Below are 40,388 nucleotides of genomic sequence, written 5' to 3' on the forward strand. Positions count from 1 at the left end.
CCCCGACCGCCACCGAGAGGTTGAAGTCGAGCAGCCAGAGGGTCCAGCTCCCCCCCACCACCGCCAGCGGCAAGGTGGTGAGAATGAGCAGCACCTCCTGAACGCGGCGAAACGCCAGATAGAGCAGCAGCACGATAATGGCGACTGTGAGCGGCACCACGTAGGCCAGGCGCGCCTTGGCCCGCTCCATGTATTCGTATTGGCCGGACCAGGTGAGGGCGTAGCCTGCCGGCAGCACCAGCTGTTTGTTCACCTCGGCCTTGGCCTCATCGACGAAGGAGCCGATATCGCGGCCGCGAATATCGACGTAGACCCAGCCGTTGAGGCGCGCGTTTTCACTGCGCAGCATGGGGGCCTCGTCGCTGATGTAGACCCGCGCCACGTCCGCCAGCGCGATGCGCGCACCGCTCGGCGTCACCACCGGCAGCAGCTCGAGGCTCGCTACCGAGTCGCGATAGCTCTGGGGATAGCGCAGGTTGATGGGATAGCGCTCGCGCCCCTCGATGGTCTGACCCACCTCCATGCCGCCCACTGCGGTGGCGAGCACCGCCTGCACATCGGCGATGTTCAGGCCGTAGCGGGCCGCTTTCAGCCGGTCGATATCCACCTTGACGTAGCGGCCACCTGCTACCCGCTCGGCGTAGACCGATGAGGCGCCCTCCACCTTGCCGACAATCTGCTCAAGCTGTTGGCCGAGCTGTTGGATCACCTTGAGATCCGGCCCCGCTATCTTGATGCCGACCGGGGTTTTGATGCCGGTAGCCAGCATGTCGATGCGGGTCTTGATGGGGGGTACCCAGGCGTTGGTGAGGCCGGGGAAGCGGATAAGGGAGTCGAGCTCTTCTTTCAGCTGCTCCGGGGTCATGCCGGGGCGCCATTGATCCCGGGGCTTGAGCTGGATGCTGGTCTCCATCATCACCAGATCGGCGGGGTCGGTGGCGGTCTCGGCTCGCCCCGCTTTGCCGAACACGTTCTGCACCTCGGGCACGGTACGAATGAGCTTGTCGGTCTGCTGCAAGATCTCCCGCGCCTTGCCCACCGAGATATTGGCTGCGGTGGTGGGCATATACATGATGTCCCCCTCATCGAGCGGCGGAATAAACTCTGAGCCCAGGTACTTGAGCGGCCAGAAGCCCGCCACCGTCAACACGGCGGCGATGGCCAGGGTGGTTTTTGGACGGGCCAAGACGGCCTTGAGCAGCGGCACATATGCCTGGCTTAAGCCACGGTTGAGGGGGTTGGCCTGCTCCGCCAGCACCTTGCCGCGGATGAAGTAACCCATGATCACCGGCACCAGCGTGATGGCGAGCGCGGCAGCGGCGGCCATGGCGTAGGTCTTGGTGTAGGCGAGGGGGTGGAACATCCGTCCCTCCTGCGCCTCCAGCGCGAACACCGGCAGGAAGCTGATGGTGATGATCAGCAGGGAGAAGAAGATGGCGGGCCCCACTTCTATGCTCGCTTCGGTGATGATCCGCCAGCGGTTCTGGTCGGTGAGCGCCTCCCGCTCCATATGTTTGTGGACGTTCTCGATCATCACGATGGCGCCATCTACCATGGCGCCGATGGCGATGGCGATGCCCCCCAGCGACATGATGTTGGCGTTGATCCCCTGCAGGTGCATGACGATGAAGGCGGTCAGGATGGCGATAGGCAGGGTGATGACCACCACCAGCGACGAGCGCAGGTGGAACAGGAAGGCGAGACAAACCAGCACCACCACGGCAAACTCCTCCACCAGCTTGCCGGAGAGGTTGTCGATGGCGCGCTGGATAAGGTCGGATCGGTCGTAGACGGTGACGATCTCTACTCCTTCCGGCAGGCTGCTTTTCAGCTCTGCCAGCCGTTTCTTGACCCCGTCGATGGTGTGCTGGGCATTCTCGCCGTAGCGCATGACGATGATGCCGCCCACCACTTCCCCTTCGCCGTTGAGCTCGGCGATGCCACGCCGCATCTGGGGGCCGGTGACCACATCCGCCACATCACCCAGCAGCAGCGGGGCGCCGCGCACAGTGGTGCCGAGCGGGATCTGTTTTAAGTCCTCCACGCTTTTCAGATAGCCATTGGAGCGCACCATATATTCCGCTTCCGCCATCTCGATGACGGAGGCACCGGTCTCCTGATTGCCCTGTTTGATGGCGGTCTCGATAAGGGAGAGCGGGATGCCGTAGGCGCGCAGCTTGTCCGGATCGACCCGCACCTGATACTGGCGCACCATGCCGCCGACGGTGGCGACCTCGGAGACACCATTGACGGTCTGCAGCTCGTACTTGAGGAACCAGTTTTGTAGGGAGGTGAGCTCGCTGAGGTCATGCTTGCCGGTTCTGTCCACCAGGGCGTACTGATAGACCCAGCCCACCCCGGTGGCATCGGGGCCGAGCTGGGGGCGGGCGGAGGCGGGCAGGTTGGGGGCCACCTGGCTCAAATACTCCAGCACCCGGGCGCGGGCCCAGTAGAGGTCGGTGTTGTCGTCAAACAGCACATAGACGAAGGAGTCGCCGAAGAAGGAGTAGCCGCGCACCGTGGTCGCCCCCGGCACCGCCAGCATGGCGGTGGTAAGCGGATAGGTCACCTGATCCTCCACCACCTGGGGCGCTTGACCCGGGTAGGAGGTTTTGATGATCACCTGCACGTCGGAGAGATCCGGCAGGGCATCCACCGGGGTCTGTTTGACCGACCAGAGCCCCCAGGCGGTGAGCATGACAGTCAGCAGCAGTACCAAAAAGCGGTTGCCGATGGACCAGCGAATAATCGACGGGATCATGATCTGGCTCCTTGCTCATTCGGTGCAGAGAGCGAAGTGCGGTTGCCTGCGAGACAGCGAACGAGGGAGGAAATCATGATTTCTTCTCCATCGCGGGCATCGCCATCTGATGCTGGCTATGGTCCATGCCTTCCATCTTCTCCATCTCATCCGTTGCAGGCTTGGCGTTGCCCTCAGTAACGGGTGCCTTCTCCTGATGGATGGAGATGATGCGGTACTCATCCCCCTCCTGCATCACCTGCAGGTGCAGGGTCTGCCCTTCGGTGAGCTTGCTGATATCGACCCCGTCGGCCACGGTGAACTCCATCTCCATCGCAGGCCACTGCCACTCGGGGATGGGTGGGTGTGCCACCATCAGGGTGCGGTTGGCCAGATCGATGCTTTCAACCTCGCCCTGGGTCCACACCAGGGTGGGGCGTACCGCCGTCATGCGCTGGAAGTCCGAATCGATAGCCGACTCCGAGTCAAGCAGGAACTGGGCCGATCGGACTATGCTGTCCCCTGCCTCTACCCCCGCCGTGATAGCGACCTTGTCGCCAAACTGGGGGCCCAGGGTGACGGCCACCGACTTGAAGTTACCATCCCCCAGTGCCAGCACCAGCCGGTCCTGACTGCCGGTGCGGATCACCGCTTCGCTCGGCACTACCCGCTGGGGTTCACCCTGCCCGGTGCGAATGCTCACCTTGGCAAACATATTGGGTTTCAAAAACTCGTCCGGGTTGGCAAAGCGCAGCCGCACCTTGAGGGTGCGGGTGGTGGCATCCAGGGTCGGGTAGAGGTAATCGACCCGCCCCTGCCAGTGGCGGCCGGGGGCATAGTCGAGGGTCATGGTGACCGGATCCCCCACCTTCAGCTGGGCGGCCTGGCGCTCGAACACCTCGGCACTCACCCACACCTGTTTGAGGGTGCTGATGTTAAACAGCGCTGCGGCGGGCTCCACATACTGGCCCTCGCGCACCTTCAGCTCGGAGACATAGCCGCTGCTGGGGGCATAGATACGTACCGTCTCCTGCACCTGACGGCTGCGCTTGAGGGCCGCTATCTGATCCGCCGGTACCTGCAAGGATTTGAGCTTGCCCTCGGCGGCGCGCAGCAGCAGCGGGTTGGCTGTGCCCTTTGTGTTGCTTACGCCTAGGGCGAGCAGGTACTCGTGCTGGGCGTTGACCAGATCCGGCGCGTAGAGCTCGTAGATAAGGCTCCCCTTGCTCACCTGCTGCCCTTCGCTCTTGATGGCGAGGGTGCGGATCCAGCCCGCCATGCGGGCGTTGACCGCCTCCAGCCGATCTTCGTCATAACCGACATAGCCCACCGTCTCGATCTGCTGGTGGATAGGCAGCTTCTCCACCTTGGCCAGTCTCACCCCCAGGTTCTGCTGGATCTCGGGGCTGATGGTGACAGTGCCCGGTGAGCCGCCCTGTTTTTCCTCATAGACGGGGATAAAGTCCATCCCCATGTTGTCCTTGGCCGGGCCATCGCGCTTGTCGCGGGGATCCATGGGGTTGACCCAGTAGAGTGGGGTCTTGACTTTGGCCTTGGCGCTATCGTGGCTCTGTTTGGCAGCCCAGTAGCCGCCACCAGCGCCAAGGGCCAGCAGCAGAGCCGATACCAGCAGTTTCTGGCTCATCGGACACCCCCACTCAGCGGGAGAGGAGCAGGGCAGTTGGCGGTGACTAAGCCGCGAATAGGGGTCAGTGACATCATATCTCTTCTCTTGTGCAGGCCGCCGGATGGGAGATGGACAAGGCATCACCCAAGGGATTGGCGGCAAACGGGGCGCAGCTGTGTCAGTGCGCACGGCGCCCTGTGAGCGGGCCGGTTTGGCCGGGGCACAGGGTCAGGCAAGGCGGCAGAGAACGGGCAAGCTGAGGCTGGCCTGTGCCGCAAGAGAAGGACTTTCTAGTGACGCAGCACCGACAGCATCAGGTGCCGGCGCGGCCAGGAGGGAGGATGGGAACCACGGGATCTCAGGAAGGGATCCCGCAACCAGTTGTCCAGCACACTGCTTGCCGTACCCAGGGGCAGCAACAACAGCGGCAAGATAAACAGGGAGAGCAGCATGCCAAATAGCGGCAAGAGGTTGGTGCCACTCGGGGTGCCGCTCTGCATCTTGCAACTGTCAGCGCTGGTTGTTGTTTCGTTGCCTTGATGGCAGGAGGAGATCACTCGGTTGGCAGAGTGAGGCGCCTCGATGAGGGCGTCAGGCTTGGCATCACTCGAAACAAGCGGCAATGCTGACATATGGTGATTGGGCATCGCCTTGGCGTGAGTGAGCGGCACAATAGAGCGGACAAGACCGTCGAAGGAGAGAGATGGACCATGCATGCTGACGCACAAGGTCAGGTTGCAGACAAGCAGCAGCGCCAGCAATAGCCGGGCCATCAGAACAGAGGGTAATCTTGTTGCAAGCCGGGTGAGTGACAATCAGAGCATCCTGCAGGAGCCAGAGTTATCTGACTCTAAACCTTGCTTCTGGTAGAAGGTCAAGGAGAGCGCTGTCGTTGTTGCTCCAGATAGATATCGCTGTATTTCTCCAGCAGCTGTTCGATCCACTGGTTCATACCGGGTGCTTGCAGCATGGGTTCCAGTTGTTCAAGGGTGGCGAGATGGGGAGACTTCAGGGAGAGGGAGATATAGAGCTCTCCCTGCTGCAGTGGCCATGGCAGATCGGCCAGACCACTATTTGGATAGTTTTCCCGCAAGAAAAGGCGTCCGGGGGCGCGGCCATAAGGGACAAAATCTACTCTGTCGTTGGCTAGCAGGCCAAACATCTGTTTGAGGGTGTTGACCCTGTGGATGCGGGTATGGTCTTGCAAAAAACCATCCAGCTCGCTGCCGAGGCTGACACCAATCATCATGGCGCCCCGCAGTCCGGTCAGATCCTCCCGTCGTTGCAACAGGCGGTTGCTGGGCTGACGCACAAACACCGCCATGTCGTTGATGCCCATGGGCGTCTGGGTAAAACGGGAGTAGCCTTCTCTCTCTCTGTTGCGCAGTGCACAGATATTGATGTCCACCTCGCCCGCTTCCACCTTTTGCTGGCAGCGAGCCCAGGGACCGACATAAGAGAGATCCACTTTGAGGCCGAGGCGTTGATAGAGTGTACTTACTACCTCGGCGCAGACGCCCACGATCTTGCCGTCCGTGTGCCAGTTCCACGGAGGATAGTCATGATGGCCGCAAGCCGTGAGGGTCGAGCTTGCCAGGGTGGCAGAGAGCAACCAGTGGATCAGCATTAAATCATTCCCGAATGATGTCCCCTGATTCTAGATGAAGATGGAGGCATGAATTCAGATAATAGGTGCAACGCCCATGCATTGAGGAGAGGGGGGCAACAGCCGATAGGGGCACGCTTCTTCTCGCAAGGGGCTCACATTTTTCTGGCTTAGGTGGCTCCCAGTTCAGCGATACTCAACGGTCAGCAGCAGCCAATAGAAAACGGCAGCGAGTGGCTGCCGTTTTGTTATCTCGCAAGATCAGAGCCTTACTTCTGCTCCATGATGATCTGCAGAAGATCACCCTCCAGCAGGGCGCGCTTGACCAGCGCAAAGCCGCCATAGGTCGGCTGGTTCTGGAAGCGGGCTTTCACGATAGGCAGGCCACGGTGGAAGCTCGGCAGGGATTGATGCTCAACGCAGCGACGGATAGCCGGGAAGAGGATCTCTTCGGCGGCGGTGATTTCGCCGGCGATCAGCACTTTCTGCGGGTTGAACAGGTTGACCGTGATGGCCACCGCCCGTCCCAGATGCTCACCCACGTTCTCGATCACGCTGCGGGCCAGTTCATCGCCCGCCAGCGCCGCCTTGCACACCTCCCCAATGGTGATGTGCTTCTCTTGCAGCGCGCTCTGGTGGCCGCGGCTGATAAGCTCCTTAACCTTGTCCACGATGGCTTCGTTGGAAGCGATGGTCTCGAGGCAGCCAAAGTTGCCACAGTGGCAGCGCTTGCCCAGCGGCTCGACCTGAATATGGCCGATCTCGCCGACGTTGCGATTCTGACCAAGGAACACCTGCCCCTTGGTGATGATCCCCGACCCCGTCCCCTGATGGACGCTCACCAGGATCGAATCCATGCAGTCGCGGGACTCGCCGAAGAAGTGTTCGGCCAGCGCCAGCGAGCGGGTGTCGTTGCCCACGTAGCAGGGGAGGTTGAAGTGGTTCTCAAGCAGTTTGGCCAGCCCCAGATTGCGGATCTGGTACTTGGGGGTGTAAATGACCATGCCCGATTCCGGGTTGACCAGACCCGGCATGGTCAGCGCGATGCTGATGAGGTTGCGGCTGCGTTCGCTGTTGGCATCGATAAAAGCGCCAATCTCCCGCAGCAGCATGTCGACCACGGGTTGCTGGTCGATCTCGGTCACCTGAATGGCGTGCTGGTCGAGCTCCTTGCCATCGAGGTCATAGAGACTCAGCTGCAGGTAGCCACGGCCCAGCTTGGCGGAGACAAACTGAAAGCGATGCTTGATGGTGGTCAGGGAGATGGCGCGCCGTCCGCCGGTTGAGGCTTGCGGCGAGGTCTCCTTGATCAGACCATGCTCGATCAGTTGCCGGGTTATCTTGGTCACGCTGGCCGGGGCCAGCTGACTCAACTCGGCAATTTTGACCCGGGAGATGGGGCCTTGCAGGTCGATGAGCCGATACACGGCTGCACTATTGACCTGCTTGATAAGATCTACGTTTGCTATTTGTCCGCCAGTCATGATGTCACTGTTGTGTGTAGTGTCCGTTAACCACGGTCCCACGGACCGTGAAGTCCTGATCGAAGACAGTAAGGTTGGCGATTTTACCGACCTGGATACTACCGAGACATGAGTCCCATCCAATGGCGCGCGCGGGGTAGAGGCTGGCCATTCTCAGTGCTTCATCGAGCGGTAATCCGACCTGCTTGACCAGATTCTCCACCCCCTCAATCATGGTGAGGGAGGAGCCGCCGAGTGTACCATTCTCGTCGACACACTGACCATCGCGTAAAAAGACGGTGGTGCCACAAAAATCAAATTTCTCAAAGCCTTCCGGTGCGCCAGCGGCGGCGGTTGCATCGGTGACCAGCACCAGTCGCTCACCCAAGATTTTGTGGGCCAAGCGCACATTGGCCCAGTGCACATGATGGCCATCGACGATGACGCCGGCGTAGACATCCTTGCGGTCATAGATGGCGCCCACGACACCCGGCTCGCGACCGTTGAGAGTCGGGGTCATGGCGTTGTAGAGGTGGGTCGCAAAGCGAATACCGTTATCAAACCCGGCCATCGCCTGCTCGTACCCTGCAGCAGAGTGACCGGCCGAGACCAGGATCCCGGCCTCCACCAGACGGCGGATATGCTCAGGTGCATTGCGCTCCGGTGCCAGGGTGATCTTGGTGATGGCATCGGCGTTGGCACAGAAGAAGTCGATCATCTCGTCAGCGGGCTGACGAATCTGCGCGGCAGGGTGGATCCCCTTGCGCTTGAGGTTGGTGTAAGGCCCTTCCAGATGGACGCCCAGCACCTCGTTGGGATGGGCAGCCATGTAGTCACGGGTCACCGCAACGGCCTGCTTCATGTCAGCATCAGGGCTGGTGATCAGAGTCGGCAGAAAACTGGTGGTACCGGACTTGAGGTTGGCTGCCTGCATGGTGGCCAGGGTCTCGACAGTTATCTCGGTGTTGAACATCACCCCGCCACAGCCGTTGAGCTGCACATCGATAAAGCCGGCGGTCAGGTTGGCACCCTTAAGGTCAATCTGTTCAACCTCGGCCGGCAACTCGGCCAGGTGAGAGACGGCGACAATCTTGTCGCCCTCGATAAGCACCCCGTAACCGGTCAGCACGCAGCTGCCGGTGTAGAGGGTGCAGTTGGTCAATGCGTACATGATTGCTCCTTACAGTCTGCCGATGTTAGCCGCTTCCAGCTGCTGGAAGTAGCGAACGGTCTTGACCTTGAGCTCCATGGTGGAGGGCTCATCGCACACCATCATTCCCTTCGGATGCAGTTGCAGGGTGGAGATGGTCCACATGTGGTTGACGCTGCCTTCCACCGCGGCCTGCAGGGCCAGGGCCTTACCGTGGCCGGTGACCAGGATCATGATCTCTTCCGCATCCATCAGGGTGCCGACACCCACGGTCAGGGCCAGCTTGGGCACCTGCTCCATATCGCCGCCAAAGAAGCGGGAGTTGGCGATACGGGTATCTTCGGTCAGGGTCTTGATCCGGGTGCGTGAGGCCAGGGAAGAGGCCGGCTCATTGAACGCGATGTGGCCATCGTTGCCTACGCCGCCCATGAACAGGTGGATCTTGCCGTAGGACTTGATCTTGTCTTCGTAGCGCTTGCACTCGGCCACCAGATCCTCGGCATTGCCGTTGAGGATGTTGATGTTCTCCGGGCGAATGTCGATGTGGTTGAAGAAGTTGTTGTGCATGAAGCTGTGGTAGCTCTCCGGGTGATCTTCCGGCAGGCCGACGTACTCGTCCATGTTGAAGGTGACTACGTGCTCGAAGCTCACTTCACCGGCTTTGTGCAACTCGATCAGGCGCTTGTAGGTGTTGAGCGGGGTGCCACCGGTGGGCAGGCCCAGTACGAAAGGGCGTTCGCTAGTCGGCTTGAACGCGTTGATGCGGTCAACGATGTAACGAGCAGACCACAGGCCTACTTGGCTGGCAGATTTCAACGGGATCAGGCGCATATGGGATACCTCTGTGTCGGGTTGCGACCGGTTTGGCGGTGGCAATTGGCTAAGACGGATTCAAGTTGTTTTATAGCGTAAATAAAGATTGCGAACTAAGCCACATCTATCCACCACCTTTATCTTGTTTGGGTGATAACGATCACGATTATCGGTTTATTAATTTGCGCAGCGAAATAAAAGCCCTAGACTGCCAATCAAGCCTTGATGGCTTATGCGTCAAACGTGATAAGCACTTAATTTCTAGAAAAACATTAACTAAGGAGAGGAACCGTGAACATTCTCGGTTATTTGCAAAAGATCGGCCGTGCCCTGATGGTGCCGGTAGCGGTATTGCCTGCCGCCGCGATCCTGATGGGGGTTGGCTACTGGATTGACCCGAATGGTTGGGGTGGTGACAGTGCGCTGGCCGCCTTCCTGATTAAAGCGGGCGCAGCCATTATCGATAACATGTCTGTGCTGTTCGCCGTTGGTGTGGCTTACGGTATGTCCAAAGATAAAGACGGTTCCGCTGCCCTGGCCGGTCTGGTCGGTTTCCTGGTGGTGACCACTCTGCTGAGCCCGGGTGCCGTGGCCCAGATCAAGAGCATCCCGCTGGAAGAGGTTCCTGCTGCATTCGGCAAGATCAACAACCAGTTTGTCGGCATCCTGTGTGGTGTGATTGCCGCCGAGCTCTACAACCGCTTTAGCAGCGTTGAGCTGCACAAGGCGCTCTCCTTCTTCTCCGGCCGTCGTCTGGTACCGATCGTAACCTCCGTGGTGATGATCATCGTATCCTTCATTCTGATGGCGGTATGGCCGGCCATCTACGGTGGTCTGGTTGGTTTCGGTGAATCCATTGTGAGCCTGGGTTCCACTGGCGCTGGTATCTACGCCTTCTTCAACCGTCTGCTGATCCCGATTGGTCTGCACCACGCCCTGAACTCCGTGTTCTGGTTCAACGTGGCCGGTATCAACGACATCCCGAACTTCCTGGGTGGTCAGGCTACCATCGATGCCGCGCTGGCCGCTGGCAAGAGCCTTGAGCAGGTGAAAGGCGTGGTCGGTATGTATCAAGCTGGCTTCTTCCCTATCATGATGTTCGGTCTGCCGGGTGCTGCACTGGCCATCTACCACTCCGCTAAGAAAGAGAACAAAGAGAAAGTTGCCTCCATCATGATCGCAGCTGCCTTTGCCTCCTTCTTCACCGGTGTAACCGAGCCGCTCGAGTTCTCCTTCATGTTCGTGGCGCCGGTACTGTATGTCATCCACGCCGTACTGACTGGTATCTCCGTGTTCATCGCCGCCTCCATGCAGTGGATGGCCGGCTTCGGCTTCAGTGCCGGCCTGGTGGATATGGTGCTCTCCAGCCGCAACCCGCTGGCGACCAACTGGTACATGCTGATTGCTCAGGGTCTGGTCTTCTTCGGCCTTTACTACACCGTGTTCCGCGTAGTGATTGCCAAGCTGAACCTGAAAACTCCGGGTCGTGAAGATGAAGAAGAGACTGCGCCGGCTGCCGCTCAAGCTACCAACCGTACCGAGCTGGCCAAGCAGTATCTGGAAGTGCTGGGTGGTCAGGACAACCTGGTCTCCATCGATGCCTGTATCACTCGTCTGCGTCTGACTCTGAAAGACCGCAGCATCGTCGATGAGCGCAAGCTCAAAGCCCTGGGTGCGGCCGGTGTGGTCAAACTCGGTGAGCAGAACCTGCAGGTGATTCTGGGCCCATTGGCCGAAATCATCGCCGGTGAGATGAAAGCCCTGCGTTAATCGAGCGACTCGCTCACCTCAAGTCTAAGTCCATTGTTGACATAACTAAGGGCCCCGCTCAGGGGCCCTATATAAAAAAGCCAAGAAAATCCAACCTTTACTTCAAATGAGAGCAGCAGTTATGAACTTGAAACATTCTCTGTTAGCCATTGCCATGTCTACCGTTTTTGCCGGCCCTGCGCTGGCAGCCGATGCCGCCAAGCAGGCTGTGGTCGACTCCCTCGCCAACAACCTGGTGGTCAAGTATGAAGTGGTCACCAACGACGGTGCCGGTGCAGGCCTCGATTGCCAGGCGCTCGGTTCCGAGTGGGCGAGCTGTGGCGTTGCCAAGCTGCACCTGACCAATACCGGTGCTGACGTCACCTCCAAAGACTGGAGCATCTATGTCTCCTCCATCCGCCGTATCCAGCGGGTGGATAACGACCAGTTCACCATCACTCACCTGACCGGCGATCTCTATCGTTTGACGCCAACCGAGAAGTTCCAGGGCTTTGCCAAGGATGCCACGGTCGAAGTGCCGCTGGTGGTGGAATACTGGGTACTGTTCGAATCTGACATCATGCCGAACTGGTATGTCGCCAGCGAAGGTGCCGAGCCGAAAGTACTGGCCAGCATGAGTAACATCGATGATGCCAGCACCTACGAGAAGCCGATGCCAGCCGATGGCTGGAAGCGCACCAAGGATGACAACAACATCCTGATGAACAGCGAGACCCGTTTCGCGGCCAACCAGACCAGCACCCTGCTGCCTGCTGGCAAGATTGACAACCAGATTGTGCCGACGCCGCTCAAGCAAGTTGTGAAGGCGGGTCCGCAGGTTGACTTCTCCACCATCAAACTCAATGCCCTGGACTTGCCAAGCGATCGCGCCGAAGCCCTGAAGGCTCAACTGACCAAGCTGGGTGTTACCCTCTCCGACACCGGCTACCCGGTGACCATCAAGCTCGGCAGCAAGCTCAAGCAGGCCGAAGGCTATGACATGACCATCGGTCAGAAGGGCACCGTGATCCAGGGTCGCGACATCGACGGGGCATTCTGGGGCGCGCAATCCCTGATCTCCCTGCTGGGTGTGGATGACAAGCTGGTGAGCCCGATGACCGTCGAGGATGCGCCGCGTTTTGAATACCGTGGCATGCAGACCGACGTGGCCCGTCACTTCCGCAGTCTGGATACCATGAAGAAGCTGGTTGACCAGATGTCTGCCATGAAGCTCAACGTGCTGCACCTTGGCCTGACCAACGATGAAGGCTGGCGTCTGGAGATCCCGGGTCTGCCGGAGCTGACCCAGGTTGGTAGCCAGCGTTGCCACGATGAGTCCGAAACCAAGTGCCTGATGCCGCAACTGGGTTCCGGCCCAACCAGCGACAACCAGGGTTCCGGTTTCTACAGCAAGTCTGACTACGTGGATCTGGTGCGTTATGCCAAGGCCCGCGGTGTGACCGTGATCCCCGAGATCAACATGCCGGCTCACGCCCGTGCTGCCGTGGTCTCCATGGAAGCGCGCTACCAGCGTCTGATGGCGGAAGGCAAAGAAGCGGAAGCCAACCAGTTCCGTCTGACTGATCCGGCAGACACCTCCAACGTCACCTCGGTCCAGTTTTACGACAAGATGTCCTTCATCAACCCTTGCCAGCCGGGTGCTGCCACCTTCGTGGCCAAGGTAATGGATGAAGTTGCCCAGATGCACCAGGCCGCTGGTCAGCCGCTGACCGCATGGCACTACGGTGGTGATGAGGCGAAGAACATCATGCAGGGCGGTGGCTATCAGGATCCGGCCGTCACCAAGAAAGAGGAGCTGGTCGCCTGGAAAGGCAACGTCGACTCCAGCAAGCAAGACAAGCCGTTTGGCAAGTCCCCGATGTGCCAGAAGATGATCGATGATGGCAAGATCAAGGACGTGGCCGAGCTGCCTGTCTACTTCGCCAAAGAAGTGGGCGAGATGGTCAAGGGCCACGGCTTCTCCACCCTGCAGGCGTGGGAAGATGGTCTGAAGTACGCCAGCGGTGCCAAAGACTTCGCCACCGACAACACCCGTGTCAACTTCTGGGAAACCCTCTACTGGGGTGGCTTCAACGAAGCGATGAAGTGGGCCCACAAGGGTTACGAAGTGGTCCTGTCTAACCCGGATTACCTCTACTTCGACTTCCCGAACGAAGTACACCCGGCTGAGCGTGGCTACTACTGGGCAACCCGTTTCAACGACACCCGCAAGGTGTTCGCCTTCGCCCCGGAAAACCTGCCGCAGAACGCCGAGACCTCGGTTGACCGCGACGGCAACGCCTTCGTGGCCAAGGGTGACCAGGATCCGGTCAAGTTCAAGGGGATCTCCGGTCAGCAGTGGAGTGAAACTGTGCGTACCGATGCTCAGTACGAGTACATGGTCTACCCACGACTCTTCTCCGTGGCCGAGCGTGCCTGGCACAAAGGTGGCTTCGAGCTGGATTACGTGAAGAACCGCGAGTTCTCCGGCGAGACCAAGTTTGTCAACAAGGCCACCCTCAACAAAGAGTGGAACCAGTTTGCCAACGTACTGGGTCAGCGCGTGCTGCCGAAACTGGATCAGGCCGGTGTTGAATACCGCCTCTCCGTACCGGGTGCCAAGGTAGTGAATGGTGTGCTGGAAGCGAACGTGGACCTGCCGGGTCTGCCCATCCAGTACAGCCTGGACGGTACCAACTGGAGTGCCTATGACGCCGCGGCCAAGCCAAGCGTGAACGGCAAGGTTTACCTGCGTACCACCAGCTTCGATGGCAAGCGCACCAGCCGCGTCACCGAACTGAACTGATAGCAGTCAACCGTTAACATGAGGTGGGTCGCAAGACCCGCCTTTCCCAAGGGCGATGGCGTATCGGATTTGGGAAAGGTTGACTGTGCGTGTGAGCCTTTGTTGTGTGTAATTGTCTGTTTTGTTTTTCATCACTTTCAGCCCCGCCTAGTGCGGGGCTTTTTTATGCATTTGGTGCGCCATGTGCCAAGCCACGCCGTTTTTAGCGGCGCAATGGCCGGGAAATGGCCGGGAAATGGCCCGGAAGTGCCAAATTCAGGTTGAGACAGCGCCCGTAATAAGGGATCATACCCGGCTTGACGGCGGGGGGATGAGGGTGCCAGCCGGCACAACTTCCGCCAGTGACGCTTTTTTGAGGTGAGCCATGAGTCAGGCGAACAGCCCAACTAACTTTATTCGTCAGATCATTGATGAAGATCTGGCCAGCGGTAAGCACAGCAGCGTGCATACCCGTTTTCCGCCCGAGCCGAACGGTTATCTCCATATCGGCCACGCCAAGTCCATCTGCCTGAACTTCGGTATCGCCCGCGACTATCAGGGCCAGTGCAACCTGCGTTTCGATGACACCAACCCGGTTAAGGAAGATATCGAGTACGTAGAGTCCATCAAGCAGGACGTACAGTGGCTTGGCTTCCAGTGGAACGGCGAGATCTGCTACTCCTCCGACTATTTCGACAAGCTGCACGGCTATGCCATCGAGTTGATTGAAAAGGGTCTGGCCTATGTGGACGAGCTGACGCCCGAGCAGATGCGCGAGTACCGTGGCACCCTGACTGAAGCTGGCAAGAACAGCCCGTTCCGCGATCGCAGCGTGGAAGAGAACCTGGCGCTGTTTGCCAAGATGAAGAACGGCGAATTGGCTGAAGGCACCGCCTGCCTGCGCGCCAAGATCGACATGGCATCCCCCTTCATGGTGATGCGTGATCCGGTTATCTACCGCATCAAGTTTGCCCACCACCACCAGACCGGTGACAAGTGGTGCATCTACCCGATGTATGACTTCACCCACTGCATCTCGGACGCGCTGGAAGGGATCACCCACTCCATCTGTACCCTGGAGTTCCAGGACAACCGTCGTCTGTACGACTGGGTGCTGGACAACATCACCATCGATTGCCACCCCCGTCAGTACGAGTTCTCTCGTCTGAACCTCGAATACACCGTCATGTCCAAGCGCAAGCTGAACCTGCTGGTGACCGAAAAGCACGTCGATGGTTGGGATGACCCGCGTATGCTGACCGTCTCCGGTCTGCGTCGTCGTGGTTACACCCCGGCCTCCATCCGCGAGTTCTGCAAGCGCATCGGCGTCACCAAGCAGGACAACATCGTCGAGATGAGCATGCTGGAAGCCTGTATCCGTGAAGACCTCAACGAGCATGCACCGCGCGCCATGGCCGTGCTGCATCCGGTGAAAGTGGTCATCGAGAACCTGGCTGCCGACGAGGTGCTGACTGCCCCGGCCCACCCGAGCAATGCCGAGATGGGTACCCGCGAGCTGAACTTTACCCGCGAGATCTTCATCGACGAAGCGGACTTCAAAGAAGAGGCGAACAAGCAGTTCAAGCGTCTGGTGCTGGGTAAGGAAGTGCGTCTGCGCAATGCCTACGTCATCAAGGCCGAGCGCATCGAGAAAGATGCCGATGGCAAAGTCACCTGCATCTACTGCTCCTACGACCCCGAGACTCTGGGCAAGGATCCGGCCGATGGCCGCAAGGTGAAAGGGGTGATCCACTGGGTCAGCGCCACTCACTCCCTGCCAGCGGAAGTGCGTCTCTATGACCGCCTGTTCAAGGTGCCTAACCCGGGCGCCGAGGCTGACTTCGAGGCTGCGCTCAACCCGGAATCCCTGGTGGTCATCGAGGGGGCTCGTGTCGAGGCATCCCTGAAGAACGCCAAGCCGGAGCAGGCTTACCAGTTCGAGCGGGAAGGTTACTTCTGCGCCGACAACAAGCTCTCCAGCCCGGAGCATCTGGTGTTTAACCGCACTGTTGCCCTGCGCGACTCCTGGGGCAAGGTAGAAGGCTAAGCGATGGGGCAGGGGAGACCCTGCCCTGTGCGATGCCAGACGGCCTGCGCCGGACAATAAAAAAGCCAGCATCAGCTGGCTTTTTTATTGTCCGTTATCTGCAAGTCGCGGCCGACTTATTCGTCGTGCTTGCACTCACCGGTAGCACAGTGACCGTAGAGGTAGAGGCTGTGGTTGGTGAGACGGATATTGAATTTCTTGGCGATCTCGCGCTGACGCTGTTCGATCACTTCGTCGGAGAACTCGATCACCTTGCCGCAGTCGAGGCAAACCAGGTGGTCGTGGTGCTCCTGAGTAGCCAGCTCGAATACCGACTTGCCCCCTTCGAAGTGGTGACGGGTCACAATACCGGCATCATCAAACTGGTTGAGAACGCGGTAGACGGTAGCAAGACCAATCTCTTCACCCAGGTCGATCAGTCGTTTATAGAGATCTTCGGCACTGGTGTGCTGGCAGTCCGGCTGTTGCAGGATTTCCAGGATTTTGACTCGGGGCAAGGTGATCTTGAGCCCAGCCTTTTTTAACGCTTGGTTGTTGTCTGCCATATTCTACTTATTCGCATTCTCGAAGAAGGTGGGTTTATTCTGAGGGACTGCCGCGGGAATGGCAACCTTGAACTCGCTTGGCCTGTCATTATAGGTCGTAGCCTCCCTAAAAATAAACCCAGCAATTCAAGGGGTTTAGTCATAAATGGCCGATTGGATTGAAATAATCAATCGTGTCGTCCGACTTGCTGGCATGGCAGATGTTGATAAGATGTAACTTTCATATTTCTGGTCGGATGAGATCCATGGATTGGCTTTTTGACAATGCGGCCTGGGTGCGCCGTGCACTTAACGCCTGGCCTCCCTTCTGGGGCGCCGGTATCAAGATAGAGACCCTGAGCGATGATTTTCGCTACTGCCGGGTGACCCTGAAATCCCGCTGGTGGAACAAGAATGCCAACCGCACCCAGTTTGGCGGCAGCATGTTTGCCATGACAGACCCCATTTATCCGCTGATGCTGATGGGCTACTTCAAGAATCGCTATTACGTCTGGGATAAGGCTGGCAGCATCAACTACATCAAGCCTGGCAAGGGCAAGCTGGTGGCCGAGTTCAACCTGACCGAGGGCAAGCTGGCTGAAATCGTGGCGGCAACTGACGGTGGCAACAAGCACTTCCCCGAATTCGAGGTGACAGTGCAGGACAAGAGCGGCGAACTGGTGGCGCAGGTCAGGCGTACCCTCTATGTGCGGGCCAAACCGGAGCACAGAGGGGAATAACAGGGGAGAATAAAGGCAGGTATCGCAGCAAGCAGATACAACAAGGGCCCCGTCGGGGCCCTTGTTGTCAGAGGTATGAGGGGAAGCGGATTACTCCAGCTCGCCCAGGCACATCTCTTCGTGCAGCTGCTTGCACCAGCCCTTGACGCGCTCGGCGGTCAGCTCCGGCTGGCGATCTTCATCGATACCCAGACCGACAAAGTGCTGGTCATCGACCAGTGCCTTGGAGGCTTCGAACTCGTAGCCGGCAGTCGGCCAGTGACCGATGATGATGGCGCCTTTGGCTTCGACGATGTCACGCAGGGTGCCCATGGCGTCGAGGAAGTACTCGGAATAGTCTTCCTGATCACCGCAACCGAAGATGGCTACCAGCTTGTTGGTGAAGTCGATTTCGCCCAGATCGGGGAAGAAGTCGTCCCAGTCGGCCTGGGCTTCGCCGTAATACCAAGTCGGGATGCCGAACATCAGCAGATCAAAGCTCTCGATGTCGGCCTTGCTGCTCTTGGCGATGTCACGGACTTCAATCAGGTTTTTGCCCAGCTCTTTCTGGATCATCTTGGCGACAGCTTCGGTGTTACCGGTATCGCTGCCAAAAAACAGACCTACACTTGCCATAGTGTTTAGTTACCCGTATTTGGTGTTAATGCTCAACGCTCAGACTGCAATGTCCACCGCAAAAGCGGACTCAATCTGTTGTTTCAGGATAGATTGGATCAGCTCGGCTCGGCTGATGTTCTGTTGCAACGCAAGTTGGTTCAGGCGCTCCAGCAACTCGGCCTCCACCTTTAACTCTACCCGCTTCAGCCCATTTTCCCGATCGCGCTTAAGCTGGTTACGCTTGTTGATCTTGAGCTGGGTCTCGCGGGGGAGTGGATTGGTCTTTGGCCTGCCGGGGCGCTTCTCATTTGCGAACAGATCCAGTGTTGTTCGATCAGTTTGCTGTTTGGCCATACATCACAGATGAAAATAAGTTAGCCGAGTCCTGAGCCTTCCCAGCCCAGTTCGATCAGCCCCTTGGCGACAAAACCCGCACAACCCAGAAACAGTACCAACCAGACGATAAAACGGCCGAAACGGGGCACGTTGCCGCGCTTGAGCACGTCCTGAATGGCCAGGCCAATCAATATGAAAATGGCCACAAAGAATAACTTGAGGCCCAAACTTTCGATCAGGTCGATATGTTCACTTAGCATGGATTGCGCACACTCCTTATGACCGGCGCACTATATCACAAAGGATTTGAAACTGTTAACCGCCTGTCGACAGGAAATCCACAACCAATTTATTGAACAAAACCGGCTTTTCCGCATGCAGCCAGTGGCCGCTGCCCGCGATGACCCGCACCTTTGCCGCCGGGAATTGGGCCAGTGCCGTCTCGCTGTATTGGGGCTGCATATAGTCAGAATCCCCCCCTTTGATAAAGAGCACAGGCCCCTCGAAGCGGCGATCATCCTCTGGCCAGCCCATGATGTTGGCGTAGTTTTGCTCAAGGGCGGGCACATTGAAGCGCCAACCCCAGCCATGCTCGCCTCTGGCGAAGGATTTGAGCAGAAACTGGCGCACCCCGGCGATCTCGATGTGCTGCGCCAGCATGGCTTCCGCTTCACTGCGGCTTTGCGGCGGCGTGCGCAGGGTGGCGTTGAGGCCGGCAAAGACATTCTGGTGGCGGGAGTGGGGATAGGTGACTGGCGCCATATCGGCCACCACCAGCTTGGTCACCCGCGCTGGCGCCAGCTTGGCGAGCTGCATCGCCACCTTGCCACCCATCGAGTGGCCAATCAGGGTTGCGTTGGCAATCTCCAGCCGATCCATCAGGGTCAGGATATCGGCTGCCTGGGCCGGATAGCTCATCTCGCTGCCATGAAAGGAGGCGCCGTGGTTACGCAGATCAACGCTGATGACCCGGTACTGTTCGCAGAGGGCACGGGCCAGCAGGCCGAGGTTGTCGAGGCTGCCAAACAGGCCGTGGATCAGAATGACTGCCGGGCCCTGCCCCTGCTCCTTGAAGTTCAATATGCTATTTTGTTGCAAAATGACACCTTGTCGGTCGTGGGTGCGTATCGGTGTTTTATTTAACGCACTGGAAAGAAAAGGATTTCGTCCAACGGATGGGGAATAAATGTGGTTTTTTTTCTAAAAAATCCCGTCCGGATCGGCTATCAGTGCGGCTGATCACACACTTGGCCCGCTATTATGCCGTATTCTCGATGAGATTCATGTACATCTGCCAGCCCCTTGCTTGGGCTGTCGGGTTTGCCTATGTATAATCGCCGCATCCGAATTTCGACGAGTCCAGCGCATCCCTATGAAAACCATCGAGCTTGATGACGATCTCTACTTCTATATCGCCAGCCAGACCCGGCACATTGGTGAGAGTGCCTCCGATATCCTGCGCCGTCTGCTGGAACAGCCTGCTCATCAAGGTGTGCCGGTTGCCGAGTACGTTGCCATCGCGCAGCCCAGTGCGGTAGCCACCCAGCAAGGGCTGCAAGCCCTGCTCGATTCCGGTGAGCTGAAAAAGGAAGAGAAGTCCATCAACCGCTTTATGCTGGTGCTCAGTACCCTCTACCGGGATAACCCGGAAGGCTTTACCCAGGCCACCGAAATCAAGGGGCGCAAGCGCGTCTATTTCTCGCAGGATCCCGAGGCTCTGCGCGCCAGTGGCAGCACCACCAAGCCCAAGCCGGTACCGGACACCCCGTTCTGGGTGATCACCAACACCAACACCAGCCGCAAGCAGAACATGGTGGCCCAGCTGATGGCCAGCATGGGCTATGGCGAAGAGGTGATCGCGCAGGTGTGTGGCGCCATTTAACGATTCTTCAAGACTCAGGCCTTGCCCGGCAAGGCCGCCATTACGCAAGGAAAACGCCATGGCTCAGCATTCCCACGCCGGTCAACCGGCCCGTTTAAGCGATCTGACCAACATCCCCCGTCTGGTCAGCGCCTACTACCTCAACAAGCCGGACATGAGCCGCCCCGAGCAGCGGGTTGCCTTTGGTACCTCCGGCCACCGTGGCAGTGCCTTGCACAGCGCCTTTACCGAATCCCATATTCTGGCGGTGACCCAGGCGCTGGTGGAGTATCGCCAGCAGGCCGGTATCACTGGCCCGCTGTTTGTCGGCATGGATACCCACGCCCTCTCCGAATCCGCCTTTGCCAGCGCCGTCGAAGTGCTGGCGGCCAACGGCGTCGAGACCCGCATTCAGGCTGGCCTCGGCTTTACTCCGACCCCGGTTATCTCCCACGCCATCCTGCGCCACAATGCAGGCAAACCGGCTGCCCGTGCTGACGGCGTGGTGATCACTCCGTCCCACAACCCGCCGGAAGATGGTGGCTTCAAGTACAACCCGCCTCACGGTGGCCCCGCCGAAGGAGAGATCACCAAGTGGGTCGAGGACCGTGCCAACGCGATTCTGGAAGCGGGTCTGGCTGGCGTGAAGCGGATGCCGTTCGCCGAGGCGCTCAAGAGCCCGTTCGTGGTGGAGCACGATTATGTGACCCCCTATGTGGATGATCTGAAGAACGTACTGGACATGGACGCCATCAAGAACGCGGGCATCAAGATCGGTGTCGATCCGCTGGGCGGCTCCGGCGTCGCCTACTGGGACGTCATCGCCAAGACCTATGGTCTGAACATCGAAGTGGTGAACTACAAGGTCGACCCGACCTTCTCCTTCATGACCCTGGATAAAGACGGCAAGATCCGGATGGACTGCTCCAGTCCGTTCGCCATGGCGAGCCTGATTGCCCTCAAAGACAAGTTCGACATCGCCCTTGGCAACGACCCTGACTACGACCGTCACGGCATCGTCACCAAGTCTGGCCTGATGAACCCGAACCACTATCTGGCGGTAGCAATCCAGTATCTGTTTACCCATCGCACCGGCTGGTCTGCGGATGCGGCCGTCGGCAAGACGCTGGTATCTTCCTCCATGATCGACCGGGTTGCCGGCGAGATTGGCCGCACCCTCAAAGAGGTGCCGGTCGGCTTCAAGTGGTTCGTGGATGGCCTCTACAGCGGCGAGTTCGGCTTTGGCGGCGAGGAGAGCGCGGGCGCCTCCTTCCTGCGCAAAGATGGCACCGTCTGGACCACTGACAAGGATGGCTTCATTCTGGCGCTGCTGGCGGCGGAAATTCTGGCGGTCACCGGCAAGGATCCGCAGGCTCATTACAACGCACTGGAAGCCAAGTTTGGCCGCTCCAGCTATCGCCGTATCGACGCCCCGGCCAACAGCGCCCAGAAAGCGGTGCTCTCCAAGCTGGATCCGGCACTGGTAGAAGCCTCAACGCTCGCTGGTGAGCCCATCATTGCCAAGCTGACCAAGGCACCTGGCAACGATGCCGCCATAGGCGGCCTCAAGGTAGTGACCGAGAACGGCTGGTTCGCGGCGCGCCCCTCCGGTACCGAGTCTATCTACAAGATCTATATGGAGAGTTTCAAGGGCGACGCGCACCTCGACCTCATCCAGCAGGAAGCCCAGCAGATCGTCTCCGCGGCACTGGCCAAGGCTGGTGTCTAAGCCGCCTTCGTGTTATTGACCGCTGACTAAAAAAGAGGAGCCGTCATGGCTCCTCTTTTTTATGCCAGGATCGGGGTTATCCGGCGTTTACCCCTTATTGCAGTGACCTGTGATCGCTTGGCTGGCTTGCCACCGCTTGACGAAGGGGCGAGCTGGCAGCTTCATCAGGAAGAGGGAGAGCAGGATCACCCCGATGCCGATCCACTGGCTGACATCCAGGGTTTCACCCACCATCAATACCCCAAGCGACACAGCCATCATGGGATTGGTGAGGGCCAGCATGCCCATCACCTCTGGGCCGTGGTGCTTTAATCCCCACAACCAGGCCCAGTAGCCCAGCGCGGTGTTGAGCAGGATCAACCAGAGCAATCCCGGCGCACTGGCCGGATCCGGTAACGGCATTGGGCCAGCCAGCCACCAGGCGAGCGGGATCAGCATCAAGCCCCCAAGCAGCAATTGCCATGCGGTCAGCGCCAGCAGATCGTTTACCGGCCAGTGGCGCATCCAGCGGCTTGATTGGCCGATCAGCACTGTGGCCAGCATGGCGCATGCAACTCCGACAGGATCCAGATTGGCAGAGGGGTTGAGCAACAGTAATACCCCAGCCAACCCCATCAATCCCAGCAGTAGCCATTTCAGGCTCGGTCGTGTGCCATCTTGCAACCAGGCCAGTAGCATCAGCACCAGCGGCAGGGTGGCACCAAGTGTACCTGCTACTGCCCCCGGCAGCCGGAAGGCTGCCACAAACAGCAAAGCGAAGAAGGCGGCAATGTTGCAAAACGCCAACAGGAACTGCTTGCCCCAGGGCAGAGGCGGCATGCGCGGATGCAACAGTAACAAGAGCAGTCCTGCAGGCAGTGCCCGCCATACGGCAACCCAGTAGGGTGAGTAGTCAGTCAGGTAGAGGCTGACGACAGCATAGGTGCTGCCCCAAAGCAGTGGAGCCAGCAAGGCGATCAGCATTGGCATTATTTATCTCTTCACAAAGTATCTTTAAGTGAAGATAAATTAGCGCCAAATTGATTTATCATCAAGTATCTCGATATAAAGATAAGTGGTTGGCGATGGAATCAGATCATGTAGACCTGCTGCTGGCTCAGTGGGCCCGGCAGCGACCGGATCTCGATTGTTCTCCTATGGGGGTGCTGGGTCGGGTAGCCCGGATGGCGGCAATTGCCGGTCGTGAGGTGAGTGAAGAGCTCAAGGAGTGCGGCCTGCTTGGCACGGACTTCGACATTTTGGCGACCCTGCGTCGGTCGGGTGAGCCACTGACGCCGACAGTGCTCTACCAATCGGCCATGTTGAGTTCGGGTGCCATGACGGCCCGGCTCGACAAGCTGGCCGAGCGGGGACTGATAGAGCGGCAAGCGGCGCCCAGCGATCGGCGCAGCCTGCTGGTCTGCCTCACCGAATCGGGCAAAGCGCTTATCGACCGAGCGGTTGAGCTGCACGTGGCCAACGAGCGTCGCCTGCTGGCGCCACTGACCGAGGCGGAGCAGGCTCAGTTAGCGGCACTGCTCAAACGCTGGTTGCTGGAAAACGAATAAAAAAACGGGCCAGCAGGCCCGTTTTTGTTGGCAAATCAGTGCTTGACTCAGTAACCGCCTTTGGCCTCTTTCACCGCCAGCCCCAGCTGCCATACCGCCATGGCGTAGTGGGTGCTGTGGTTGTAGCGGGTAATGGTGTAGAAGTTGGGCAGGCCGTACCAGTATTGGTAGCCGGTGCCCACATCGAGGCGCAGCAGGCTCGCCTCGTTGTGGTTGCCAAGGGTGCTGGTGGGAGTGAGCCCCGCACGGCGCAGAGTGGCAACCGGGTAGCGGGTTTTGAAGCCGTGCTCGTAGCCTGGCAGCTGACCCTGGCCACGTACTGCTACTGGCTGGTTTTGTTCCCAGCCGTGTGCCTTGAAGTAGTTGGCGACGCTGCCGATGGCATCCACCGGATCCCACAGGTTGGTATGGCCGTTGCCGTTGAAGTCCACCGCATAGCGCTGGAAGCTGGAGGGCATAAACTGGCCATAACCCATGGCGCCGGCATAGGAGCCCTGTGGCACGGTCGGGTCCATCCCCTCATCGCGGGTCATCACCAGGAAGGATTCCAGCTCGCCGGTGAAGAATTCGGCGCGACGCGGGTAATCAAACGCCAGGGTCGCTAGCGCATCCAGGATGCGGGTCTTGCCCATCACCCGGCCCCAGCGGGTTTCCACGCCAATGATGCCAACGATGATCTCGGGGGGAACCCCATACACCTGCTGAGCACGGTTCAGCTCGCTCTCGTATTCACGCCAGAAGTTGACGCCGTTCTGTACGTTGTCCGGGGTGATGAACTTGGCGCGGTAGCGATTCCAGGCGCCGGTCGGGCCGGTCGGCGGGGTGGTGGTCGGGGCCTGTGCATCCATCAGACGGATGATCCAGTCATAACGCTGTGCCTGTGCCAGCAGCTGGTGAAGCTCACTTCTGTTAAAGCCGTGCTGTTCGACCATCTTCTGGACGAATCGGTCCACATTGGGGCGATTGGCAAAATCCCCCTTGCTGACCCCGGGCCCTGTCACCAGTTGAGAGGCTGGTGTGCTGGCGGGTTTCTGAGTGAGAAAAGCGCTCTCGGGTTGGGGAACGACGACCTGCTTGGTTGGCGGGGGGCTGCTGCAGCCACCGAGGAGGGGGAACAACGACAGAGTGAGCAGTGAGGCAAGGCGACGCATAGGGTTCTCAAAGAGAGTGATAGAAGTGCCGTCATGGTAAAACATTGGTTCCGCTGCGCAAGTGTTCAGTGTGCCCTGTCCATCGCCAATTTATCGCGCGGTGGATTCGCGCTCTTGCGGAAGGACGGACGCTCAGCGCAAGGTATGGTAACCGCTCCAGAGCCGAGTCAGGGTGGTGATGGCGCAGAGCAGGGCAAAGCCGTAGGCGAGCGGGGCGAAGGCGGCGGGCCACAGGCACATCAGCACAAAGAGGGCGATCGTCTCGCTCCCCTCGGTGAGGCCGCCCAGATAGTAGAGGGACTTGTGGTGATAGACCGGATTGTCGATCCCCCGCTTTCCCGCCATGATGGCAAATGCCAGAAAGCTCGACCCTGTACCCATAAAGGCAAACAGCAGGGTGGCGGCGGGCAGCGCATTGGTAGGGACGGCGAGGGCAAAGCCCAGTACCACGGCGGCGTAGAAGATGAAATCGAGGGTGATGTCGAGAAAGCCGCCACAGTCGGTGATGCCGGTTTCCCGCGCCACGGCGCCATCGAGCCCGTCCAGCAAGCGGTTGAGCAGGATGGCCGCCAGTGCCCACTGATAGCAGCCAAAGGCCAGCAGCGGCAGCGCCAGCATGCCGATGGCAAAGCCGGTGAGGCTCACCTGATTGGCGCTGATCCCGGCACGGCAGAGCGGTTTGGCCAGCTGGGTGAGGGGGTTGCGGATCACGGGGATCAGGTGGCGATCAAACAAGATAAACACTCCTTGGTTAACAGTGGCATTCGGTGAGGTTGAGTATGGTGCCCGGCGCGTCTTCCGCATCGTGGGTCACCAGGATGGCGGGGATGGCTAGCGCCTTGATCCGGGCGAATACCAGCTCACGAAAGGCGGCCCGCAGTGGCTTGTCGAGGCGGGAGAAGGGCTCGTCCAGCAGCAGGGCGTCGGGTTCGGCCAATAGTGCCCGCAGCAGGCTGACTCGCGCCCGCTGACCCCCTGAAAGCTGTTGTGGCAGCTTGTCAGCCTGATCCGCCAGCGCGACCTGTGCCAATGCGGTCAGCGCCTTTTCCCGCCGCGCGCGTTTTCCCTTGATGGCCGCTGGCATGCCGAACATCAGGTTCTCCGCCACTGTCAGATGGTCAAACAGCAGGTCATCCTGAAACAGCATGCCGATGCGCCGTGCCTGCGGGGGCAAGGCGCTGACCCGCCGCTCGCCAAGTCTTATCTCCCCCTCCAGCCGGATCGGGCCGCTCCCCGTCAGCGCGCCGGGCAGTACCCCGGCGAGCCCTGCCAGCAGGGAGCTTTTACCGCAGCCGCTTGGCCCCATCAGGGTCAACACCTCGCCGGGAGCCACCTGCAGGGGGGGGAGCGAAAGCAGCAGATTTTCATCAAGGTAAAGTCGAAGAGGTGTGGTGCTTAGCATGGTGCCGTTGCCATGGTCAGAATTCATCGTCAGTGTGCCCTTGTGAGCGCCGGATTGATCCGCGCTGGCAGCCAGAGCGCCAGCAAATAGATAACGAGTGGCAGCAGCAGTTGCAGCAGGCCGTAGAGCCCCGCCAGCCGCCGGTTGAGGCCGCTGCCGATGGCCACCGCTTCGGTGGTGATGGTGACCACTCTGCCTGCGCCAAAGAGCAGGGTCGGCAGATATTGGGCCAGGCTCACCGTAGCCCCCACCGCAAAGGCAAACAGCAGCGGGCGCGCCAGCAGCGGCGCTTTGACCTGCCACCAGGCTCGCCATGGCGTGGCCCCCAGCAGCAGGGCGCTCTGGGTGATCCGCGAGTCGAACTGGCGATAGGGGCCATGCAGACACAAATAGACATAGGGAAAGACAAACAGCAGCTGGCTCCAGAGCACCCAGCCCCAGCCAATGCCGCTGCTTATCGAGTCATGAGCAAGCCAATCCAGCCCGAGCCGGATACCAAACAGCAGGCTGGCCTGTGGCAGCAAGAGCGGCAGGCAGATAAGCCAGAGTGGCCAGGGGCGGCGCCCCGCTTGTGCCTCCAGACTCAATACCGCCATTATCAGTGCCAGTCCCCCGCTCGCCAGTGCCAGCAGTGCACTGGTTGCCAGCAGCGGCAGCAGGGTTGGTAGCAGATCCTGCCAGTAGTGGCCGCTCCACTGGCTGGGCCAGAGGGCGGGAAAGGGCCAACGGCGCGCCAGCGACCAGAGCAGCAGGGCGCCCAGTACCACCAGATTGAGGGTGATCAGGGTGAAGGCAAAGCCTGCAGCGAACCGATTGGCAAAGGAGTGGGGCGCAGCCCGTTTGCCGTCGAGCCAGTGGCCCTTACCCATCTCTTTATGAAGCCACTCCAGTAATCTGAGCAGGGCGATGAGCAGCGCCGTGATGGCGAGCAGCAACAGGGCGCCGCTGGCGGTGGCACCGCGCCAGCGCAGGTCCGGGTCCTGATACCAGAGCCACAACCGCACCGCCAGCGGGGCGGGGGCATCGGGCCCGAGCAGCTGGGCGAGATCCACCACCGCCACACCATATGCCGCCACCGCATAGAGGGGCAGGCGCAGGGCTGGCCACAGCGCCGGTAGCAGCAGGCGCCACCAGATCTGGGGGGCGCTGAAGCCAAGGCTCGCCCCCAGCCACTGCTGGCGTACCAGCTGGATGGGTTGCTGTGCGGCCATCGCCATCAGCAGCAAAAAGGGGGTCTCTTTGAAAACGAGCAGTGCAATCAGCCCGAGCCCCCAAGGATCCCGAAGGGTCTGCCAGTCGGGGGGCAGATCAAACCCGGTCAGGGCTGGCGAGACGAGCCGTAGCAGCCAGCCGGAGGGGGCGAGCAGAAAGGCAAAGCCGATGGCAAAGGCGACGTGGGGCATGGCCAGCATGGGCGAGAGCAGACGACGGAGCAGGCCGAAAGCCCGGCTGTCGCTGTGTGCCAGCAGCAGGGCGGTCAACAGCAGACTACCGAGGGTGGAGGCGGCGCCAATCCACAAGCTCAGCGCTGCTGAGTGCCACAGGCCCGGCTGGGCCAGCAGCAAGGCGAGATGAGAGGCGGTCACCCCCTCCGCCAGCAGTTGCCACAGTCCCGCCAGCAATGGGATGACGAAGATCGCCAGATAAATGACCGCCATCCCAATATTCATACTGGGGTGGCGTGTCAAGCGGCGCCACGGGGTGGAGCGGGAACGCGGGTGACCAGCGACGTGCATCAGTGGCCGTAACGCTCGGCCCAGACAGCTTCCAGTTTGAGCTGCCAGCTGGGGTGAGGCTCGGCCACTGATTTGAAGCGCAGTGCCGGTTGTCCCTTGGCGGAGTCCGGCAGGGCATCGGCCCGCAGCACGCTGGGATCACCCCAGTACGCCGGATCAGCCTTGCGCGCCTGCGCCGCCGGGCTTAGCAGGAAGTTGGCGACAACCTTGGCACCGGCACGGGCACTGGCGTTGAAGGGGATGGCGAGAAAATGGCTGTTGGTGAGTGCTCCTCTCTCCATGGCGACTGCGACTACGCCGGGGGGCAGGGCGCCGGTTTGCACCGCACTTTCTGCTTCTTGCGGGTTGAAGCTGATGGCTATGGCCAGTTCGCCATCATCGAGCAGCTGGCGGGTTTCGGCGGCGCTGGTGGGGAACAGCTTACCCTTGCGCCAGAGCGCCGGGTGCAGCTCATCGAGCCAGGCCCAGAGCGGGGCGGTGACCCTGGCAAAGTTGGCATCGATTGCCTCCTGATAGAGGGGGGCGGGGTTTGGTGTCAACTCCAGCAGGATCTGCTTGAGAAAGCTGGAGCCGTGAAACTGGGGTGGTTTGGGATAAGTGAAACGGCCGGGATGGGCCTTGGCCCACGCCAGCAGGGCCGCTGCCGAGGTGGGCGGCGTGCTGACCTCTTTGCGGTTGAGCATCAGGTTGAGCTGGCCGATACCCCAGGGGGCCTCCAGCCCCTCCACCGGGATGGTGAAGTCCTCACTTACTGGCAGGCTGCTGTCGACCAGCGCCATGTTGGGCAGTACTTGAGTAAAGGGCGCACCGAGCAGCCCCTGCTCCTTGAGCGCCTTGAAGTTCTCGCCGTTGACCCAGAGCAGATCGATAGGGCCGCCAGCTTGCTTGCCCGCCTGCTGGTTGGCCAGCAGCTGACTGACGCTCTGGGCAATGTCATCTACCTTCACCTGTATCAGCTTGACCTGATAGTCACGGGCCAGCTCCTGCCCGGCCCACACCAGATAGGCGTTGATCTCCGGGCTGCCACCCCAGGCGTTGAAGTAGACGGTCTGCCCCTTCGCCTCCTCAAGGGTCTGTTGCCAATGGTCATCAGGGCTGGCTAACAGCGGGCCGCTGGCGAGCAGTGGCAGAGCGCACAGCAGATGGGTCAGTGAGCGTTTGAGCAGTGAGCATGGTGTGAGCATGAAGGTTCCCTTGATTGTCAGGCGCCACGGCGCCAGCGGTGATAACGGGCAAGCCAGGCCAGGATCCGGGTGGGCTGGTGGGCCCGTTTCCATTCACCGGCCACGTATTTATTCCCCTCCATCAGGGTGGGATAGGCGTGAATGGTGCCGAGGATCTTGCCAAGGCCGAGGCGGTGGCGCATGGCGAGCACGAACTCGGCGATCCGCTCGCCAGCGTGAGTGCCCACTATGGTGGCGCCAAGGATAGTCTCTTTGCCCGGCACGGTCAGCACCTCGACAAAACCGTGGCGTTCCCCATCGGCGATGGCGCGGTCCAGCTCGGCCAGCTCGAAGCGGGTCGCCTCGAAGGGGATCCCCTGCGCTTCGGCTTCCTTGCGATTGAGGCCGACCCGGGCAATCTCCGGCGTGGTGTAGGTGGCCGCCGGAATGACCCGATAGTCGGCCCGAAAGCGCTTGAACTGGCCAAACAGGGCATTGACCGCGGCATACCAGGCCTGATGGGCGGCGAAGTGGGTGAACTGGTAAGGGCCCGCTACGTCTCCCACCGCCAGTATGCTGGGGAAGTTGGTGGCAAGAAAGCCATCGACTGCGATGGTGCCGCGGGGGGCAAGCTCTACCCCTAACGCCTCGAGCCCGAAGCCGCTGACATTGGCGACCCGGCCCAGCGCCAGCAGCAGCTGATCCCCTTCCACCACCTGCGTCTCATCGCCCCGGCGCAGTTGTAGCCGGATGGGGAGTTCCCCCTCGGCTGCGGGCAGATAGTCGGCGCGCTCGGCGCGCCAGCCGGTGAGGAGTCGCACGCCATCGCGGCTCATCTGCTCGGCCAGGGCGTCGGCTACCTCCTGCTCTTCACGGGGCAGCAGTTGCTCCGAGAGTTCCACCAAGGTTACGGGAATGCCGAGCAGGGCAAAACTCTGGGCCAGCTCGCAGCCGATGGGGCCACCGCCCAGCACCAGCAGGTGGCGCGGCGGGGTGCGCAACTGCCAGAGCGTGTCCGAGGTAAGATAAGGCACCTGATCCAACCCCGGCAGCTTGGGCACCAACGGTCGGGCGCCGGTGGCAATAACGATATGGCGACTGGCGAGGCGCTGGCCGTTTACTTCCACCTCCCAGGGGGAGATCAGCCGTGCCTCCCCTTCGATGCACTCCACCCCAAGCCCCTGATAACGCTCGATGGAGTCGTGGGGCTCGACCTCCTTGATAACCTCAGCCACCCGCTCCATCACCGCCGCAAAATCGGCGCGGGAGTGGCTCGGGCTAAAGCCCAGCTCGTCGGCCTTGCGCTGCTCGGCGGCAAAGCGGGCGCTTCGGATCAATGCCTTGGAGGGGACACAACCGCTGTTGAGGCAATCGCCCCCCATCTTGTGCTTCTCGATAAGCGCCACTTTGGCCTTCACCGCCGCGGCGATATAGCTGGTGACCAGCCCACCGGCGCCCGCACCTATCACCAGCAGGTTGTAGTCATAGCGCGCGGGTTGGCGGTAGGGGGCGAGCTGGCGGCTCAGAGCGAGCTGGGCGGTCAATTTTTTGACCAGCCAGGGCATCAGCCCCAGCAGGGTCAGCGCCACCATCAGACCGGGGGAGAGAATGTTACCTGTGCTGGTCAGGGTCGCCAGCTCGCTGCCCGCCAGCACGAAGACGAAGGTGCCGGGCAGCATGCCAAGCTGGCTCACCCAGTAGTAGGTGCTGACTCTGATGGGGGTAAGCCCCATCAGCAGGTTGACCAGAAAGAAGGGGAAGACAGGGATGAGGCGCAGGCTCAGCAGATAGAAGGCCCCCTCCTTTGCCATGCCGGACTGAAAGGTAGCCAGCTTGTCGCCAAAGCGGGCGATGACCCAGTCGCGCAGTAGAAAACGGGCGCTGAGAAAGGCCAGGGTCGCACCAATGGAGCTGGCAAAAGAGACCAGCAGCAGCCCCCAGCCGACACCGAACACCGCGCTGCCCCCCAGGGTGAGCAAGCTGGCGCCGGGCAGGGAGAGGGCGGTACTCAGCACATAGAGAAGGACGAACAACAGGGCGGCGCTGGCGAAGTGTCGGTCGACCAGTGCGGCCAGCTCGGTTTGGCGGGCCTGCAATTGGGGCAGGGTGACATAGTGGCCAAGATCGAACAGAAAGAAGGTGGCGATCAGGCTGCTCATCACCAGCAACAGTAGCCAGCGGGCTCTGGTCATGGCTGTTTACCTTCGTTTGGGGCCTGAGGCCGTGCGGGCTGGACCGGCAGCTGGCAGAAGCCCTGCGGTGCGATATCGAGGGCGGCATTAAATTTGGCGGACATATTCTGGAAGGCGACAAGGCCGGTCAGCTCCACCATGGCATCGTCATCAAACCACAGCTTGAGGCGAGCAGCTTGTTCATCGCTCACCCCATCCAGCCCGGTCATCGCTTCGGTGTAGTCGAGCACCGCTTTCTCCCGCTCATCGAACAAGGGGCTTTCGCGCCAGTTGGCCAGTGCTTCTACCTTCTCGCTGGAACCAGCCCGCTTGATCAGGGTCATGGCGTTGATATCGACGCAAAAACGACACCAGTTGAGCTGGGAGACCCGCACCGTCACCAGCGAGCGCAGCACGGGGTCGATAGGGGAGCGCTTGCGGTTGATGACGCCGTAGAGGGTAGCAACGGCGGCAAACAGGCGCGGCGAGCGGCCCCAGCACTTGCCCGGAATAAGCACCTGACCATAGTTGCGCTGTTGCAGCCAGAAAAAGGGGCGGATAAACCAGGCATATTCCCGGTCGGGTTTGACCTCAATGCGCATCTTGTTCCTCAGCTTGTTTCATCATCTTGGGTTTGTAGGCTCCGCCCAGCCGTTCGTTCAGGCGGGTCAGGAAATCCTCGATCCGTGCCCGGTTGGTGCCCAGATCGCTTTGCCCCTGACGTGAGGCCGATCGCATATCGATGCGGGTCTCTCTCGGGCCGGCAAAGATCCTTAGCGCCACATCATCCTGAAAGCCGAACCAGGGGGTAGTGGCCACGGCATCCAGACCATCGGGGCTTGGTCGTACCTGCCAGCCCAGCTCCTGCATCAGATCGCTGGCTTCAACCAGCACGTCAGCAGGCATGACTCTGGTAAAGAGAGGACCGGGATTCCTTTCAAATGCTTTCAGCGGGGCGCTATTTATTGGCAGATCCTGCGCCGTTCTGAGCTCTGTCGCCCAGCGCAGCTGCGGAGGATGATAGGGATCTGTGCTCACATCATTGGTGAGTGGCATGCGCAGAGCCCGCTCCACAAAGAGCAGCGGCAGCAGCAGTGGCAAGGCGCCAAGGCTGCTGGCGTAGCGGTTGCGGCTCCAGGGCAGGCGCACCAGCAAGATCAGGGAGAGAAGGGCTCCGATGAGACAGATCGCAAAACCTGTCCACCAAGGCCAGAGATGAAAGCGGCTGCCGAGGGCGCCAGCGAGCGGGAGTAACCAGGCCAGCAGGGGCCACAGGCAAGAGCGGGGCATAGCACGGGATCCATCGTCGAATGTGGACAATGTCGAGAAGGATAAACTTAATTGCCTGATAACGTTAGTAAATTGATGCGAGCTTGGGGTTGTTTCGGCCAGTTTTGCGAGGGGAATGCAGAGGGCGGTGAAGCCCGCAGCATGGAAGCTTCACCGAGGGAATGGTCAGTTGCGATGGGTTAATTGCGATAGAGTACCTTGATCAGATGGAAGCCGAACTTGGTGCGCACCGGCCCCAGCACCTTGAGCAGTTCGCCCTTGAAGACGGCATCGTCAAATGCCTTCACCATATCTCCTTTGGAAAACTCTCCCAAATCACCAAAACGCTTGCCGGAGGGGCAGGTGGAGAAGCGTTTGGCCATCTGGCCGAAGTCGGCTCCCTTCTCGATCTTCTCCTTGATCTCCAGACACTGTTTTTCGGTCTTGACCAGAATGTGCTGGGCACAGGCTTTTTTCATCGGGGCGCTCCTGGGAGTGATGGCGAAGGTTGTTAACGCCAAGTGTGGTGGCAAATGGGGGCGCAAGAGTACCCCAAATTGCCACCGGCGTCAGCCATCACAGCCCGCCATTTACCGGCGCTCGTCCGCCCTGTTATTGGCGAGCGCGGGTGGCCAGCACGGCGCGGGGACGTGCTTGCCAGATGATCTCCAGCCCGAGCAGGGCGTAGAGGCTCCAGATAGCCAGCGGATTGAGCCACTCACCCCCCAGTTGCAGGGTCATCAGGGCGCAACCTGCCAGCAGCAAGGTGATCCCCGGCAGCCGCCAGTGGACGGGCAGGGGGGCCAGCATCGCCATCGCCAGCAGAATGCCGAGGCCAAACGGCAGGTTCAGGGCGGTAAAGGCCAGCGCCTGTTGGCCACTCATGCCGGTCAGCAGGGCCAGCAGGGCGCTGCAACAGGCGAGAAAGGTGATGAACTCGAGACGATCGGCAATATAGTCAGCCATCTGTTCGCTACGTGCATGCATGATGTGTCTCCTTTAAGTTGATGGTTCAAGTGTGAGGTAGCCTTGCCAACAAAGAGAGCGGGATAATTCGATTGAGCTGAACGAGCAACTCTTAATCAGAGGAACCTTGGTGTTGGGTTAGTTTGATTGCTGGCTCTGGGTAAGCTGTGACCATGACCGACAAACTGTGTCGTGATGGATACATAGGGTGAAGGTAGGTAGCGAAGATGCTGTTTGGTGTCAGTCATCATCTTGACGAGACATGGCAACGCCCTACCTGTGGCACGGGGTGTCGGTATTGTCACCAACATGCAGAATTTGTGCTCAACCTCTTAAAAGATATGGTGAATTTGCCAGTGATGCTGCGCTGTTGCCAGCCAATGCCTATGTTAGGATAAGATTCGCCATTGTTCTGGCGCGCCTTGTTGTGTCACGGCCATGCTCGGTATGGCGTGCTGCGCCGCTTTCGGGGTTAGCCCGAAAGGGCGCTGGTTTCCTTCACCACAGATTCAGGAATATTGACCTTTGACAGGATGCATTTCATCCCTGCTGGCAGGGCGTTCACTGTCCGGCCCAGCTTTTTACCGCGGCCTGCGGATACTGGGGGTGGGCCTGTTGCTGTCACTACTGGCGTCACCTGCATTTGCTGCCAAGCTCACCTATCAGGTCAAGGGGTTGAGAGGGGAGAACAGGGATAACGTCGAAGCCTACCTCAATGCCCTGCCGGTTTATCAGGAGCGGCAATACCGTCCGGCCCGCGCCAAAATCACCGAGAGCGTGCAAAAGGCGCTGCAGGTATATGGCTACTACCAGCCGAAGATCACCCTGAGCCGTGACAAGAAAACCCCGTCCAAAGTGGTGATTGAGGTGGACAAGGGGGAGCCGGTTATCATCAGCCGCCTCGATATTCTGCTGCAGGGGGATGCGGGCAGCGACGAGCTTTACAGCGCCCTGCTGGACAAGTTGCCCCTCAAAGAGGGGGATCCCCTCAATCACGGTAAATATGAATCCATCAAGGCCGATCTCGGCAGCCTCGGGCTGGCCCGCGGTTACTTTGATGCCAAGCTGAGCAAGAGTGAGGTCAAGGTGTTCCCGGACAAGGGGACGGCGGAGATCTTCATTCTGTTCGAGTCGGGCCATCGCTACCGTTTCGGCGAGATCCGCTACGATGCCACCCCCGAAGCGCTCCGTCTTATTCGCCCGCTTATTACCGTCAAGAGCGGTGACCCCTATCTCGCCATCCGTCTGGCCGAGATGTCGCAGGATGTCTCCTCCACCAAGCTGTTCCGTCAGGTTGATATCAAGCCGGTATTGAGCGAGGCGAGCAACTATCGGGTGCCTATCGCAGTGACCCTGGATAACCGGGTCGATCACGAAATTGAGGCCGGTATCGGCTACGCAACCGATGTAGGCCCACGGATGAGTGCCACCTGGGAGAAGCCCTGGGTCAACCGCTATGGTCACCGACTGTTTGCTACCGCCAAGGTGTCGGCGCCGGAGGCTGAGCTCAGCTTCGATTATCAGATCCCGGTGGGCAACCCACTGCGTGATTACTACTCGGTGCAGACCGGTTATCAGTACAAGGACAACAACGATACCCGTTCAGACCTTACTACCATAGGGGTTCACCGCTGGACGCGGCGGCCGGAGAGTTGGGATCGGGATGTCTTTATCCGGCTGGAGAATGAGATCTATACCCAGGGTGTCGACCAGGGGAACAGCTTGCTGCTGATCCCCGGGGTCTCCTGGTCCCGGCTGAGGATGCGTGGTGGCTTGGTGCCCGACTGGGGGGATCGCCAGCAGCTGACGCTGGAGTTCTCAGATCCCTGGTGGGGGTCTGATATCAGCTTTATGCGGGTGTGGGGGCGCAGCAAGTGGCTACGCACCCTGGGGGATGACCACCGCTTCCTGATGCGGGCCGAGCAGGGGGCCATCATAGGTGACAGCTTCTCGTTGGTGCCGCCTTCATTGCGTTTCTTTACCGGTGGCGATCAGACGGTGCGTGGCTTTGGTTACGAGACCATCTCCCCTACCGGGCCGGATGGCAAGCTGATCGGGGGTCGCTATACCAGCGTGGCCAGTCTGGAATATAACTACCGCTTCAGCGAGAAGTGGCTGGGAGCCATGTTTGTGGATGGCGGCACCTCCACCACCGATTACAGCGAGCCCTGGAAGATAGGTACCGGCGTCGGTGTACGCTGGGTTACCCCCATCGGTCAGGTGCGGCTGGATCTGGCGGTCGGGATCTCGGAAGAAGAGAAGCCCTTGCGGCTGCATTTCGCCTTGGGGCCTGAATTATGATCTGGTTAAAACGCATTGTCCTCTGGCTAATGGGGCTGGTGTTTCTGCTGCTCATCGGCGTCAGCTTGCTGGGCTTCACCCATCAGGGTAACAAGTGGTTGTGGCAACAAGCCAAGGGGGCGCTGCCTTCCCTCAAGGGGGAGCTGGTGGCCGGTCAGCTTGGCTATGGCTGGACCCTGGAAGGGGCGGGCTGGCAGGATGAGCTGGTAGATGTGACGGTGGATCGCGCCGTGCTCGACTGGGATCTGGGCAAATTGCTGCAGGGCAAGCTCTGGATAAAATCTCTGGTGTTGAGCCATCCGGTGGTCAAGGTAGCCGATTCTGACCCCGCACCGGAAGCGCCTTCCGAACCCTTTGTCTGGCGCCCGCTGCCACTCAAGATCCAGGTCGACAGCCTCAAGGTAGCCGATCTCGACCTGGCGGTGCCCGGCGTGGCAGTGACCCTGGGCTCCCTCGATATCGGCGCTACCCTCAGTCGCAAGGGCTTGATTGTGCGCGGCCCGGTGCTCGATAACCTGAAGGTCACGCTGGCAGGGGCTGCCCCTGCCAACGTGGAGGAGCAATCTGCCAAGCCGCCAGCCACCGCGACAACAAAGAGCGACAAGGCCAGCGCCAAAACCATCAAACAGGGCAAAAGGGCGCCAGCTGCAAATACGGCACAGGCAGCCCCCATTCTCCTGCCCGCCATTCACCTTCCTTTCCCCATCCAGCTGGAAGGGGTCAGTGCGACCCGGGTGGAATATAAGCAGGACGAGCTGATTGAAGGGATCGACAAACTGCTACTGTCGGCCACAGCCGTCGATGATCGCATCGAGGTGCGCGAACTCTCGCTGCGCCACGCCATGGCCGATCTGGCGCTAAAAGGCCATATCCAGCTCAATGACGACTACCCACTGGCGGTGACGCTGGATGCCAAGGCCCGCAAGGGGCTGCTGGATGGTGAACTGAAAGGACAACAGGCCACCCTGGCGCTGAGCGGTTCAGTCGGCAAGCTCGGGTTGGCACTGTCGGCCAAGGGGCCGCTCGCCGCCCATCTCAAGGGCTCTCTGGCTGCCCTCGACCCTGATCTCCCTTTTGATCTGGCCCTCGATTGGAAGGGGCTTGGTTGGCCACTTCATAAGCCTGCCAACGATGAGCCGAGCTATCGGTTGGGCAAGGGGAGCCTGACAGCCAAGGGCACACTCTCCGGCTACCAGTTTGCCCTCAATACCTCCGGCAAGGGGAGCGATGTGCCCCCCTTCAAGCTTGCGCTGGACGGGAAAGGAGATCTGGATCGGCTCAGCAAGATCGCCTTGCAGCTCAATGCTCTTAAAGGGGAGCTGAAGCTCGATGGCAAGCTGGCCTGGAACAAGGGGCTCGAGTGGCAAGGAACCACTCTGTTCAAGGGGATCAATCCGGCCGAGCTGCTGCCTGAGCTGACAGGGACGCTGGCCGGCGAGCTGGAGAGCCGCTTCGTGATGAACGAAGCGGGCCACTGGGAGCTGAAACTGCCGAAGATCAAGGTGGATGGCAAGCTCAACCAGTACCCGCTGGCCCTCAAGGGAGAGCTCAGCGGCAACGACAAGATGGAGTGGCAGATCCCGGCGCTCTCACTGCAAAGTGGCCCCAACCAGCTGCAAGCGCAGGGCAGGATCAGCAGCGCTCAGTGGCGGCTCGATGCCAACCTGCAGGCCCCCCGGCTGGGGGGCATCTATCCCGGCCTGAAAGGGGATATCCAGGGGCAGGTGAAGGTGAGCGGTAGTCAGCAGAGACCGGAAATCGATGCAGATCTGGCCTCTGGACGACTCTATTATGCTGGCACCGATCTGAAAGGGATGACCCTCAAGGGTAACGTCGTGATGGGGGACAAACCAGCAGGGGAGCTTGCGCTGTTGGTGGCGCAGCTGAAACAGGGGGGGACCAAGCTCAGCCAGCTGGCCCTGAACCTCAGCGGCGATATCAGTCAGCATCTGCTGACCCTGACCATGAAGGGGGATCCTGTTGCTGCCAACCTCAAACTGGCTGGCGGCGTGCGCGGGGATCACTGGCGCGGGGCGCTTTCCGAGTTGCGGTTGAAAACCCCGCTGCGCCGTTGGGACTTGAGCTCCCCCTGGGCGCTGGATCTCGATCTGCCGCGTCAGCGGCTGGCGATGGGGGATCTCTGCCTCGGCTCCCAGGGTGCCAGCTTCTGCGTCAAGGGGAGTCAGGTTTCCGCAGCGCAGGGTACCCTGGAGTTTGCCCTGAGCGAGTTCGATCTCAAGCGGCTGCGCCCCTGGTTGCCGGACAACTTCCGCTGGCAGGCGATGCTCTCGGCCGATGGCCGTGCCAGCTGGCGTGGCAATCAGCCGACCCTGCATGCAGTGGTGCGCACTACCCCGGGCACTTTTGTCGCCGATGGTATCAAAACTGACTATCAACAGCTGGCACTTGCCCTGGAGTTCGAGCAGCAGCAGGCGGCCATTCGCCTCGATTTCGCCTCCAAGCAGATCGGCCATATCGATACCGATCTGCTGATCAGGGAGCCTGCCGGTCGTGCGCTGCTCGGTGGTCAGCTCAAGTTTGACGATCTCAAGCTCAATACTTTTGCGCCGCTTATCCCGGAGGTGCGATCCCTGCAAGGGATTATCTCCGCCGATGCCCGTTTCGATGGTACCCTGGCGGCTCCCTTGCTGTTTGGCCAGCTCAACCTGCGTGACGGTGAAGTGCAGACTCACTCCGACATGGTGACCCTGACCAAGCTGGTGACTCGCCTCAAGATCGAGGGCAATCGTGCCGAGCTCGATGGTTCCATGCTGGTGGGCAAGGGACCGCTGGCGTTGGGCGGCTGGCTCAGCTGGGCCAAGATGCCCATCAGCGGTAGCCTCACCATTCAGGGCAAGGATCTGGCTGCGCAATATCCGGGCATGGGCCGGGTCAGGCTCTCTCCCGATATTGCCGTGTCGCTCGGCGAGGAGACCCGCATCACCGGCCAGGTTGATATTCCCTGGGCGCGTATTCTGGTCAAGAGCCTGCCGGATTCGGCGGTGGCGCTCTCTGACGATGTGACCGTGGTTTATGATGATCTGCCCCCGCCACCCAAGCAGGTCAGTTTGCCGCTGGCGATGAAGGTGGCGATCCGTCTTGGCAACGATGTGAAGCTCGATGCCATGGGGCTGAGAACGGATGTCTCCGGCGGCCTCAATATCCGACAGGAGCCCGGCAAGCCACTGGCAGGCAATGGCCAGCTGGTGCTGACCAATGGTCGTTTCAAGGCATATGGCCAGAACCTCATCATCAAGGAGGGGCGGATCCTCTTCTCCGGTCCGCTGGACCGGCCATTCCTCAATATCGAGGCCAACCGGGATCCCGATACCATTGAGGGTCAGGTGACGGTCGGGGTGCGGGTGACCGGCCCTGCCAGCAAGCCGGAGATCACTGTCTACTCGGAGCCGCAGATGGCGCAGTCGGAACAGCTCTCCTATCTGCTGCGCGGCAAAGGATTGCAGACCAGCGGCGAGGATGGTGGTTTCAACGGTCTGCTGGTGGCCGGGGCGGTGAGTCAGGCCAGCGGCGTGGTGTCGAGCATTGGCGAGTCGCTGGGGATGAGCGATGTCTCCCTCGATACCGCGGGCAGTGGCGACAACACTCAGGTGACCCTGTCGGCCTATCTGCTGCCAGGTTTGCAGTTCCAGTACGGGGTTGGGGTCTTTAGCCCCATCGCCGAATTCAAGTTGCGCTACGAGGTATTGCCACGGCTCTATCTGCAGGCGATGAGCGGGGTGGCTCAGGCGGTCGACATCTTCTATCGCTTCACCCTGTAACGCTTTGCCCTGTCACAGGGTAGAGATGAGAGTAAAACGGGCGGCGCAGGCCTCCCGTTTTTTATTGCGCGATCGGCAGCCGGCAAACGGCGATACAGGGCAGCAGTGCAGAGGAACAACGGATGGGGCATGCCAGAAATGCGAAAACCCGGCACCAGGCCGGGTTTTCTGAATGATGGTGGAGGGAGAAGGATTCGAACCTTCGAAGGCAGAGCCGTCAGATTTACAGTCTGATCCCTTTGGCCGCTCGGGAACCCCTCCACGGGGTATTGCTGTTAACTTGTCGCACTTGAAATGGTGGAGGGAGAAGGATTCGAACCTTCGAAGGCAGAGCCGTCAGATTTACAGTCTGATCCCTTTGGCCACTCGGGAACCCCTCCACAAGTGCGAGGCGCATACTAACAGATCTTCGGGTTTTGGGAACCCCCAAGGCGGATTTTTCCATTAAAAGAATTGGATTTATGGCCGATAACCAGTGAAATCGTCATTTTCGAGAGTTATCTCATGCTGCCCAGTTCAATCCGTAATCACCTGCTCGTTGATGAGGGTCAGTTGGGGCAGCGCCTCAACCGTGACCTGCAGCATGGGGACCGAGCGGATTTCCGATTGCATCTGGCCCTGCTCAGCGATGCAGTCGAGGAGCAGCCTTGGTTTGATACCAAACCGGCGATTGACCCGGATAGCCGAGACTGGCGTCAACACTTCGAGCTGAGGCCGCCTGAGGTGCTGGTGGCCGAGGGGCAGGGAAGCGACTGCAGTGTCATCAATGAGCGGTTGCAACAGGGGGGAAGCATGGTGGATGTGCGGCTCTGGCTGGCGCTGCAAACACCGCCGCTGGCGGTCAAGCAACCATTTCTGGATGAGGCTGTCTACGAGAACCTGTCACCGCTGGCGCGGGAGCGGTTGCGAGGAAAGCTGGCCGATATGCCACGCCAGGAGGATCCGCTGGTACTGTTGCCCATCCTCGAACGCTTGCAACAGGGGGTAGATACCCGGTTACACTGGCTCAGTTGATGGCGCCACTTCACTGCTGTAATGCTGTGCTTGCGGGGTAAATCACAAGCGACAAAAAGGCGGGTTACCCCGCCTCAGACTGCTGACAAACCCCTGGACGCTGATCCCGGGGTTTGATCTAA

33 protein-coding genes and 2 tRNA genes are annotated in these 40,388 nt (G+C 60.0%); 10 read left to right on the top strand and 25 right to left on the bottom strand.

Going from position 1 to position 40,388, the window contains the following annotated elements; all coding sequences use genetic code 11:
* The 7 genes from BN1117_RS13950 to nagB all read right to left on the bottom strand — a co-directional run.
* On the bottom strand, window positions 1–2,761 hold a 2,761-nt coding region (locus BN1117_RS13950; RefSeq protein WP_040098317.1), incomplete at its 3' end, for an efflux RND transporter permease subunit.
* A gap of 73 nt (window positions 2,762–2,834) precedes the next feature.
* The gene (locus tag BN1117_RS13955; RefSeq protein ID WP_040098358.1) at window positions 2,835–4,385 is read right to left on the bottom strand and encodes an efflux RND transporter periplasmic adaptor subunit; all 1,551 of its coding nucleotides are present in this window, start codon (window positions 4,383–4,385) and stop codon (window positions 2,835–2,837) included.
* A gap of 272 nt (window positions 4,386–4,657) precedes the next feature.
* On the bottom strand, window positions 4,658–5,140 hold the full coding sequence (locus BN1117_RS13960; RefSeq protein WP_052441523.1) for a hypothetical protein: 483 nt from the start codon (window positions 5,138–5,140) through the stop codon (window positions 4,658–4,660).
* A 101-nt stretch (window positions 5,141–5,241) separates the two neighbouring features.
* Window positions 5,242–5,994, bottom strand: coding sequence for a substrate-binding periplasmic protein (locus BN1117_RS13965; protein ID WP_040098320.1), 753 nt, complete (start codon window positions 5,992–5,994; stop codon window positions 5,242–5,244).
* A gap of 248 nt (window positions 5,995–6,242) precedes the next feature.
* Complete coding sequence (nagC, locus tag BN1117_RS13970; RefSeq protein WP_040098322.1) at window positions 6,243–7,457, bottom strand: DNA-binding transcriptional regulator NagC; 1,215 nt, start codon at window positions 7,455–7,457, stop codon at window positions 6,243–6,245.
* Between the two features lie 4 nt (window positions 7,458–7,461).
* Window positions 7,462–8,607: an N-acetylglucosamine-6-phosphate deacetylase gene (nagA, locus tag BN1117_RS13975; protein ID WP_040098324.1), complete on the bottom strand. Its 1,146-nt coding sequence runs from the start codon at window positions 8,605–8,607 to the stop codon at window positions 7,462–7,464.
* A gap of 9 nt (window positions 8,608–8,616) precedes the next feature.
* Complete coding sequence (gene nagB, locus BN1117_RS13980; protein WP_040098326.1) at window positions 8,617–9,417, bottom strand: glucosamine-6-phosphate deaminase; 801 nt, start codon at window positions 9,415–9,417, stop codon at window positions 8,617–8,619.
* A gap of 273 nt (window positions 9,418–9,690) precedes the next feature.
* Here nagB and nagE point away from each other — a divergent pair, with 273 nt between their 5' ends.
* The 3 genes from nagE to glnS all read left to right on the top strand — a co-directional run bounded on the left by nagE (window position 9,691) and on the right by glnS (window position 15,980).
* Entirely contained in the window at window positions 9,691–11,169 is a 1,479-nt protein-coding gene (nagE, locus tag BN1117_RS13985; RefSeq protein ID WP_040098328.1) for an N-acetylglucosamine-specific PTS transporter subunit IIBC, read from the top strand.
* A 121-nt stretch (window positions 11,170–11,290) separates the two neighbouring features.
* The gene (locus BN1117_RS13990) at window positions 11,291–13,954 is read left to right on the top strand and encodes a beta-N-acetylhexosaminidase (RefSeq protein WP_040098329.1); all 2,664 of its coding nucleotides are present in this window, start codon (window positions 11,291–11,293) and stop codon (window positions 13,952–13,954) included.
* 364 nt (window positions 13,955–14,318) lie between these two features.
* A complete protein-coding gene (gene glnS, locus BN1117_RS13995; RefSeq protein WP_040098331.1) occupies window positions 14,319–15,980 on the top strand; it encodes a glutamine--tRNA ligase in 1,662 nt (553 codons plus the stop codon).
* A 116-nt stretch (window positions 15,981–16,096) separates the two neighbouring features.
* Here glnS and fur read toward each other — a convergent pair whose 3' ends face one another.
* The gene (fur, locus tag BN1117_RS14000) at window positions 16,097–16,525 is read right to left on the bottom strand and encodes a ferric iron uptake transcriptional regulator (protein WP_005334301.1); all 429 of its coding nucleotides are present in this window, start codon (window positions 16,523–16,525) and stop codon (window positions 16,097–16,099) included.
* Between the two features lie 245 nt (window positions 16,526–16,770).
* Here fur and BN1117_RS14005 point away from each other — a divergent pair, with 245 nt between their 5' ends.
* Entirely contained in the window at window positions 16,771–17,244 is a 474-nt protein-coding gene (locus BN1117_RS14005; protein WP_040098332.1) for a DUF4442 domain-containing protein, read from the top strand.
* Between the two features lie 90 nt (window positions 17,245–17,334).
* Here the strand turns inward: BN1117_RS14005 and fldA are convergent, their stop codons facing one another.
* From fldA to BN1117_RS14025, 4 genes are read right to left on the bottom strand one after another with little or no spacing between them, the layout of a single operon-like run.
* Window positions 17,335–17,859, bottom strand: a complete 525-nt coding sequence (gene fldA, locus BN1117_RS14010) for a flavodoxin FldA (protein ID WP_040098334.1) — start codon at window positions 17,857–17,859, stop codon at window positions 17,335–17,337.
* Window positions 17,860–17,898: 39 nt separating this feature from the next.
* On the bottom strand, window positions 17,899–18,195 hold the full coding sequence (gene ybfE, locus BN1117_RS14015) for a LexA regulated protein (protein WP_005334297.1): 297 nt from the start codon (window positions 18,193–18,195) through the stop codon (window positions 17,899–17,901).
* A 20-nt stretch (window positions 18,196–18,215) separates the two neighbouring features.
* Complete coding sequence (locus BN1117_RS14020) at window positions 18,216–18,437, bottom strand: DUF2788 domain-containing protein (protein ID WP_005334296.1); 222 nt, start codon at window positions 18,435–18,437, stop codon at window positions 18,216–18,218.
* Window positions 18,438–18,492: 55 nt separating this feature from the next.
* Window positions 18,493–19,275 (bottom strand): alpha/beta fold hydrolase, encoded by a 783-nt coding sequence (locus tag BN1117_RS14025; protein ID WP_082032608.1) that lies wholly within the window; start codon window positions 19,273–19,275, stop codon window positions 18,493–18,495.
* A 274-nt stretch (window positions 19,276–19,549) separates the two neighbouring features.
* Here BN1117_RS14025 and seqA point away from each other — a divergent pair, with 274 nt between their 5' ends.
* Both seqA and pgm read left to right on the top strand, forming a co-directional pair.
* Complete coding sequence (seqA, locus tag BN1117_RS14030) at window positions 19,550–20,059, top strand: replication initiation negative regulator SeqA (protein ID WP_040098337.1); 510 nt, start codon at window positions 19,550–19,552, stop codon at window positions 20,057–20,059.
* Between the two features lie 58 nt (window positions 20,060–20,117).
* Entirely contained in the window at window positions 20,118–21,767 is a 1,650-nt protein-coding gene (gene pgm / locus BN1117_RS14035; RefSeq protein ID WP_040098339.1) for a phosphoglucomutase (alpha-D-glucose-1,6-bisphosphate-dependent), read from the top strand.
* A gap of 87 nt (window positions 21,768–21,854) precedes the next feature.
* On the opposite strand, the gene BN1117_RS14040 is transcribed toward pgm, so the two are convergent.
* The gene (locus BN1117_RS14040) at window positions 21,855–22,736 is read right to left on the bottom strand and encodes a DMT family transporter (protein ID WP_040098341.1); all 882 of its coding nucleotides are present in this window, start codon (window positions 22,734–22,736) and stop codon (window positions 21,855–21,857) included.
* Window positions 22,737–22,831: 95 nt separating this feature from the next.
* Here BN1117_RS14040 and BN1117_RS14045 point away from each other — a divergent pair, with 95 nt between their 5' ends.
* Window positions 22,832–23,314, top strand: coding sequence for a MarR family winged helix-turn-helix transcriptional regulator (locus BN1117_RS14045; RefSeq protein ID WP_005334289.1), 483 nt, complete (start codon window positions 22,832–22,834; stop codon window positions 23,312–23,314).
* A 47-nt stretch (window positions 23,315–23,361) separates the two neighbouring features.
* Here the strand turns inward: BN1117_RS14045 and mltB are convergent, their stop codons facing one another.
* The 10 genes from mltB to BN1117_RS14095 form a co-directional block, all read right to left on the bottom strand.
* Window positions 23,362–24,465: a lytic murein transglycosylase B gene (gene mltB / locus BN1117_RS14050; protein WP_040098343.1), complete on the bottom strand. Its 1,104-nt coding sequence runs from the start codon at window positions 24,463–24,465 to the stop codon at window positions 23,362–23,364.
* Between the two features lie 132 nt (window positions 24,466–24,597).
* Window positions 24,598–25,200 carry a CDP-alcohol phosphatidyltransferase family protein gene (locus BN1117_RS14055; RefSeq protein ID WP_040098344.1) on the bottom strand — a complete coding sequence of 201 codons (603 nt, stop codon included), beginning with the start codon at window positions 25,198–25,200 and terminating at the stop codon, window positions 24,598–24,600.
* Window positions 25,201–25,216: 16 nt separating this feature from the next.
* The gene (locus BN1117_RS14060) at window positions 25,217–25,867 is read right to left on the bottom strand and encodes an ATP-binding cassette domain-containing protein (protein ID WP_040098360.1); all 651 of its coding nucleotides are present in this window, start codon (window positions 25,865–25,867) and stop codon (window positions 25,217–25,219) included.
* 29 nt (window positions 25,868–25,896) lie between these two features.
* Window positions 25,897–27,525 carry an ABC transporter permease gene (locus tag BN1117_RS14065; RefSeq protein ID WP_156129996.1) on the bottom strand — a complete coding sequence of 543 codons (1,629 nt, stop codon included), beginning with the start codon at window positions 27,523–27,525 and terminating at the stop codon, window positions 25,897–25,899.
* A 77-nt stretch (window positions 27,526–27,602) separates the two neighbouring features.
* On the bottom strand, window positions 27,603–28,787 hold the full coding sequence (locus tag BN1117_RS14070; protein ID WP_040098346.1) for an ABC transporter substrate-binding protein: 1,185 nt from the start codon (window positions 28,785–28,787) through the stop codon (window positions 27,603–27,605).
* 17 nt (window positions 28,788–28,804) lie between these two features.
* The gene (locus tag BN1117_RS14075; protein WP_040098348.1) at window positions 28,805–30,958 is read right to left on the bottom strand and encodes an FAD-dependent oxidoreductase; all 2,154 of its coding nucleotides are present in this window, start codon (window positions 30,956–30,958) and stop codon (window positions 28,805–28,807) included.
* The gene (locus BN1117_RS14080) at window positions 30,955–31,539 is read right to left on the bottom strand and encodes a carboxymuconolactone decarboxylase family protein (RefSeq protein ID WP_040098350.1); all 585 of its coding nucleotides are present in this window, start codon (window positions 31,537–31,539) and stop codon (window positions 30,955–30,957) included. Before BN1117_RS14080 ends, BN1117_RS14075 begins: the two co-directional genes overlap by 4 nt.
* Window positions 31,529–32,227, bottom strand: coding sequence for a DUF1499 domain-containing protein (locus BN1117_RS14085; RefSeq protein WP_040098351.1), 699 nt, complete (start codon window positions 32,225–32,227; stop codon window positions 31,529–31,531). The genes BN1117_RS14080 and BN1117_RS14085 overlap by 11 nt, the downstream gene beginning before the upstream one ends.
* Window positions 32,228–32,406: 179 nt before the next feature.
* Complete coding sequence (locus tag BN1117_RS14090; protein WP_040066119.1) at window positions 32,407–32,685, bottom strand: peptidylprolyl isomerase; 279 nt, start codon at window positions 32,683–32,685, stop codon at window positions 32,407–32,409.
* A gap of 133 nt (window positions 32,686–32,818) precedes the next feature.
* The gene (locus BN1117_RS14095) at window positions 32,819–33,193 is read right to left on the bottom strand and encodes a hypothetical protein (RefSeq protein ID WP_005350568.1); all 375 of its coding nucleotides are present in this window, start codon (window positions 33,191–33,193) and stop codon (window positions 32,819–32,821) included.
* Between the two features lie 504 nt (window positions 33,194–33,697).
* Here BN1117_RS14095 and tamA point away from each other — a divergent pair.
* Both tamA and tamB read left to right on the top strand, forming a co-directional pair.
* Window positions 33,698–35,473 (top strand): autotransporter assembly complex protein TamA, encoded by a 1,776-nt coding sequence (gene tamA / locus BN1117_RS14100; RefSeq protein ID WP_040098353.1) that lies wholly within the window; start codon window positions 33,698–33,700, stop codon window positions 35,471–35,473.
* On the top strand, window positions 35,470–39,252 hold the full coding sequence (gene tamB, locus BN1117_RS14105; RefSeq protein ID WP_040098355.1) for an autotransporter assembly complex protein TamB: 3,783 nt from the start codon (window positions 35,470–35,472) through the stop codon (window positions 39,250–39,252). The genes tamA and tamB overlap by 4 nt, the downstream gene beginning before the upstream one ends.
* Window positions 39,253–39,428: 176 nt before the next feature.
* Here tamB and BN1117_RS14110 read toward each other — a convergent pair.
* A tRNA-Tyr gene (locus tag BN1117_RS14110) sits at window positions 39,429–39,513 on the bottom strand.
* A 34-nt stretch (window positions 39,514–39,547) separates the two neighbouring features.
* A tRNA-Tyr gene (locus BN1117_RS14115) sits at window positions 39,548–39,632 on the bottom strand.
* A gap of 124 nt (window positions 39,633–39,756) precedes the next feature.
* Between BN1117_RS14115 and BN1117_RS14120 the strand changes: the two genes are divergently transcribed.
* Window positions 39,757–40,266, top strand: coding sequence for a VC2046/SO_2500 family protein (locus BN1117_RS14120; RefSeq protein ID WP_040098357.1), 510 nt, complete (start codon window positions 39,757–39,759; stop codon window positions 40,264–40,266).
* Window positions 40,267–40,388 lie beyond the last annotated feature (122 nt).

Origin of the sequence: Aeromonas australiensis, from assembly GCF_000819725.1 — a bacterium.
In the GTDB taxonomy this organism is placed as follows: domain Bacteria; phylum Pseudomonadota; class Gammaproteobacteria; order Enterobacterales; family Aeromonadaceae; genus Aeromonas; species Aeromonas australiensis.

Bases quoted from the DNA above. Each gene is read 5' to 3' on its own strand.
- BN1117_RS13960 (WP_052441523.1), bottom strand. From the start codon at position 5,140: ATGGCCCGGCTATTGCTGGCGCTGCTGCTTGTCTGCAACCTGACCTTG.
- BN1117_RS14080 (WP_040098350.1), bottom strand. From the start codon at position 31,539: ATGCGCATTGAGGTCAAACCCGACCGGGAATATGCCTGGTTTATCCGC.
- BN1117_RS14045 (WP_005334289.1), top strand. From the start codon at position 22,832: ATGGAATCAGATCATGTAGACCTGCTGCTGGCTCAGTGGGCCCGGCAG.
- BN1117_RS13965 (WP_040098320.1), bottom strand. From the start codon at position 5,994: ATGCTGATCCACTGGTTGCTCTCTGCCACCCTGGCAAGCTCGACCCTC.
- nagC (WP_040098322.1), bottom strand. From the start codon at position 7,457: ATGACTGGCGGACAAATAGCAAACGTAGATCTTATCAAGCAGGTCAAT.
- BN1117_RS14040 (WP_040098341.1), bottom strand. From the start codon at position 22,736: ATGCCAATGCTGATCGCCTTGCTGGCTCCACTGCTTTGGGGCAGCACC.
- nagB (WP_040098326.1), bottom strand. From the start codon at position 9,417: ATGCGCCTGATCCCGTTGAAATCTGCCAGCCAAGTAGGCCTGTGGTCT.
- glnS (WP_040098331.1), top strand. From the start codon at position 14,319: ATGAGTCAGGCGAACAGCCCAACTAACTTTATTCGTCAGATCATTGAT.
- fur (WP_005334301.1), bottom strand. From the start codon at position 16,525: ATGGCAGACAACAACCAAGCGTTAAAAAAGGCTGGGCTCAAGATCACC.
- BN1117_RS14060 (WP_040098360.1), bottom strand. From the start codon at position 25,867: ATGCTAAGCACCACACCTCTTCGACTTTACCTTGATGAAAATCTGCTG.
- BN1117_RS14020 (WP_005334296.1), bottom strand. From the start codon at position 18,437: ATGCTAAGTGAACATATCGACCTGATCGAAAGTTTGGGCCTCAAGTTA.
- BN1117_RS13990 (WP_040098329.1), top strand. From the start codon at position 11,291: ATGAACTTGAAACATTCTCTGTTAGCCATTGCCATGTCTACCGTTTTT.
- BN1117_RS13955 (WP_040098358.1), bottom strand. From the start codon at position 4,385: ATGAGCCAGAAACTGCTGGTATCGGCTCTGCTGCTGGCCCTTGGCGCT.
- BN1117_RS14005 (WP_040098332.1), top strand. From the start codon at position 16,771: ATGGATTGGCTTTTTGACAATGCGGCCTGGGTGCGCCGTGCACTTAAC.
- mltB (WP_040098343.1), bottom strand. From the start codon at position 24,465: ATGCGTCGCCTTGCCTCACTGCTCACTCTGTCGTTGTTCCCCCTCCTC.
- BN1117_RS14095 (WP_005350568.1), bottom strand. From the start codon at position 33,193: ATGCATGCACGTAGCGAACAGATGGCTGACTATATTGCCGATCGTCTC.
- pgm (WP_040098339.1), top strand. From the start codon at position 20,118: ATGGCTCAGCATTCCCACGCCGGTCAACCGGCCCGTTTAAGCGATCTG.
- BN1117_RS14065 (WP_156129996.1), bottom strand. From the start codon at position 27,525: ATGGCGGTCATTTATCTGGCGATCTTCGTCATCCCATTGCTGGCGGGA.
- BN1117_RS14075 (WP_040098348.1), bottom strand. From the start codon at position 30,958: ATGACCAGAGCCCGCTGGCTACTGTTGCTGGTGATGAGCAGCCTGATC.
- BN1117_RS14090 (WP_040066119.1), bottom strand. From the start codon at position 32,685: ATGAAAAAAGCCTGTGCCCAGCACATTCTGGTCAAGACCGAAAAACAG.
- ybfE (WP_005334297.1), bottom strand. From the start codon at position 18,195: ATGGCCAAACAGCAAACTGATCGAACAACACTGGATCTGTTCGCAAAT.
- BN1117_RS14120 (WP_040098357.1), top strand. From the start codon at position 39,757: ATGCTGCCCAGTTCAATCCGTAATCACCTGCTCGTTGATGAGGGTCAG.
- BN1117_RS14085 (WP_040098351.1), bottom strand. From the start codon at position 32,227: ATGCCCCGCTCTTGCCTGTGGCCCCTGCTGGCCTGGTTACTCCCGCTC.
- nagA (WP_040098324.1), bottom strand. From the start codon at position 8,607: ATGTACGCATTGACCAACTGCACCCTCTACACCGGCAGCTGCGTGCTG.
- seqA (WP_040098337.1), top strand. From the start codon at position 19,550: ATGAAAACCATCGAGCTTGATGACGATCTCTACTTCTATATCGCCAGC.
- BN1117_RS14070 (WP_040098346.1), bottom strand. From the start codon at position 28,787: ATGCTCACACCATGCTCACTGCTCAAACGCTCACTGACCCATCTGCTG.
- tamB (WP_040098355.1), top strand. From the start codon at position 35,470: ATGATCTGGTTAAAACGCATTGTCCTCTGGCTAATGGGGCTGGTGTTT.
- fldA (WP_040098334.1), bottom strand. From the start codon at position 17,859: ATGGCAAGTGTAGGTCTGTTTTTTGGCAGCGATACCGGTAACACCGAA.